General features: G+C 64.6%; 50 protein-coding genes, 2 tRNA genes and 1 riboswitch (2 of these 53 only partly in view). Of the genes, 9 read left to right on the top strand and 43 right to left on the bottom strand.

What is annotated here, in order from left to right; all coding sequences use genetic code 11:
• From nrdE to V9L18_RS16110, 6 genes are all read right to left on the bottom strand, one after another.
• Positions 1-1,728, bottom strand: partial view of a class 1b ribonucleoside-diphosphate reductase subunit alpha gene (nrdE, locus tag V9L18_RS16085; protein ID WP_337348224.1) — the 5' portion only. It extends 393 nt beyond the left edge of the window; only the first 1,728 of its 2,121 coding nucleotides appear in the window; it begins with the start codon at positions 1,726-1,728; the stop codon falls past the left edge of the window.
• Between the two features lie 62 nt (positions 1,729-1,790).
• Positions 1,791-2,195: a class Ib ribonucleoside-diphosphate reductase assembly flavoprotein NrdI gene (gene nrdI, locus V9L18_RS16090; protein ID WP_337348225.1), complete on the bottom strand. Its 405-nt coding sequence runs from the start codon at positions 2,193-2,195 to the stop codon at positions 1,791-1,793.
• Positions 2,196-2,393: 198 nt separating this feature from the next.
• Positions 2,394-2,639 carry a glutaredoxin-like protein NrdH gene (gene nrdH / locus V9L18_RS16095; protein WP_337348171.1) on the bottom strand — a complete coding sequence of 82 codons (246 nt, stop codon included), beginning with the start codon at positions 2,637-2,639 and terminating at the stop codon, positions 2,394-2,396.
• Positions 2,640-3,113: 474 nt separating this feature from the next.
• Positions 3,114-4,487: a class I SAM-dependent methyltransferase gene (locus tag V9L18_RS16100; protein ID WP_337348172.1), complete on the bottom strand. Its 1,374-nt coding sequence runs from the start codon at positions 4,485-4,487 to the stop codon at positions 3,114-3,116.
• Complete coding sequence (locus V9L18_RS16105) at positions 4,484-5,215, bottom strand: DUF1365 domain-containing protein (protein ID WP_337348173.1); 732 nt, start codon at positions 5,213-5,215, stop codon at positions 4,484-4,486. The genes V9L18_RS16100 and V9L18_RS16105 overlap by 4 nt, the downstream gene beginning before the upstream one ends.
• Positions 5,212-6,585 carry an NAD(P)/FAD-dependent oxidoreductase gene (locus V9L18_RS16110; RefSeq protein WP_337348174.1) on the bottom strand — a complete coding sequence of 458 codons (1,374 nt, stop codon included), beginning with the start codon at positions 6,583-6,585 and terminating at the stop codon, positions 5,212-5,214. Before V9L18_RS16110 ends, V9L18_RS16105 begins: the two co-directional genes overlap by 4 nt.
• Before the next feature lie 124 nt (positions 6,586-6,709).
• Between V9L18_RS16110 and V9L18_RS16115 the strand changes: the two genes are divergently transcribed.
• Positions 6,710-7,627 (top strand): LysR family transcriptional regulator, encoded by a 918-nt coding sequence (locus tag V9L18_RS16115; RefSeq protein WP_337348175.1) that lies wholly within the window; start codon positions 6,710-6,712, stop codon positions 7,625-7,627.
• Positions 7,628-7,671: 44 nt separating this feature from the next.
• Positions 7,672-8,178: a DUF2004 domain-containing protein gene (locus V9L18_RS16120; RefSeq protein WP_337348176.1), complete on the top strand. Its 507-nt coding sequence runs from the start codon at positions 7,672-7,674 to the stop codon at positions 8,176-8,178.
• Positions 8,179-8,265: 87 nt separating this feature from the next.
• Here the strand turns inward: V9L18_RS16120 and metE are convergent, their stop codons facing one another.
• The 8 genes from metE to V9L18_RS16160 all read right to left on the bottom strand — a co-directional run bounded on the left by metE (position 8,266) and on the right by V9L18_RS16160 (position 17,184).
• Positions 8,266-10,599, bottom strand: a complete 2,334-nt coding sequence (gene metE / locus V9L18_RS16125) for a 5-methyltetrahydropteroyltriglutamate--homocysteine S-methyltransferase (RefSeq protein ID WP_337348177.1) — start codon at positions 10,597-10,599, stop codon at positions 8,266-8,268.
• A gap of 56 nt (positions 10,600-10,655) precedes the next feature.
• The gene (locus V9L18_RS16130) at positions 10,656-11,621 is read right to left on the bottom strand and encodes a methylenetetrahydrofolate reductase (RefSeq protein WP_337348178.1); all 966 of its coding nucleotides are present in this window, start codon (positions 11,619-11,621) and stop codon (positions 10,656-10,658) included.
• A 332-nt stretch (positions 11,622-11,953) separates the two neighbouring features.
• On the bottom strand, positions 11,954-12,709 hold the full coding sequence (locus V9L18_RS16135; RefSeq protein WP_337348179.1) for a hypothetical protein: 756 nt from the start codon (positions 12,707-12,709) through the stop codon (positions 11,954-11,956).
• On the bottom strand, positions 12,706-13,821 hold the full coding sequence (locus V9L18_RS16140) for a VWA domain-containing protein (protein ID WP_337348180.1): 1,116 nt from the start codon (positions 13,819-13,821) through the stop codon (positions 12,706-12,708). Before V9L18_RS16140 ends, V9L18_RS16135 begins: the two co-directional genes overlap by 4 nt.
• Positions 13,818-14,837, bottom strand: a complete 1,020-nt coding sequence (locus V9L18_RS16145; protein WP_337348181.1) for a vWA domain-containing protein — start codon at positions 14,835-14,837, stop codon at positions 13,818-13,820. The genes V9L18_RS16140 and V9L18_RS16145 overlap by 4 nt, the downstream gene beginning before the upstream one ends.
• Positions 14,828-15,298 carry a hypothetical protein gene (locus V9L18_RS16150; protein WP_337348182.1) on the bottom strand — a complete coding sequence of 157 codons (471 nt, stop codon included), beginning with the start codon at positions 15,296-15,298 and terminating at the stop codon, positions 14,828-14,830. Before V9L18_RS16150 ends, V9L18_RS16145 begins: the two co-directional genes overlap by 10 nt.
• A complete protein-coding gene (locus V9L18_RS16155) occupies positions 15,288-16,169 on the bottom strand; it encodes a DUF58 domain-containing protein (RefSeq protein WP_337348183.1) in 882 nt (293 codons plus the stop codon). Before V9L18_RS16155 ends, V9L18_RS16150 begins: the two co-directional genes overlap by 11 nt.
• A gap of 7 nt (positions 16,170-16,176) precedes the next feature.
• Positions 16,177-17,184 (bottom strand): AAA family ATPase, encoded by a 1,008-nt coding sequence (locus tag V9L18_RS16160; RefSeq protein WP_337348184.1) that lies wholly within the window; start codon positions 17,182-17,184, stop codon positions 16,177-16,179.
• A gap of 140 nt (positions 17,185-17,324) precedes the next feature.
• Between V9L18_RS16160 and V9L18_RS16165 the strand changes: the two genes are divergently transcribed.
• The gene (locus V9L18_RS16165) at positions 17,325-17,528 is read left to right on the top strand and encodes a hypothetical protein (RefSeq protein ID WP_066294296.1); all 204 of its coding nucleotides are present in this window, start codon (positions 17,325-17,327) and stop codon (positions 17,526-17,528) included.
• Between the two features lie 191 nt (positions 17,529-17,719).
• Positions 17,720-19,702 (top strand): PKD domain-containing protein, encoded by a 1,983-nt coding sequence (locus V9L18_RS16170; protein ID WP_337348185.1) that lies wholly within the window; start codon positions 17,720-17,722, stop codon positions 19,700-19,702.
• 44 nt (positions 19,703-19,746) lie between these two features.
• On the opposite strand, the gene V9L18_RS16175 is transcribed toward V9L18_RS16170, so the two are convergent.
• From V9L18_RS16175 to V9L18_RS16205, 7 genes are all read right to left on the bottom strand, one after another.
• Positions 19,747-20,619, bottom strand: a complete 873-nt coding sequence (locus V9L18_RS16175; protein WP_337348186.1) for a carbohydrate ABC transporter permease — start codon at positions 20,617-20,619, stop codon at positions 19,747-19,749.
• Positions 20,616-21,491, bottom strand: a complete 876-nt coding sequence (locus V9L18_RS16180; protein ID WP_337348226.1) for a carbohydrate ABC transporter permease — start codon at positions 21,489-21,491, stop codon at positions 20,616-20,618. The genes V9L18_RS16175 and V9L18_RS16180 overlap by 4 nt, the downstream gene beginning before the upstream one ends.
• Positions 21,492-21,536: 45 nt before the next feature.
• Positions 21,537-22,889 (bottom strand): extracellular solute-binding protein, encoded by a 1,353-nt coding sequence (locus V9L18_RS16185; protein WP_337348187.1) that lies wholly within the window; start codon positions 22,887-22,889, stop codon positions 21,537-21,539.
• Between the two features lie 106 nt (positions 22,890-22,995).
• A complete protein-coding gene (locus V9L18_RS16190) occupies positions 22,996-24,198 on the bottom strand; it encodes an ROK family transcriptional regulator (RefSeq protein WP_337348227.1) in 1,203 nt (400 codons plus the stop codon).
• 99 nt (positions 24,199-24,297) lie between these two features.
• Positions 24,298-25,518, bottom strand: a complete 1,221-nt coding sequence (locus tag V9L18_RS16195; protein ID WP_337348188.1) for a class I SAM-dependent methyltransferase — start codon at positions 25,516-25,518, stop codon at positions 24,298-24,300.
• Entirely contained in the window at positions 25,499-26,644 is a 1,146-nt protein-coding gene (locus V9L18_RS16200; RefSeq protein WP_337348189.1) for an NAD(P)-binding domain-containing protein, read from the bottom strand. The genes V9L18_RS16195 and V9L18_RS16200 overlap by 20 nt, the downstream gene beginning before the upstream one ends.
• A 16-nt stretch (positions 26,645-26,660) precedes the next feature.
• Complete coding sequence (locus tag V9L18_RS16205) at positions 26,661-27,023, bottom strand: zinc ribbon domain-containing protein YjdM (protein ID WP_337348190.1); 363 nt, start codon at positions 27,021-27,023, stop codon at positions 26,661-26,663.
• 120 nt (positions 27,024-27,143) lie between these two features.
• On the opposite strand from V9L18_RS16205, the gene V9L18_RS16210 reads away from it, so the two are divergent.
• On the top strand, positions 27,144-28,478 hold the full coding sequence (locus tag V9L18_RS16210; protein WP_337348191.1) for a class I SAM-dependent methyltransferase: 1,335 nt from the start codon (positions 27,144-27,146) through the stop codon (positions 28,476-28,478).
• Between the two features lie 89 nt (positions 28,479-28,567).
• Here the strand turns inward: V9L18_RS16210 and V9L18_RS16215 are convergent.
• The 5 genes from V9L18_RS16215 to aztB all read right to left on the bottom strand — a co-directional run bounded on the left by V9L18_RS16215 (position 28,568) and on the right by aztB (position 33,262).
• Positions 28,568-28,643 (bottom strand) — tRNA-Ala (locus V9L18_RS16215).
• A gap of 305 nt (positions 28,644-28,948) precedes the next feature.
• Positions 28,949-30,157: a zinc metallochaperone AztD gene (gene aztD / locus V9L18_RS16220; protein WP_443197962.1), complete on the bottom strand. Its 1,209-nt coding sequence runs from the start codon at positions 30,155-30,157 to the stop codon at positions 28,949-28,951.
• Between the two features lie 65 nt (positions 30,158-30,222).
• Complete coding sequence (gene aztC / locus V9L18_RS16225) at positions 30,223-31,134, bottom strand: zinc ABC transporter substrate-binding protein AztC (RefSeq protein WP_337348193.1); 912 nt, start codon at positions 31,132-31,134, stop codon at positions 30,223-30,225.
• Positions 31,131-32,228, bottom strand: coding sequence for an ABC transporter (locus V9L18_RS16230; RefSeq protein ID WP_337348194.1), 1,098 nt, complete (start codon positions 32,226-32,228; stop codon positions 31,131-31,133). The genes aztC and V9L18_RS16230 overlap by 4 nt, the downstream gene beginning before the upstream one ends.
• 149 nt (positions 32,229-32,377) lie before the next feature.
• On the bottom strand, positions 32,378-33,262 hold the full coding sequence (gene aztB / locus V9L18_RS16235; protein WP_337348195.1) for a zinc ABC transporter permease AztB: 885 nt from the start codon (positions 33,260-33,262) through the stop codon (positions 32,378-32,380).
• Positions 33,263-33,383: 121 nt separating this feature from the next.
• On the opposite strand from aztB, the gene V9L18_RS16240 reads away from it, so the two are divergent.
• A complete protein-coding gene (locus V9L18_RS16240) occupies positions 33,384-33,959 on the top strand; it encodes an ATP-binding cassette domain-containing protein (RefSeq protein ID WP_337348196.1) in 576 nt (191 codons plus the stop codon).
• Between the two features lie 197 nt (positions 33,960-34,156).
• Here V9L18_RS16240 and V9L18_RS16245 read toward each other — a convergent pair.
• The 12 genes from V9L18_RS16245 to V9L18_RS16300 form a co-directional block, all read right to left on the bottom strand.
• Positions 34,157-34,232 (bottom strand) — tRNA-Ala (locus V9L18_RS16245).
• Positions 34,233-34,357: 125 nt separating this feature from the next.
• The gene (rsfS, locus tag V9L18_RS16250) at positions 34,358-34,759 is read right to left on the bottom strand and encodes a ribosome silencing factor (protein ID WP_337348197.1); all 402 of its coding nucleotides are present in this window, start codon (positions 34,757-34,759) and stop codon (positions 34,358-34,360) included.
• 48 nt (positions 34,760-34,807) lie between these two features.
• Positions 34,808-35,998: a hypothetical protein gene (locus tag V9L18_RS16255; RefSeq protein ID WP_337348198.1), complete on the bottom strand. Its 1,191-nt coding sequence runs from the start codon at positions 35,996-35,998 to the stop codon at positions 34,808-34,810.
• A 7-nt stretch (positions 35,999-36,005) separates the two neighbouring features.
• Positions 36,006-36,632 carry a nicotinate-nucleotide adenylyltransferase gene (gene nadD / locus V9L18_RS16260; protein ID WP_337348228.1) on the bottom strand — a complete coding sequence of 209 codons (627 nt, stop codon included), beginning with the start codon at positions 36,630-36,632 and terminating at the stop codon, positions 36,006-36,008.
• Between the two features lie 40 nt (positions 36,633-36,672).
• A complete protein-coding gene (locus V9L18_RS16265) occupies positions 36,673-36,903 on the bottom strand; it encodes a hypothetical protein (protein WP_337348199.1) in 231 nt (76 codons plus the stop codon).
• Positions 36,904-36,978: 75 nt separating this feature from the next.
• Complete coding sequence (locus tag V9L18_RS16270; protein ID WP_337348200.1) at positions 36,979-38,352, bottom strand: glutamate-5-semialdehyde dehydrogenase; 1,374 nt, start codon at positions 38,350-38,352, stop codon at positions 36,979-36,981.
• A gap of 25 nt (positions 38,353-38,377) precedes the next feature.
• On the bottom strand, positions 38,378-39,529 hold the full coding sequence (proB, locus tag V9L18_RS16275; RefSeq protein ID WP_337348201.1) for a glutamate 5-kinase: 1,152 nt from the start codon (positions 39,527-39,529) through the stop codon (positions 38,378-38,380).
• Positions 39,519-41,108, bottom strand: a complete 1,590-nt coding sequence (gene obgE / locus V9L18_RS16280) for a GTPase ObgE (RefSeq protein WP_337348202.1) — start codon at positions 41,106-41,108, stop codon at positions 39,519-39,521. Before obgE ends, proB begins: the two co-directional genes overlap by 11 nt.
• A 116-nt stretch (positions 41,109-41,224) precedes the next feature.
• A complete protein-coding gene (gene rpmA, locus V9L18_RS16285; protein WP_009372867.1) occupies positions 41,225-41,488 on the bottom strand; it encodes a 50S ribosomal protein L27 in 264 nt (87 codons plus the stop codon).
• A 59-nt stretch (positions 41,489-41,547) separates the two neighbouring features.
• The gene (gene rplU / locus V9L18_RS16290; RefSeq protein ID WP_066291943.1) at positions 41,548-41,856 is read right to left on the bottom strand and encodes a 50S ribosomal protein L21; all 309 of its coding nucleotides are present in this window, start codon (positions 41,854-41,856) and stop codon (positions 41,548-41,550) included.
• 272 nt (positions 41,857-42,128) lie between these two features.
• Positions 42,129-43,703, bottom strand: a complete 1,575-nt coding sequence (locus tag V9L18_RS16295; protein ID WP_337348203.1) for a bifunctional hydroxymethylpyrimidine kinase/phosphomethylpyrimidine kinase — start codon at positions 43,701-43,703, stop codon at positions 42,129-42,131.
• Positions 43,686-43,782: riboswitch (TPP riboswitch) on the bottom strand. It overlaps the preceding gene by 18 nt.
• Before the next feature lie 132 nt (positions 43,783-43,914).
• Complete coding sequence (locus V9L18_RS16300; protein WP_337348204.1) at positions 43,915-47,268, bottom strand: Rne/Rng family ribonuclease; 3,354 nt, start codon at positions 47,266-47,268, stop codon at positions 43,915-43,917.
• A gap of 505 nt (positions 47,269-47,773) precedes the next feature.
• Between V9L18_RS16300 and V9L18_RS16305 the strand changes: the two genes are divergently transcribed.
• Positions 47,774-48,454 (top strand): vitamin K epoxide reductase family protein, encoded by a 681-nt coding sequence (locus V9L18_RS16305; protein ID WP_337348205.1) that lies wholly within the window; start codon positions 47,774-47,776, stop codon positions 48,452-48,454.
• Positions 48,455-48,552: 98 nt separating this feature from the next.
• Here the strand turns inward: V9L18_RS16305 and ndk are convergent, their stop codons facing one another.
• The 4 genes from ndk to ileS are packed head-to-tail and all read right to left on the bottom strand — an operon-like array spanning position 48,553 to position 54,136.
• Positions 48,553-48,972 carry a nucleoside-diphosphate kinase gene (gene ndk / locus V9L18_RS16310; RefSeq protein ID WP_267275371.1) on the bottom strand — a complete coding sequence of 140 codons (420 nt, stop codon included), beginning with the start codon at positions 48,970-48,972 and terminating at the stop codon, positions 48,553-48,555.
• A gap of 37 nt (positions 48,973-49,009) precedes the next feature.
• On the bottom strand, positions 49,010-49,447 hold the full coding sequence (locus V9L18_RS16315; RefSeq protein WP_337348206.1) for a DUF4233 domain-containing protein: 438 nt from the start codon (positions 49,445-49,447) through the stop codon (positions 49,010-49,012).
• Between the two features lie 3 nt (positions 49,448-49,450).
• Positions 49,451-50,809, bottom strand: coding sequence for a bifunctional folylpolyglutamate synthase/dihydrofolate synthase (locus V9L18_RS16320; RefSeq protein ID WP_337348207.1), 1,359 nt, complete (start codon positions 50,807-50,809; stop codon positions 49,451-49,453).
• A gap of 3 nt (positions 50,810-50,812) precedes the next feature.
• On the bottom strand, positions 50,813-54,136 hold the full coding sequence (gene ileS, locus V9L18_RS16325) for an isoleucine--tRNA ligase (protein WP_337348208.1): 3,324 nt from the start codon (positions 54,134-54,136) through the stop codon (positions 50,813-50,815).
• 357 nt (positions 54,137-54,493) lie between these two features.
• Between ileS and V9L18_RS16330 the strand changes: the two genes are divergently transcribed.
• Positions 54,494-55,570: an endonuclease/exonuclease/phosphatase family protein gene (locus V9L18_RS16330; RefSeq protein ID WP_337348209.1), complete on the top strand. Its 1,077-nt coding sequence runs from the start codon at positions 54,494-54,496 to the stop codon at positions 55,568-55,570.
• Here V9L18_RS16330 and V9L18_RS16335 read toward each other — a convergent pair whose 3' ends face one another.
• Positions 55,571-56,344 carry an SDR family oxidoreductase gene (locus V9L18_RS16335; RefSeq protein ID WP_337348210.1) on the bottom strand — a complete coding sequence of 258 codons (774 nt, stop codon included), beginning with the start codon at positions 56,342-56,344 and terminating at the stop codon, positions 55,571-55,573.
• Between the two features lie 82 nt (positions 56,345-56,426).
• On the opposite strand from V9L18_RS16335, the gene valS reads away from it, so the two are divergent.
• On the top strand, positions 56,427-57,671 hold the 5' portion of the coding sequence (gene valS, locus V9L18_RS16340) for a valine--tRNA ligase (RefSeq protein WP_337348211.1). 1,374 nt of this gene lie beyond the right edge of the window; 1,245 of the gene's 2,619 nt are visible here — the first part of the coding sequence; the start codon lies at positions 56,427-56,429; its stop codon lies off the right edge, out of view.

The following is a 57,671-nucleotide window of genomic DNA, read 5'->3' on the forward strand; positions in this document are numbered from 1 at the left end:
CTGCAGGTTCTGGTTGTAGATGCCGTGCTCCATAACCGAAGCCTTCAGCTCGCGCCAGTCATCCTGCGTGGGAATGTGGATGTTCTTGAACAGCTCCGCAACCTTCTCAGTCTGCGGCACCCATTCCTGCTCGGTGTACTTGTCGAAGAACTCCCCCGAGGCGTACTTGGACTTCTCGAAACCGCCGAAGGCCTGCCCGGTCTGGATGGCCAGCTTGTTCGAGGCGCGGACTGCGTGAAACACCACCGAGTAGAAGTAGATGTTGGTGAAGTCCAGGCCCTCTTCGGAACCGTAGTGGACCCGCTCGCGGGCCAGGTAGCCGTGCAGGTTCATCTGGCCGAGGCCAATGGCGTGGCTCTGGTCGTTGCCGCGGGCGATGGACGGCACCGAGGTGATGTTGGACATGTCGGACACTGCCGACAGCGAGCGGATGGCCGTCTCGATGGTCAGGCCGAAGTCCGGGCTGTCCATGGTCTTCGCAATGTTCAGCGAGCCCAGGTTGCAGGAGATGTCCTTGCCGGTCTGGTCGTAGGACAGGTCATCGTGGTACGTGGTGGGCTGGGAGACCTGGAGGATCTCGGAGCACAGGTTGGACATGATGATCTTGCCGTCGATCGGGTTGGCCCGGTTCACGGTGTCCTCGAACATGATGTACGGGTAGCCGGATTCGAACTGGATCTCGGCGAGGGTCTGGAAGAACTCGCGCGCCTTGATCTTGGTCTTCTTGATCCTGGAATCGTCCACCATCTCGTAGTACTTCTCGGTGACCGAGACGTCGGAGAACGGCATGCCGTAGACGCGTTCGACGTCGTACGGCGAGAACAGGTACATGTCCTCGTCCTTCTTGGCCAGCTCGAAGGTGATGTCCGGGATGACAACGCCCAGCGAGAGGGTCTTGATGCGGATTTTCTCGTCCGCGTTCTCGCGCTTGGTGTCCAGGAAGCGGTAGATGTCAGGGTGGTGCGCGTGCAGGTACACGGCGCCGGCACCCTGACGGGCACCGAGCTGGTTGGCGTAGGAGAAGCTGTCCTCGAGGAGCTTCATCACGGGGATGACACCGGAGGACTGGTTCTCGATCTGCTTGATCGGGGCGCCGACTTCGCGGATGTTGGTCAGCGCGAACGCCACTCCTCCGCCGCGCTTGGACAGCTGCAGCGCGGAATTGATGGACCGGCCGATCGACTCCATGTTGTCTTCGATGCGGAGCAGGAAGCAGGAGACCAGCTCGCCGCGCTGGCGCTTGCCGGCGTTCAGGAACGTGGGAGTGGCCGGCTGGAAGCGGCCTTCGATGATCTCGTCCACCATCTGCAGGGCCAACTGCTCGTCGCCCCGCGCCAGGTGCAGGGCCACCATGCAGACGCGGTCCTCGTAGCGCTCAAGGAAGCGCTTGCCGTCGAACGTCTTCAGCGTGTAGGACGTGTAGAACTTGAACGCGCCCAGGAAGGTCTCGAAGCGGAACTTCTTCTTGTACGCGCGGTTGAAGAGCTCGCGGATGAAGTTCATCGTGTACTGGTCGAGGGTTTCGCGCTCGTAGTACTGGTTCTTCACCAGGTAGTCGAGCTTCTCTTCCAGGTCGTGGAAGAACACGGTGTTGTTGTTCACGTGCTGCAGGAAGTACTGATGCGCGGCTTCGCGGTCGGCCTCGAACTGGATCTCTCCGTTGGGGCCGTACAGGTTCAGCATGGCGTTGAGCTCGTGATAGCCCAGACCCTTGTAGGCGGCCGGCATCTCGGGCTTTTCGACGGCGGCACTCCGCTTTTCAGCGGCGGTGCCCTGGCCTTCGGCCCTGGTTACTTCTGTATCTGCAACAGTCGTGTCCAAAACGTGTCCAATCCATTGTTGACGCGGGCAACGTCGTCTGGCGTGCCCATAAGTTCGAAGCGGTAAAGCGTGGGAACTTTGCATTTGGCGGCGATGATGTCCGCAGCCATGCAGTAGTTGTCCCCGAAGTTTGTGTTGCCTGCACCGATGACGCCGCGGATCAGTTTCCTGTTCTGCGGGTTGTTCAGAAAGCGGATGACCTGTTTGGGCACCGATCCTTCTCCCCCGGTGCCGCCATAGGTCGGCACCACCAAAACAAAAGGCCTGGTGGCGAGAAGGGGTGCGTCTTTCGGGTAAAGCGGGATCCTGCCCGATTCACGGCCAAGCTTCGCAACGAAGCGGCTGGTGTTCTCGGAGGTGGAGGAAAAATAGATGAGCTGGCTCTGCGTTGTGACAGGATCCGGCGAAAACGCCTGGTCCTTGCCGGCACCATCCCGTCCGGCGCGCTGAGCCGCGTCAACGGGATGGTCGGTTTCACCAGTTGCTGTGAAGGAAGCCCCGGCTGTTGCCAGTGCCACGGGAGTCACCTCAGCTGCATCGAAGGTTGCCTGACGGCAGGAAAAAGTAAGGCCCTAGGCCACGGAGGAAACGGCAGAGAGTGCCAGTTCCTCGATCTTGTCCGGGCGGAAGCCTGACCAGTGGTCCTGGTCCGTGACCACAACAGGAGCCTGCATGTAGCCCAGCGCCTTCAGGCGATCGAGCGCCTCGGCATCCTGGGAGATGTCCACGCTCTGGTAGGCGATGCCCTTCTTATCCAGTGCGCGGTACGTTGCGTTGCACTGAACACAAGCCGGCTTTGTGTAAACCGTAACGGTCATGGTCCCTGTCCCCTTTGTCGAAATATCGCTCTTCTTAGGCGGGCCGTTCCGAACTGGAATCCATGTCCGTTACTGCCGCCTGCATTGCCGCTTCCGCAGCCCGTCTACAGTTTGATGTCCTGCGCTGGTGTCCCGCTCAAGCTGTATGTAGATACTACATGTAGTGCAGACGGCTCTTCGGAACCCCAAGATGATGTATTACAAGTATGTCATTTAATGCACTTTTAATCCACAGGCAGGACCCCGCAAAATGTCCGGAAATCCGCTGATTTCAGGGACGAAATCCACACCCTGTGGAGTACTTAGCCACATTTAAGCCCCAGCGTGTCGTTCCGTGGACGGCGTGTCGCGCCTTGTGCCGGGGGCACGACATGTTGTGTTGGACACGCCAAAAGGGGCCCCGAAGCGACCTCCGGAACCCCTCAAGGTGATCAATCCCACGGACAAGCAAGGCCATCCGCGTGATCGTGGTAACTAGAGCTGCGCCTCCCGGCGGTCCAGCACAATCTGCTGGACGTCCAGGTAGCCAGACTGGAACCCCGCCCGCGAGTAGCAGAGGTAGAACAGCCACATCCGTTGGAAAACCGTGTCGAAGCCGAGCCCGGCCACTTCCTGCGAACGGGCCATGAAGCGTTCCTCCCACAGCCGCAGGGTGGCCGCGTAGTGGTCCCCCATGCCCATGCGCTCCCGGACCCGCAGGGTGGTGTGCTGCTGCGTCACGCCCTCGATGGCCCGCACCGAGGGAAGGAAGCCGCCGGGGAAGATGTACTTATGGACCCACGTGTAGGCGTTGCGGGTAGCCAGCATGCGCCCGTGCGGCATGGTGATGGCCTGGATGGCCACCTTGCCGCCGGGGGCCAGGACGCGGTCAATCGTCTGGAAGTAGATGGGCCAGTATTCGTACCCGACGGCTTCGATCATCTCAACCGATACGACGGCGTCGAACTCGCCTTCCACGGCCCGGTAGTCCTGCAGCCCCACTGTCACCCGGTCCTCGTAGCCGGCAGCGGCGATCCGCTCCTGGGCCAGGGCCTGCTGCTCACTGGAAAGGGTGACGCTGTACACGGTGGCGCCGCGCGCCGCTGCCCGCAGTGCCAGCTCGCCCCAGCCTGTGCCGATCTCCAGCACACGCGTCCCTTCCCGCACTCCCGCCTTGTCCAACAGCCTGTCGATCTTGGCCTGCTGTGCTTCGGCCAGCGAATCCCACGGCACGGACGTCAATGCTCCGGCATCCGCCGGGAACAGCGCCGACGAATAGCTCATGGTGGCGTCCAGGAATTTTGAGAACAGTTCGTTGGAGAGGTCGTAGTGCCGGGAGATGTTGCTACGGGTGTTCTGCTCGTCGTTGCGCTCCTGCCGCGGCGTCCGGGGCAGGTAGAGGGTGCGCAGCTTTTGCAGCGGAGTCGGGATCAGCGTGTCCACGGACGCCGCGAAGACTTCCAGCACGCCGGCGAGGTCCGACGCCTCCCAGTCCCCGGCCATAAACGACTCCCCCAGCCCGATCAGGCCGTTGTCCCCGATGCGGGCCTCAAACGCCTCCGGCCTGACCATCGTCATAACCGGCGCGGCGGGACCGCCGGTCCCAAGGACTGAACCGTCCGGATAGGCCACACGCAGGGGCAGGCGGCGGGCGGCACCCCTGAACAGCAGGCCCGCGGCCTTGCCCGCCACTAATGCTTTAGTGCCCGACGGCGCGTGGGCCACTCCGGGCCAGACGTCCGGATCGATAGTGGCCGGGGCTGCCGGTACCCGGGCAATGTTCCAATCAGTCACCCGGGAATGGGTTGCGGGCTTGGGGTTGGAAACCTTCGCGGCTGCAGCGGTTCCGTTCTCATCGGTCATTGTCATTGAACTGCCTCCTGTGAGGGGTGATGTGGTCTTTTGACGACGGGCAGGCGTTTTGCCCAGAGCTTCACGCCCTGGATCCTGATCAGGGCGGAGACCAGCAGCGGCGCCGCCGGAACCGCCAGTGCCGCTGCAAGGATGTTCCTCGTGGTGGCGGGGCGCCTTTCACCGTCCATGGTGGCGATGAACGGCCGGTGTCCTTCGCGCTCCAGCACGATCGCTACAGCCAGCCGCTCATCCGGTGCAGGCAGCTTCATCCGGTACTGCCCGTCAACGTCGTTGAACGGTGAAACATAGAAGGCCTTGGGCACGCTGGCCCGGCCGGAGGAGTCGGTCTCCAGGAGGTAGCAGTGCCGTTCGCCGTAAGTGTTGTGCACTTCTGCGATGACGCACTGCAGGTCCCCGGACTGCCGAAAGCACCAAAAGAGCGTGAGCGGATTGAAGACGTACCCCAAGACCCTGGCGCTGGTCAGCATCCGGATGTTCCCGCCGTCGGGCTCAATCCCCCGGGTCCGCAGGAACCGCTCAACATTGGCGCGGATGGTTGCCGACGGGTCGCCCAGGTGGTCGCCGGCCCGGAAGACGGCCAGCGGCTGCAGCAGCCGCGGCAGCCGAGGGATCCGATCGACGTCAACGAACCAGCTGTAGCTGCGGTACGTGAAGGCGTTCTTCAGCGGGGTTTGACGCACATGGGATATGGAGGTGCGGTAGATGGCTGCCGCTTGACTCATGCGCCCTCCAAAGCCAGCAGTCCTGGCTCCCCCGCCGTCCCGGGCGCAGTCCAGGTCCGGCCCAGCATGGCAGCGGCCCGGACGCCGGACAGGGCACCGTCCTCGTGGAAACCCCAGCCCAGGTAGGCTCCGGCAAAAGCGATGCGGTTGTTGCTGAGTGCCCTGATCCGCTGCTGGGCCTTCAGGGAGTCGGGCGTGTACTGCGGGTGTTCGTAGACCATCCGTTCGAGCACCTGGTCATCGGCAATGAGTTCGGACTCCCCCAGGCTGACCAGGTAGGGCCGGCCGTCCGCGGGCTCAAGCCGCTGCAGCCGGGTGAGGTCGTAGCTGACAAGGACCTTGTCGGGGCGGGCGTCGCAGCCGGGGAGCCGGTAGTTCCAGGACGCCTTGGCATTGTCGGCCCCGGGAAGGACCGCCGGGTCGCGGTGGAAGACAGTGTGGTTGACGGAATAGGGCATCCCGCCGAGGGCTTCCTTCTCCTCCGGAGTGGCGTCCGCGAGGAAGCCGAGTGCTTGGGACGGATGAGTGGCTATAACCACGGCGTCAAAGTTGTCCACGCCGTTCCCGGTGGTAACTTCCACGCCGTCGTTATGCCGGCGGACGGATGTTACCGCCGTTCCGAGCCGGATGTCCGGCAGTGTCGCGGCGAGCTTCTCCACGTACCTCGCTGAGCCGCCCGTCACGGTGCGCCACTGGGGCGAGCCCTTGACGCCCAGCATGCCGTGGTGCGCCAGGAAGGTAAACAGATACCGGGCCGGGTAGGACAGCGCTGTGGTGGGGTCGCAGGACCAGACGGCGCTGACCACAGGAGTCATGAAATGCGAGATGAAGTAGGGGCTGAAACGCTCCCGCTGCAAAAACTGGCCAAGAGTCAGCTCCGGCGTGGCGGCGTCGGGGAGAACGGGCGACTCCGGCTCTGCCTGGATGAGTGACCGGGCCCGGCGGTAGAAGCGCATGACCTCCACCAGCATCCGGAGGTAGCGTCCATGCAGCAGGCTGGACGGGCGGGCAATAATCCCCTTGGCTCCGTCGCGTGCCCCGGCGTACTCCAGGCCGCAACCGTCGCAGCGGATGGACATGCTCATTTCGGAATCCTGGGTTTCCACGCCCAGCTCGGCGAACAGCCTCAGCAGCGTAGGGTAGGTCCGCTCGTTATGGACGATGAAGCCGGTATCAATCCCCAGGGCTTGGCCATCCTGCTGAGGCACACTGTGCGTGTGGGCATGGCCACCCAACCGCGTGTCCGCTTCGAAGAGGGTCACGTTGTCGTGCCGGTTAAGGACGTAGGCCGCCGTCAGGCCGGCCACGCCGCTGCCGATGACCGCTATGCGTCTGCCCGCGCCGCCACTTCGGGTGGGGATCAGTGACAATTTTTGCTCCTCTGCTGAACATTGCCGTTGGGTAGTCAAGGGCAGTTCGGAACGGTGAGAGGGCCGGATGGGTAAAAATGCCGGCTTCTTTTTCGCGGGCAACCCGGCAGAGTAGTGTGGGCGGGTGGTTAATCCCGTACATCTGAAGACACTGCTCGAAGTGACGCGGCTCGGCTCATTTGCGGCAGCAGCAGCCCGGCTCGGGTACACGGCGTCGGCGGTTTCACAGCAGATGTCCGCCCTCGAACGGGACACGGGGGTAGTCCTCTTCCAGCGCTCGGCGCGCAGCGTGGTCCCCACGGAGGCAGCCGAGGTGATGACCCGGCACGCCGCCAAGGTCCTCACGGACATCGAGGCGCTGATGGCCGCCGCTTCAAGGACCCAGGACAGCGCCAGCCAGGAGCTCAGGCTGGGAATTTTTCCCAGCCTGGCTACCTACGTCCTCCCCCGGATCCTGCAGAATCCGGCCTGGAAGAACCTGGGGATCGACCTCAGGGTCTCAGTGGCGGAGCCGTCCCAGACCATCCAGGGACTGCGGACCGGCGGGGATCTTGATGTGGCGCTGGTCTTCCAGGTGGGCCAGTCCGGGCTCGCGTGGCCGCACACCATCAACAGGCAGTGGATCGGTGACGACAACTTCCGCGTGGTGCTGCCCGCCGGCTGGGGTTTCCGTTCCGATGCCAAGGTCGCCGCGGACCATCTGTCCGAGATGCCGTGGATCATGCACCACCCCGGCACTCCCGACGCGGTGGTGATCGAGCGGCTCTTCGCAAGCTGCAACCTGCATCCGCGGGTGGTGGCCCATAGCGACGACTTCCATGCCAGCCTGGAGATGGCGGCGGCGGGACTGGGCGCCGCCCTGGTGCCGGAACTGGCGCTGCGGCACCGGCCGGCCGGGGTGGTGGTGCTGGACGTTCCGGAGATCCGGCTGGCCCGCAACGTTTTCGCGCTCCTGATCAATGAGAAGAAAACCGCCCGCGTGCAGCTGTTCGTGGACCTGTTGGCCGAAACATTCGCAGGCCTGGGGACAACAGGCAATTAGGCCGAATGCTGGAACGGACCGCTTTTCGGGTCTATGTTGAAGATATGAACAGGGTAGCGAGCCAGCACTTTGGAGAAATCGAGCTCAACCACGGCGAGGATCACAACATTGCCGCTAAACATGAGCTCGGCGGAACCACACTGGAACTCGACCTGAACATCAACGCGCACGACCACTTTGACGAAGCAGCCATGCACAAGGTGGACTATCGGCTCCGCTACCTTCCCGAGCTCGTTGACGAGGTCCGCGACATGATCGCCGAAGAGCTGGAGCAGGAGGGCACCAGCCCCCAGGAGTACCTGCGCTTCCACTGCAACGCCCTTAAGGACGAGCACCTGAAGAAAGTCTTCGGCGTCGAAGACCGCAGCCAGCTCACCAACGCTGTGTTCCTCAAGGCCCTGAAGCTCGGCCATGTCGGCATCTATCCGGGGCAGCCGGAGCGCTATTTCGTCCTCGATTTCACGCTCGGCTCGCACTTCACCGACGAGGTCCTGGTGGTGTCAGCCGACGAGGACGGCGTGGTTGACGACGAAATCCTCTGGGAATCCTGAACAAAACCACTGCATAAAGCCCGACGGCGGCCGGTCACTTAGGTGACCGGCCGCCGCTTTTATATGGGTGCTTTAGTTACTTGGCTGCTACTGCTGTGCTGCCTGCAGCAGTTCGGCGCGGACCGTCTTGGTGGCCTTGACCAGGTTGCGCAGGGACTCTTCGGTCTCGGCGTAGCCGCGGGTCTTCAGGCCGCAGTCCGGGTTGACCCAGAGCTGGCGGGACGGGACGTGCTTGACGGCGGTGCTGAGCAGTTCGGTGACTTCCTCCTCGCCGGGAACGCGCGGCGAGTGGATGTCGTAGACGCCCGGGCCCACGCCGCGGCCGAAGCCGTGGGACTCGAGGTCGTGGACAACCTCCATGCGTGAACGGGCGGCCTCGATGGAGGTCACATCAGCGTCCAGTCCGTCGATGGCGTCGATGATGGCGCCGAATTCGGAGTAGCACAGGTGGGTGTGGATCTGGGTGGCGTCAGCAGCACCGGCGGTGGACAGGCGGAACGAGTTCACGGACCAGTCAAGGTATGCTGCGTGGTCTGCCTTGCGCAGCGGGAGGAGTTCGCGGAGGGCCGGCTCGTCCACCTGGATGACCTTGATGCCGGCCGCTTCAAGGTCAGCGATCTCGTCGCGAAGCGCCAGGCCAACCTGGTTGGCCGTCTCGCCGAGCGGCTGGTCGTCGCGAACGAAGGACCAGGCCAGGATGGTGACCGGACCGGTGAGCATGCCCTTCATCGGCTTGCTGGTCAGGGACTGTGCGTACTCGGCCCAGGCAACCGTGATGGGGGCGCTGCGGGTGACGTCGCCCCAGAGGATGGACGGACGGGTGCAGCGGGAGCCATAGGACTGGACCCAGCCGTGGACCGTGACGTCAAATCCTTCGAGGTTCTCGGCGAAGTACTGGACCATGTCGTTGCGCTCGGGCTCGCCGTGTACCAGGACGTCGTAGCCGAGCTCTTCCTGCAGCTCCACAACGCGCTTGATCTCGTCCTTCATGAGCTGCTCGTACTGCTCGTTGGTGAGGTCACCCTTGTTGTTGCGGGCGCGGGCCGAGCGGATTTCGGAGGTCTGCGGGAACGAGCCGATGGTGGTGGTGGGCAGCGGCGGAAGGTGCAGGGCCTCTTCCTGGGCGGCTTCGCGGACCGAGTACTCGGAGCGGTTGAAGTCTGCGGCAGTCAGCGCTTCGGTGCGGGCGCGGACGTCGTCGCGACGGACTCCTTCAGCGGTTGCACGGGAAGCGATCACGGCGGAAGCTTCGTCGATGGCGGCCTTGGCCGAAGCGGGCTCGGCGAGGTAGGCGGCGAGAGTCTTGACTTCCACGGCCTTCTGGTCGGAGAACGCAAGCCAGCTGCGCAGCTGCTCGGACAGCTGGGTTTCCTCAGCGACGTCGTGCGGGACGTGCTGGGTGGACGTGGAGGTGCTGACGGCAAGCTTGCCGGCTGCGACCTTCAGCTCGTCCAGCTTGGCAGCGGACGAGGCGAGGTCGTTGCGCCAGATGTTGTGGCCGTCAACCACACCGGCAACCAGGGTCTTGTCGCCGAGGCCGGCGAGGGCTGCTGCGGACGGAACTGCGCCCTTGAAGATGTCAATGTGCAGAGCATCAATGTTGGTCGCGGCAAGGGTGCCGAGCTGCCCATCAAGCGAGCCGTACGGCGTGGAGACGAGGATCTGCGGACGCTTGGCAGCCGCGGTGAGTACCTCGTAAGCCCGGGCGACGGCGGCCTGGATCTCCTCGGCAGAGGTGTCCTGGTCGACCACCAGTGCAGGCTCGTCGAGCTGGATCCAGCTGGCGCCCGCTTCGGCGAGCTTTTCGAGCAGCTGGACGTAGACGGGCAGGATGTCCTCGAGGCGGGACAGCGGCGCGAAACCGGCCGGTGCGTCGTCTGATGCCTTGGACAGCAGGAGGTACGTGACCGGGCCAACGATGTACGGGCGGGTCTCGATGCCGTTGGCAAGGGCGAAAGCGAACTCTTCAACCTTGGCGGTGGACGCGAGGGTGAACTCGGTCTCCGGGCCGATCTCCGGAACCAGGTAGTGGTAGTTGGTGTCGAACCACTTGGTCATTTCCAGCGGCTGCTGTTCCTTGTTGCCGCGGGCCAGGGTGAAGTAGCCGTCGATGTCCAGCTGTCCCTCAGCGTTGAGGAGCTTGCCGAAGCGGGCCGGGACCGCACCGAGGTGTGCCGTGGTGTCCAGGACCTGGTCGTAGAAGGAGAACGTGCCGGGCACGGCGGCAGCCTCGGTCAGGCCGAGTTCCTGCAGGCGCTTGGCGATGGTGAGCTGGATGTCCTTGGCGGCGGCGTCGAGGGCAGCGGCGTCGATTTTGCCGGCCCAGTACGCTTCGACAGCCTTCTTCAGTTCGCGGCGGCGGCCGATGCGCGGGTAGCCGAGGAGCGAGGCAGCGGGAAACGGAGTGTTAATTTCAGTCATGGAAGACTCCTTGGAGTGGTGAGACGGTTCGGAAGGTCTTGGCAGATATCTGGGGATCAGCTGGCCAGCTGGCGCCGGGCAACGGCGCTGCGGCGGCTGGCTGAGCGTGAGTGGCGCGGAAGAGCCAGTTTGTCCAGCACCTCAAGCGCGCTCTGGTGTTCGTTGAAGGTGTAGAGGTGGATGCCCGGTGCACCGGCCTGGAGGGCCGCATTGGCCAGGTCCACCGTCGCCCGGACGCCGATCCGGAGCCGTTCGGCGTCGGTGTCGGCTGCGGCGAGGCGTTCCATGAGCTCGGGGGACGGCTCAACGCCGGTCAGTTCACCAAGCCGTGTGACGCGGCGGAGGCTGGTGAGGGGCATAACGCCCGGAATGATCGGGATGGTGACGCCGGCCCGCCGGGCCCGGGTGACAAGTTCCGCGTACTGCCCCGCGTGGAAGAAGACCTGGGTGATGGCAAAGTCTGCCCCGGACCGCTGCTTGGCGAGCAGCACCTCAACGTCGTGTTCCTCGCTGGGCGACTCTGGATGCCGCGTGGGATAAGCGGCGACGCCGACAGCGATCTTGCCCGCGCACAGCAAGGCCGAACGCCGCTGCTCCACACGCCTGATCAGTTCAATCAGATCCTGCGCGTAGGTCAACGATCCCTCGGCGGGCTTCCCGCCGTCCTTGGGCATGTCGCCGCGGAGGGCGAGGATGCCGCGCACGCCGGTGTCCAGCAGTTCGCCGATGATCTCAGCCAGTTCCAGCGGCGTGTTGCCGACGCAGGTCAGGTGGGCCAGGGGCCGCAGCGTGGTTTCCTGGACCAGCCGGTGGATGAGTTCGAGGGCGGTGTCCCGGTTGGAGCCGCTGGCACCGTAGGTGACGGCGACGTAGTCCGGGTCGGTGGTCTCAAGCTCACGGATGGTGTTCCACAGCGATTCGGCGGCAGCCGGGGACCGGGGCGGGAAGAGCTCATAGGAAAGCGCCACCGGGGCGGTATCTGAGAGTTTGGGATGGGTGTCGATAAGGCTTGGTGGTGACATTTGCGTCCTTGGCTTTGGGCCATTGGCGGCAATATACGTCGACGTTGCGACTGTATTGCCGTCAATGAATTGAGTTTGGGGAACACGGAAGGAACTCCACTAGGACGCAGCCGCGACTGTTACGCCTGGAATGAAGTTGTCCGTGAGCAAATGTCAGGCCCACATGGGGGCACCCACACCCTCCGTAACGGAGGATCGCTGACACGTTACCTCGGTAACTTGTATAGAACTCTAGGAGTCCTTCCGGAAGCGTTCAAGTTGGCCGCCGAATTAAGACGCAGCTTTACGCCGTATTTCACGGTGCCACAGAATTTTGTTCGCCACTGTGGCGGCTACCAGGGCTTGTCCGGTCCTGCGCCGTAATCGCCGTCCCTGAGGTACTCGTCGCGCTCCTGGCCGTTGTTGCGTTCCAGCTGGGAGTTCCGGGCGCTGTCTTTAAGCTCCTCGAGCTGGGTTTGCTGCCCAGGATCGGGCTCTGCCGGAGCCTGCGGTTTTTCGCCTTCGGACTGCTCCCCCGCACCCTCCCCGGCCTTGGCGTCCTCGGATTTTTGCCGGAGCCGGGCTTCTGCCTGGTCCAGCTTCTCCCCCGCGGCCGGGGCGGCCGACTGGTCGGAGGCCGCCAGGCAGCCGTCAGGTGCGGCGTCCACGACGGCCAGCGCTTCGGCGAAAAGCTGCCCTGCCGCCGTCGGGTCCTTGGCAGCCAGCCGGGCATCACCAAGCTGTTCGATGCTGAGTACCAGGTTGACGCGGATGACGCAGTCATCATTTGGCCCGGTGAGCGCCAGGGCCTCCTCAAAACGCTTCCGTGCTGCCTCGAAGTCCCCGGCCAGGGCCCGGGCGTCCCCCTCGGCGAAAGGTGCCTTGTGCGGTTCGATGACATTGACGGTGCCCAACCCCGCCGCCGCGGAGCCCACCGCGTCGGCATCACGGTGTTCAAATCCCGTGGCCGCCTGGCCCGCGAGAACGCCGAGGCTAAGCAGCTTAACTGACAGGCAAAGGACCAGGAGCACGGGCAAACCGGACCAGAGAAGAAGGAGCCTCCGGCGCCTGAGCAAGGTGGCCGCCGTCGAAGAATGATCCGGGTTCACTTAGATGCCCCCTGCACAGGTTGGCGGTCACGGCTGGACGGCGAAGTTTGTGACGGCCCGGGCTGGCTTGGCGGCCCTGTGTGACCCAACTTCCTGTGCTGACTCAACGGCCGGAGTTCACGCAACTGCCGCAGCACCAGGACCGTTTCCCGGAGGGCCAGCAGGAACGCCCCGGCCGCCAGGATCCAATACAGTTCCATCCGCCCTTCAAGGCTGTTGTCCCCTTCCCCGCGTTGCAGGGCGCCGGGATTGGCGTCCTGCAGCATGGGCGCGGCAGCGTCACCTGCCGAACGGTGCACATAGGGAACCCCGAGGTCGGCTGCGATCTTCCGGAGCTGGCCCTCGTCCAGCATGGAGAGGGCGTCCCGGCCGGTCCTGCCGCTTCGGTCGCGGATGTAGCCCGCGTCGTCGGGGCCTGGCCCGGTGTTTTCCTTCATCCGTCCGCCCTCGGCTGTCCCGTAGCCCAGCACGGCTCCCCCGCTGACCAGCCCCGTGTCCACGCTCATCGGTGCTGGGGGTTTTCCGCTGGTCTGTTCCCCGTCACCGAGATAGAAAACAATTCGCGGCCGTTCGGGATGGCTGTCGCGGGCAGCCCGGAGCCGCTCGTCCAGCAGTTTCGCCGCCACGGTGACGCTGCTTCCTTTGGAATAGGCCGCGACCTGCGGTTCCAGCACGGTGACGAGGGTGTCCAGTGCGGACGTGTCAGTGGTCAGCGGCATCCGGACGGCAGCGTTGGTGTCAAAGGTGATCAGCGAAAAGCGCGCACCGGCCAGGCGTTCGGCAATGGCTCTGATGTCCGCACGGACTCCCTCCAGCCGTGGCAGGGAATCTCCGTAGTCCTCGGCGGCGATGCTGCTGGTGGTGTCGACAACAAAGAAGACGTTGATGTCCGCCGTCGCCGCCTCCGCGCTTCCGCCCGGGATGCCCGGCCGAAGCGCCGCCCCCACAACGAGCAGCACGAGTATCCCGCGGAGCACCCCGTCGCGGCCTGAGCCCGGCCCCCGGCGGGGGTTCCGCCGTCGGACACTGATGACCTGCCAACCCAGGAACAGCACGACGGCGGCGGTCAGTGGCAGCATCACCCATGCTGGCAGAACCGGAAGCAGCGTCATGGCCTGAGCCGCCAGGACGCGCCGGCCAGGACCAGGCCGGAGAGGAGTGCGAGCGCCAGGGGCAGGTCCGGACGGTCCGAGACCACGGCACGGGGCGCACCCTGGATGGCGGCTGCTTCTGTTGCCTGGACGTCCCGGACGATGCCTGCCACGGCCTCCGGGCTTTCCAGCGCGTAATAGGCTCCGCCGGTGGTTTCGGCCGTGGCCCTGAGCAAGGCACCCGGCTGTTTGGAGTCAGTACCGTAGTCGAAGTCGCCGGGGTTCAGGGCGTAGACGCGGATGTCCCGTTCCTTGGCGAGCGCACCCGCCTGTTCCAGCGTGAAGATCGGATCGCCGGAAAGAAAGTTGTCGGTCGCCAGCACCACTGACCGCGAGCGCGGAGGCGTCTTGGCTCCAGGCGTATTGCCCTGGGGCGTGGCGTCGGTAGCCGGGAAGCTCTCCACACAGCTGGCCAGTCCGTCGCCGATCAGGGACGAGCCGCGCCCATTCCAGGTGCCGTCCAGGAAGCCTGAGCTCCCGGCTTCACCGTTGAAGGCGTCCTTCGCCATTGTCAGTTGCTCCTGCACATAGCTGTAGTCATCGGTCAGGGGAAAGACCTGGACCGCGCTGCTGTCGAAGATCGTGAGCCCAATCCGTTCACCGTCGAAGTCGGCGGCGAGTTCGGTGAAGACCTCCACCACTTCGGCGTCGGCGCTGCTCATGGATCCGGACGCGTCCAGGCACAGGATGATGTCCCGGTTGTGTTGCTCGGGCCGGATGGTGGTCAAGTTTACGGGCCGGGCCGTGGCGATGGCAGCCGATACCACCAGGGTCAGGGCGGCGAGCGCCGCGACCGCAAGCCAGCGCCGGTACAGCCGGAGGGCGCGCTGGTACTCGGGCAGCGCGGTGAGGCGGTCCGCGTGGGCAACGGGCCGCCGTCGGGCGTTGTCCCGGGAGTCCTTGCGGAACACCAGCCAGGCGGCACCGGCTGACGCGGCCACTGCTATGGGAAGGAGCCACCAGAACATCAGTTCCATGAGCGCACCGCCTGGCGGGCCGTCTCGGCTGACCGGGCCAGCGGCGGCAGCGGTTCCGCGCCGAACTCGCCGGGGTAGAGCCGGCCAACGGCTGTGGCCGCTGCGGGCAGGGGATGGCTGTCCAGCTCCGCCAGGGTCATCCTGGGGGCATCAACGCCCGTGACGTCGCGGGTAAACTTCCGGACCAGGAGGCTGAGTTCCTGATGGGACGCCCGGGACGTCAGCCGTCCGGCTGCTGCCTCGGCTTCCACGGCATCGATCCTCTGCAGGTACGCTTCCTTGAGGCTGTGGATGTCCGACGGCGGCGTGAACCGCGGCGCTGCCGCCGGCACCGGGCGTTCACGGGTGCTCAGGTAGACAAAGAAGTACCAGCCCACGACGAGGACCAGCAACCCGATGCCCGCCCACAGCCAGAGCGGGCTGTACTGGAGCGGTGCGTAGAACCCGCCGTTATCCCGCACGCCGGTGCCGTTCCAGCAAGGCAAACAGTTCAGTCATGACTTCCTGGCTGTTGGCCACGTGGCCCTCAGAAATCCCGACGCTGCGCAGCATGGCATGCCGGCCGGCGTCCCGTCCCGCTGTGGCCGTTGCGTATGCGGCAGCTACGCCGGATGACTCGGCGATCCGGCTGGGCAGCGGCGAAGCGTCCGCGACACTGAACGCACCTTCCGCCGGCCCGGCGCCGGCAAGGTCGGCGTCGCGGATGGTGAGCCACAGGATCTCGTGCTGCGCCCGCAGCCGGCGGAGCACCTGCTCCAGGCCGGGGTCTGCGGCCAGCTCGTCTGCGACGACGAACAGCAGGTTCCGTCCCTTGACGGTGCGCGCCACATGGCGCAGTTGCTCTTCGAGCCGGCTGGGTCCGCTGTCCAGGCTGACCCGGGCGTGGACCTCCTGCAGCAGCCGTTCCAGGTGGGCTTCCCCAGCCTTGGCCGGAATGGTGCGGGAACCAAAGGCATCGCCACAGACCAGTCCCACCACGTCGCCGTGCCTGTGTGCCAGGTAAGCCATGACGCCAAGGGCCATCACGGCGATGTCCTTCTTGGGTTCGCCGTCGCGGGATCCGGCCGCCATGTTCCGGCCGGTATCGGCAATCAGCATAAGGGTCTGACGCCGTACGGCCACATAGCGCTTGATCAGCGGGGAGCCGTGGCGGGCGGAGGCCTTCCAGTCGATGTCCCGGACCTCATCCCCCGGAACATACGCCCGGAGGTCGTCGAAGTCCAGGCTGCGGCCCCGGAATACTGAACCGTACTCGCCGTCAAGGATGCCGCGGGCTTTCCGGTGGGCGAAGATGGACATCTTCGACTTCACGCGCGTAAGCAGGCTGGTCACCTGGGGCTCAGGGTATCTGGACGGATGCCACGATGGCATCGACTACGGTCTCGACCGGTACTTCCTCCGCCACTGCTTCGAAGCCCAGAATCAGGCGGTGCCGCAGCACCCGGTGCGCGAGGGATTTGACGTCCTCCGGGATGACGTGGTCGCGGCCGTTGATGAGGGCCACTGCCCGCGCCGCCTGGCTGAACGCGATGCTGGCGCGGGGGCTGGCGCCGAATTCGATGAAGCCTGCCAGCCGCCGGTCGATGTACTGCCCGGCATTACGCGTCACGAACACCAAGCCCACGATGTAGTTAATAATGGCCGGATCAATATAGATGCGCTTCACCAGTTCCTGGACCCCCACCACGGCAGCCAGGGACGCAGCCGCCGCCGGAATCTGCTCCGGCGTGTAGACCCCTGCGTCGATGCGCCGGATGATCTCTGCTTCCTCTGCCGGTGAGGGGTAGTCCAGCACGTCCTTGAGCATAAAGCGGTCCATCTGGGCTTCGGGCAGCTGATAGGTGCCCTCCTGCTCGATCGGATTTTGCGTCGCGAGCACCAGGAACGGCGACGGAAGCTTGTACTCCTGTCCCCCGATGGACGTCTGCCGCTCCTGCATGGCTTCCAGCATGGCGCTCTGTGTCTTGGCGCTGGAGCGGTTGATCTCATCGAGGAGGACGATGTTGGCGTGGACGGGCCCCAACTGGGTAATGAAGGTTCCCTTGGCGGCGTCGTAGATCTGAGTGCCGACGATGTCACTGGGCAACAGGTCCGGGGTGCATTGGATCCGGCGGAACTCGGCGCTCACGGACTCCGCTACCGTCTGCGCCGCCGTGGTCTTGGCCAGGCCCGGCACGCTCTCCAGCAGGATGTGCCCGCCGGTCATCAGGCCTATCAGGAGCGATTCACGCAGCCGGGACTGCCCTACGACCTTCGCGTCGAAGCTTCGGGAGATGTTCGCCACGACTTGCTGCGCGCGGGCCAGTTCCGCCGGTTCTATTCTCGCGGATGTACTGGTCTGAAGCACTGGATTCCCCCTGGTTGGCCGGGGCGGCAGGCCGTTGCCTGCCGACTGCACCCCGCCCGCCATACTATCCAAGCCACCAGTGGCAACCCGTGCAATGGGGACCCCTCCCCATCCGTGGCCCTCAGGTCTATTCTGTTGCAATGAGCGAGCTTCCAGCCAGTTACAAGCAGTTCCTCGCCGACAAGAGCGAGAGCTTCATCCTTGCCGTCAAGCCTGTCCTGCAGCAGTCCGCTGCCGACCAACTGCACGGGGTCCGGGTCACCTACAACGTGGGTCCCACCGGCCATCAGGCCCACCTCGACGACAGCATTCCTTTTGGAGTGGTGGTCGAGGATATCGACTGAGTGCCATGCACCGGAAGCCAGCGGCTTCCGGAGCCTATGCAGCGTTCCTGCCCGGCACTACTATTTGGCATATACGCCACGTGTGGTCTCACGCCCGTTGTCCGGTACCCGCGGACTGAAACGGGCGTCTCAGCCCAGCTCGGGCCTTGGCACCGGACTTGCGCCGGAACTCCGAGTAGTAGGAGTCCGCTATGGGCAATGGCAGATTTGCAGCCGTCGCAGTGGCCAGCGCCGCTTTGATCCTGGGATCGCTTCCGGGGCTGAGCGTGTGGCAGACAGCATCGCCTGAGCTGCAGGCGGCGCCCGTCGTCGTCGACGGAGAACCTTCGGCGCTGGCGGCAGTGATCCCGGCAGTTCCCGGACAGCTGCACGTGACCACGGCGGGTGACTATTCCTCGAGTGCGGCCGCTTCGGGTGTCCTGGCAAGGATCGGTGCCATCGCGCCCGACCTCCATTTTGCCCTCGGTGACCTGTCGTACGGGGCCACGGGCGCGGAACAGGCCTGGTGCGATCTTGTGACGTCGAATGCAGGTGCGGGGTTTCCGTTCGAACTGGTGTCAGGAAACCACGAAAGCAATGGCCAGAACGGAAACATCAACGACTTTGCCGCTTGCCTGCCAAATCAATTGCCGGGCGTGATCGGCACCTACGGCCGCCAGTACTACGTGGACGTCCCTCAGCAGGACCCCGTAGCCAGGTTCATCATGATATCCCCGGGTATTCCCTTCTCCGATGGAACCTGGAACTACTCGGCCGGCAGCACACGCTACAACTGGACGTCAGCAGCCATCGATGGCGCCAGGGCCGCCTCCATCCCCTGGGTCGTTGTCGGAATGCACACGCCGTGCCTGTCCGTGGGGATATACAGTTGCGTAGCCGGGGCCGACATCACCAACCTGATGGTGACTAAAAAGGTGGATCTGGTGATGAACGGCCACGAGCACCTGTATCAGCGCAGTAAGCAACTTGCCACCGGGACCGGCTGCACCGGGCTCGTCCCGGGTACCTATGACGCTGACTGTGTGCGGGACGCCGACAACGCACTTTCCAAAGGCACAGGAACCGTCTTCACGACGGTGGGCACCGGCGGAGTGGCGTTGAGGGATGTCAACGCCGCGGATCCTGAGGCTCCCTATTTCGCTGCCTATTCGGGGCTCAACGCCAGCCCAACCCACGGGTTGCTGGACCTGCAGTTCACTGAGGCCTCACTCACGGGACGTTTTGTAGCCACAGCAGGCAGCTTCCAGGATGATTTCAGCATCGTTCCCGGCACTGGAAACGCTTCACCCGTAGCTTCCTTCACCAGCAGCTGCACGGCGCTGCAGTGCAGTTTTGACGGCTCCGCATCCTCGGATCCGGATGGATCCATAACGTCGCATGCGTGGGACCTCGGTGATGGAACCACCGCCAGCTCTGCCACGGCTTCACGGACCTATGCCGCAGCCGGGACGTACACTGTCACGCTCACCGTGACTGACAACGCCGGTGCCACGGCCTCCACCGCCACGCAGGTGACCGTCGGGGCCACGCCCCTGTTGGCTTCGGACGCGTTCGGCAGGACAGTCACCAACGGGCTTGGTTCCGCAGACGTCGGCGGTCCATGGACGACGACAGGCAGTTCCTCTGCGTACTCCGTGTCCGGCGGAACGGGCAGGATTCGCATCTCTGCGCCCGCCGTGGGGAACAACGCGTACCTTGGCTCGGTCTCGTCAGCTGCCACGGACCTGTCCCTGTCCTTCGCAACGGACAAGCCCGCGACAGGCAACGGACTCTATGTCTCTGTTATTGGGCGGCGGGTTTCCGGCAGCGGCGAATATCGGGCGAAAGTGAGCCTTACGTCAACGGGCAGCGTCAACCTCACGCTAGTGCGTACTGCGGCCAACGGGGCCGAAACAACCATCGCCAGCGGCGCGGCAATCCCAGGACTGAACTACGCTGTTGGCGATCGGCTGGGAATCCGGCTGCAGGTCAGCGGCACAAACCCCACCACTGTCCGTGCACGCGTCTGGGAGCTCGGCACAGCAGAGCCGACCACGTGGCAGCGCAGTGTTACTGACTCGACGGCAGCTCTGCAGGTATCGGGCAGCCTCGGGATCATGACGTACCTCTCCGGCTCAGCGACGAACGCACCGGTAACGGTGCTGCTGGACGACGTCCGGGCAGCCGCGCCCTAGCCCCGGTTGGCATCGATGGCCCTTGTGCTGACGGCCTTGCTGGTTCACCCCTTCATGGCCCCAGTCAGTGCGAAGGAACTGCCGGCGCCGCGCGCCACGATGACATACAGGGCGAGGACCGGAACTGAATAGAGGATGGAGAACGCTGCCAGCTGGCCGTAGGCCACTGCGCCGTGCTGTCCGAAGAAGCTGAAGATGGAAACTGCGGCGGGCTGCCGAGCCTCGGACAGCAGCAGCACGAACGGGACGAAGAAGTTCCCCCACGCCTGGATGAAGACAAAGATGAACACCACGCCCAGGCCTTGGCGCATGAGCGGAAGGACGATAGTGCGCAGGGCGGTCAGCCCGGAGGCGCCGTCGACCCACGCGGCCTCCTCGAGTGAAACAGGCACTGCGTCCATAAAATTCTTGGTCATCCAAATGGCCATCGGGAGCGTGGTGGTGGCCATGAAGAAAATTGTGGCTGGCATGGAGTCCAACAGTTCGAGCTGGACGAACAGCCCGTAGACCGGCACCATGATGGCGGTGACGGGGAGGCACGTGCCAAACAGGACGGCGTACAGGAACGGCCTGTTGAACCTGGACTGGTAGCGGGAGAGCGGGTAGGCCGCCAGCACTGCGGCGGCGAGGTTGACAGCCGCCGTGCCGGCGGAGAGCACCATGCTGTTCCACAGGGGCTGGAACAGCAGGCCCGGCGTCATGACCGCGACAAAGTTCTCCAGCGACACTTCGCCCGGAACCCGCGTCTGGTGGCCGGCACCCGCGTCCAGGGACGCTAACACCAGCCACAGCAGCGGCAGCACAAAACATGCCCCGATCAGCAGCAGGGCTGCGTCCGCCGGAAGCCCGGCACGCCGGCGGCTGCGGGAGGGCCTGGCCTGCCGTGCGCGCCGGGAGGCCTGTGCCGCCGTCGTCATGGCTTGCCCTGACGGAGGAGGCGGACGTAGGCCGCGCCGAAGATGGCCCCGATCAGGATCAGCACGGACGCCACCGCCGTGCCATAACCGATGTCCCCGAATTTGAATGCCTCAACGTACGCCAGCACGGGCAGCGTTGTGCTGGAATTCGAGGGCCCGCCGGCTGTCATGACCCAGACGAGCGTGAAGACGGCCAGTGTCTGCAGCGTGATGAGCATCAGGTTGGTAGCTATACTGCTCCGGATCATGGGGAGTGTGATGAAGGCCAGGCGCTGCCAGCCGCCGGCACCGTCCATCAGCGCCGCCTCTGTCACGTCCGCAGGGATGTCGTCGAGCGCGGCGCGGTACACCAGCATGGAAAAAGCGGTCCCCCGCCAGACGTTGGCCAGCATGATCGCCACCATCGGGAACGAGTAGAGCCAATCCGGCTGGCCAAGGCCCAGCCATCCCAGCAGCTGGTTCAGCGTCCCGTCGCGGCTGAAATACGCGTACGCGGCAAACGCTGCCACAATCTCCGGAAGCACCCAGGCGGCCACCACCGCAGTTCCGACGACGGCGGCAACGGGCTTCCGCGCCTGCTTCATCAGCACCGCAATAGTGAGTCCGAGCAGGTTCTGCCCCAGGATGGCCGACCCCCCGACGAAGAGAACCGTCAGGACAAGCGAGAGCGGCAGGACCGGGTCCGTCACCAGCCGCTGGTAGTTATCCAGGCCCACCCAGCCGGGACTGCGCGCGTTGCGTCCGGTCAGTGCGGCGTTGGTGAAGGATGCGTGGAACGCCCACAGCACAGGACCGGCCAGGAATACCAGCAGGAGCAGGATGGCAGGAAGCACCGGCAGCAGGCGTGCCTTGCGCCGCAGCCGGGCGGGCATCCGCGGTGTGGACCGCGGACGCTGGAGGGGAAGAACCGGCACAGGCTACTTCCGGACGGTCTTGTCGCCGCCCACGATGCCTTCCACTGCGGCGTCATAGTCCGCAGAGGCCTGTTCCGGGGTCTTCGAGCCGGTGATCACCGCTTCGGTGGCTTCCTGCACAGCGGCGGAGATCCGCGGGTAGTCGGCCGTTGCCGGACGGTAATGCGTGACGGACACAAGCTCGGAGACGTCTTTCACGAACGGATTTGCCGACTGGTAGCCGGCGTCGGACGCGACGTCCTCGCGGACCGCGATCTGGGAGCTGGCGACGTTGAATGCCAGCGAGTTCTTCTGGTTCAGCGCGGTGGCCAGGAAGTCAAAGGCAAGGTCCGGGTCCTTGGTGCCTGCTCCGACGGCCAGCGTCCAGCCCCCGGACATGCTGACTCCGCCGGGTGCCTGTCCATCCTTGGTGGGGAACGCCGCTACGCCCATGTCCGTGCCGTACTCCGGCCATTCGTAGCTGCCGCCTTCCTGCCAGAACGACGGAGCGTAGGACCCTTCCACGGTGGCCCCCATCTTCCCTTGCGGGAGCCATTCCCCGAACACCTTCTTCCACACATTCGCGTCGAGTGCTTCGGCCGGGGAAACGGCCAGTTGTTCGTCGTAGAGGGTCTTGAGGAACGCCAGAGAATCCGTAAAGCCGTCCGAGCCCACTACCCATTTTTTGGCGTCTGCGTCATACAGTTCGTCGCCGGTGCCGTACAGCAACTCATAGAAGCTCTGCATCACGGTACCTTCCGCGGTGCCCTTGCCCGCATACATGTTGAAGGGCACTACCGTGGGGTCGCTGGCTTTGATTTTCCGCGCGGTCTCAAGGATGTCCTGCCAGGTCCGAGGCTCCCACGGGAGGCTGACGCCGGCAGCGGCGAGGACTTTCTTGTTGTACCAGATGGCACGCGTATCGGTGCCGAGCGGCACCGCGTACGTGCCGCCGTCGTCACCCAGTCCCGCAGCCTTCGCGGCGTCGTCAAAGGTGTCCCAGTCCTTCCAATGCGCCAGGTGGTCGTCAAGCTTCAGCAGGAAGCCTGCATCCACGTCGGAGCGGACTTTGAAGGTGTCCTCGTAGAAGACATCCGGAGCGGTGGACGGCGACCGGAGGGCAAGGGCCAGCTTCGTGCCGTAGTCGTCATCGTTGGCCTGGATGGGCTGCAGTTCCACTGTGACGCCGTCGTTGGCGGCTTCGAACTCAGCCTTGGCTGACTGGAAGAGGTCGTCCAGTGCGACGAAGGAATCCGTCTTCTGGTAGACCACCTTCAGGGTCTTGGCCTGGTCAGCGGGGGCCGCCGGGGAACAGGCACACAGCGCCAAGGCTGCGGCAGCGATCAGGGAGGTTATGCTCAGGGCCCGGCGACGCATGGTGCTCCATTCAGTAAATGGCTGCAGTCCCCGTTGTCTGCGGGCCCCCAGCCGCGGCGATATCCAAATGCTAGATGTGCACCCTGCCGCGGGCAAGGCGCCCGGTTCAACTCTCCAAAAGGAGGCGCTGTGCCCGGGGTGCCAGCGTATGCTCCAGGACGAGGCAAGCCGCACCGATGGCGCCCACGTCCTCTCCTACCCCGGTTCCTACTACCTCGATGGTATGGATGAGGCGGGCTGCGCTGTTGGCGTCCAGGAGGGCCGGGATTTTGTCCAGGTACCGCTCGGACAGCCGGCTCCAGTATGGCCCGCCGAAGACAACGCGCTCCACATCAAGGGTGTTGGTGACCACCGATACGGCGCGGGCCACGAGCACTGCCGATTTGTCGATGATGGCGAGGGCCTGCGTGTTTCCTTCATCAGCGAGGTCGCAGAGCCTCGAGAAGCTCTGCTGGACAACGGCACCGCTGTTGTCCGTGCGGGAACCGTCGAGAATGCCGGCGGCTTCTGCCTCAGCCACCAGCACCTGCGGGATCGCCGAGGACTTCACGCAGCCACGCAGGCCGCAGTCGCACACGGGGCCATCTGGATCCACCACGATATGCCCGATTTCGCCGGCATTGCCCGACGTTCCGCGGACCACTTCATCATTGAGCACAATGCCGCAGCCGATACCGGTACCCATGTACATAAAGATGAAGCTGCCCGCGCCGCTGGGGCCGCCCGCCCACGTTTCGGCGACGGCGGCGCTGGTAACGTCCTTATCCACCAGGACCGAGTAGCCGGTGGCCTCGGCCAGTGCATTGCGGAGTTCAACCCTGTCCCACCCGGGCAACAGTGGCGGATCCACGACCGTGCCGTTGTCGAGGTCGATGGGGCCGGGAGCGGCCAGGCCCAGGCCTGCGATCTTGGCAGTATCCACTCCGGATTCCGTGACAAGCTGCCCAATCTCCATGGCAATGGTTGAGATCACGGCTGCAGGATCGTTCCCGCCCGGCGTCTTGATCCGTGAGTGTTGCACTACGGCGCCTACGAGGTCAAGCACTACGAAGGTTGTTACGGCGGGGTCCAGGTGGACGCCGATCGCGTACATGCCCGAGGGGTTCAGGCGCAGTATGGTGCGCGGCTTGCCCGGGCCGCTGCCTTCCTTGCCGGCTTCCACAATCAGGTGCTGGTCCAGCAGCCGACGGGAGATGTTGGAAATTGTCTGCGGTGAGAGCCCCACAATCTGTGCGAGCTCCACCCGGCTGAGGCCACCGGAGGACCTGCGGATGGCGTCAAGAATGACCGTGAGGTTGAAGTCCCCCATCCGCGGCAGGTTGGTGCCGCGCCTAGGCGATGGCTGCCGGATCTCGGACACGGATTTCCCCTAAACGTCTTCGTCACTAAATGATGTCTGAATGGTACGTTACCCCTTGTCATCCGCCCACATGTGGAGGCGGGGTCGCGGCGCGGCCCCTTGCTGCCGGGATGACCGCCTCGTGCTGACTGCAACCGTGAACTTCGGGTTTTGGCCCTTGACTGCGGTGGGGCCCACCAGCCGTTCGAGTGCGGGCAGGTAGTTCAGGTGCCGGTTGAAGACGGTCCATAGTTGACCGCCCGGGGTGAGGACCCTGCCGGCAGCTTCAAACATCTTGATTCCGGCGCCCGCATGGACGGTGGCGCCAAGGTGGAAGGGCGGGTTCAGCAGGATGAGGTCCACGCTGGCGTCCGGGAGCGTGCTCATTGCATCGTCCTGGAGGACTTTCATGCGGTCCGAAAGGCCGTTGGCTGCAGCGGTGCCTGCGGCGGATGCGACGGCGACGGCCGACTGGTCGGTGGCGGTGACCACGGAACCCGGATTCTGCCTGGCGTACATGGCGGCCAGGATCCCCGTGCCACACCCCAGGTCCACTGCGTGCCCGGCAGCGGGCATCGCGGGCAGGAACGTCAGCAGGAACCTCGTGCCGATGTCCAGCCTGTGCCCTGCGAAGACGGCGCCGTGAGCGGCAACGTCCAGGTCGAGTTCGGCCAGGTGCTCCACCACGGGAACCGGCTCCGGCCCTGACGCTTCCCTTGCGTCCGCTGCGACGATGACTCGGGACTTCTGGCGGGCAAGCTGCGGCTGGACGGTCCCGAAATGCCGTTCCAATACTGCGTTCATGCCTAACGACATGTGCTTGACCCGGCCGCCGGCCAGGAGCACCGCCCCCTGTGCGGCGTATCGTGCCACTGCCCCGGCGATCTGGTCCAGTTCTGCCAGGGTCTTCGGCAGTTGCAGCAGGACGAGGTCTGCGCCGGTGAGCAGTTCCTTCCCCAGCGGCAGCTGCTCGAAACGCTTCCCCGTCCCCGGTTCCGGCGGCGTTGAGTCCAGGCCGAGGGCCGCGGCGTTGTTCCTGAGGGCCCGCTCGCCGGTGATGAGGTCCTGGTGGACGCGCACCGTGCGTATACCCAGCGTCGCCAGGGCGCCCAGAGTGAGGGCACCATAGCGGTCACCGATGACGGCCACGTTGCTGCCGGCACCTGCCCGGTCCGCCGCCGTCTCCAGCAGGAGCCTGTCCGTGGCATCCCAGGCCTGGAGATTCGGGGCCTCCACGTCCGGTCGCCGCCGGAGCGCCCCGAAGACATCCTCAAGAGTGTTTTGTACCACTAGCTGGTGCCGCCTTTTCACTGGATAGGGCCGTGGAGGTTTCGTAGTGAACTCCGGGCAACTTCAGGATGGCCGCCACAGCTGCCCGCCCTGCCCTGTTGGCGCCGATGGTGGACGACGACGGCCCATAGCCCACCAAGTGGACGCGGGGTTCCGCCGCCACTTGCGTGCCGTCCATGGCGATGCCGCCGCCGGGACCACGGAGATGCAGCGGAGCGAGGTGTTCAAGTTCGGCGCGGAACCCGGTAGCCCACAAGATCACGTCAGCGACGAGCAGTTCACCATTCGGCAACCGGACGCCGTCGGGTTCGATGGACGTGAACATCGGACGCCGGTTCAGCGCACCCCTCCTGGCCGCGGCGCGCAGGGCGGGCGTCCAGATCAGGCCGGTGACCGCCACCACGCTTTGCGGCGGCAGCCCCTGGCGCACCCGCTCCTCCACCAGCGCTACGGCGTTGTGGCCAGCCTGGGCGTCGAACTCGGCGTCCCTCCATTCGGGCTCCCTGCGGGTAAACCAGCTCGTGGTGGTCACTTGGGAGATTTCGTCCAGGAGGCCGACGGCGGAAATACCTCCGCCAACCACGATGACGTGCCGGCCGCGGAACTCCTCCGCTGCAACATAATCGGCCACGTGCAGTTGCCTGCCCCGGAAGGTGAACTGTCCCGGGTAGATGGGCCAGAACGGCCTGGTCCAGGTGCCCGTGGCGTTGATGACCGCTTTCGCGGACCAGTCGCCGTCGGACGTGGTGATGCCCAGCCGGCCGTGGGGGTCTGCGTCTTCCCGCGTGACGCCCGTGACTTTGACCGGCCGCCTGATGGCTAGTCCGAGGTCCTGCTCATAGCCGGCAAAGTAGCGTGCCAGGAACTCCGAGCTGGGTTCTGCTGGGTCCACCACTGGCTTGGCGATGCCCGGGAGGTCGCTGATGCCGTTGACCGTGGCCATCCGGAGGCTTTTCCAGCGGTGCCGCCAGGCACCTCCCGGGCCCTCCTCGGCGTCGAACACGGCATATGTCGCGGCGCCAAGGGCACCGGCAGGGCTGAATCCCCGGCGCTGCAGGTGATATGCCGCCGAGAGCCCGGCCTGCCCAGCACCGATCACCGCAACGTCCACCAACTGCTTCTCCATCGCTTCGGGCTCCCGGCTAGGCCTTTTTCACTACGGAGGATTTGAGCTGCATGGGACCGACGCCGTCCACTTTGCAGTCGATGTCGTGGTCGCCCACGCCATCCAGCAGCCGGATGCCGCGCACTTTCGTGCCTACCTTGATCACACTGGAACTGCCCTTGATCTTGAGGTCCTTGATGACGGTGACTGTATCGCCGTCGGCCAGGACGTTGCCTACCGCGTCCTTGATCACTCGCGCTTCCGTCGCTGCCCCGTCGTCGTCGTCGCCGCCGGCTTCCGGGGCCCACTCGTTGCCGCATTCCGGGCAGACCAGGAGTGCGCCCATCTCGTAGGCGAACGGGCTTGAGCAGGCAGGACAAGGAGGAAGCGTGTCAGTCACCTCCCAATGATAATCGGGCTTCATTACTTGCCAGCGCAGACAGAAAAGTGTCCCGCAATCGCTGACATGTGCCCACCGCCGCCGTACTGTAGGCCCATGGCGGAAGAGAGGTCACCCATCATGAAAAACACCACTGCTGCATCAAGGCTGGCCAGGGCGCTGGGCATTGTCCTGGGAACAAAGGAAATCCCGTTCCGGCTCAAGGCGTGGGACGGATCCGAGGCTGGCCCGTCTGCGGCCCCCGTGCTGGAGTTCCGTAACCGGCGCGCCCTTCGGCGGATCCTCTGGTCCCCGGGCCAGCTTGGGCTGAGCCGGGCATACGTTGCCGGCGACATCGATGCGCCAGGGGACATCTTCGCAGCCTTCACGGCCCTCAGCTCCATGGGAAAGTTCGCCGAGCCAGGACCGTTCAAGCCCCTCACGCCAGCTGAAGTCTGGACATTGCTGAAGACGGCTATCAGGCTAGGGGCCCTTGGACCCAATCCCACCCCTCCGCCGGAAGAGGCGCGTGTCCGGAAGGCAGGGCGCATGCACTCCAAGCGGCGGGACGCCGCCGCGATCTCGCATCATTACGACGTCGGCAACGACTTCTATGCACTGGTTCTGGGACCGTCCATGGTCTACTCCTGCGCAGTATGGGGCACCAGCTCAGGCTCGGATCCCTCAGGTGATGGTCCCGGGGATGGCTCCCCCGACAGCCTGGTGGCCGGGCTCGACGCCGCCCAGGAAGCCAAGATCGACCTCGTGTGCCGCAAGCTCGGCCTGCAACCAGGCATGAGGGTACTGGACGTCGGCTGCGGCTGGGGCAGTTTCGCCCTCCACGCCGCGGAACGTTATGGGGTCAGCGTGGTCGGGGTAACGCTCTCGAGCGAACAGGCAGTCATGGCGCGCAAAAGAGCAGCGGACGCCGGCCTGACGGAAAGAATCGATATCAGGGTCCAGGACTACCGCGACGTGGACGATGGCCCCTTCGACGCCATCAGCTCCATCGGCATGTCCGAACACGTGGGTCGCGAACAGACCCCCCGTTATGTTTCCCGGCTGTACAACCTGCTCCGGCCCGGCGGCCGGTTGCTGAACCATGCCATCTCGTGGAATGCCGGGCCTACCAGCCCGGACCCGGACTCATTCATTCCCCGCTACGTTTTCCCGGACGGCGAAATGATCAGCCTGGGCGAGATGGTCAGCGCCCTGGAGGCCGGCGGCCTGGAAATCCTCGACGTCGAGGCCCTGCGCAGGCATTACGCGCTGACGCTGCGTGCGTGGGTGCGCCGCCTAGAGGCCAACTGGGACGAGGCTGTGAGGCTGACGAGCCTGGGGCGGGCGAGGATCTGGCGGCTTTACATGGCGTCCAGCGCCCTCGGCTTCGAGGCCGGAATTACGGGCGTAAACCAGGTTCTCGTACAAAGGCCGGGTGGCGCCGAACCCCCGCTTCGCCGCTCCGACTGGACGTGATTCCGACTGGACGTGATGTGGACCGGCGGGAACCCAGCCAAGACCCCGGAAACACAAAAAAACCACCCGCCGGGTGGTTTTTTTGTTTTTGGTGGAGCTGAGGGGACTCGAACCCCTGACCCCCTGCATGCCATGCAGGTGCGCTACCAGCTGCGCCACAGCCCCAAACTTCTGTTTCCTGGGAACTCTCGTTCCCGGAAGCAACCTGATCAGCTTAATGCAGATTTGCCGTAGACGCCAATCGAATACGTTGCTTCCGGGTGCGGCGCGCCCGACGCAGTTTCGCATGCTGGACGGCGGGACACATTCCGTGGCCGGAAACAAAAACTGGAGTCCAGGCGTCATCGATAAGCTCCAACTCAAGCCCCGTGGAACCGCATGAACAGCCGCTCCCCCGCCGGCATCTAACTGAAAGCAGGTGCCGCGCCACGAGGGTGCGGCACCTGCTGTTTGACTCGACGCAGGAAGGGTCAGTGCGCTCCGAGGGTGATGGCGATTTCGTTGGGCACTACGTCCAACTTGGCCGACCCGGTCACCTTGCCGGTGGTCAGATCAACCGAATGTACGGTGCTTGCTGCCGGTTCGGTGACGTAGGCGGTGTTGCCTTTGACGACGATGGCGGGGTGGGCGTCCTGCCAATCGACAGGACCTTCCCAGGCCCCGATCACGGGGAATTCGTTGACGATCTTGCCGTCCTTGGGATCCAGAACATGGATCGATCCGTTCGTGGAAAGTATGTAAGCCAGATCCCCCGGTCCACGGGCAATATCCCGGAACGTGTACTTCACTGTCTCGGGAAGCTTGACGACGTTGAAGCTGTGCTTCTGGGTGTCGATGAGGGCTACTGAGTTCAGGAGGTAGCCTTCAGCGTCTGGATCGGTTTTGTAGTCCCCGACCACAATAGGGCTTGTTTCGGAGACGAACGCGTTGCCCATCCGGCCGTACTTATCCGGTGCTTGGAACTTTTCGAACTTGCCATCGTGGAACAGCAAGGCACCGTCCTCGCAGCCAAAGATCACAGCTTCGCCTGCTGCAGTACCTTCGCCATGGATGCCGGGGCATTCCTTGCTCTCAGCTAACTTGTCCCAGTGGCCATGGTGTGATTCGAGTGCAACCGCTCCGGTGCGGGAGGTCTTGTCACCGACGGTGGTAAGAAGTTTCCCGTCCTCCAACACGATTGATACTCCATGGTGCGGAGCGTCAGCTTTGTAAGTTTGCGTTTCGGGTAGGGCGCCGTCTGCTTTGGCTAGGTCTGCGGTTTTCAGGATGGTTGTGGTACCCGTGCCGTCGTCGAACAGGACGGTGTTGCCTGCATGCCGCACGACGTGGCCGGGAGCCGATGCGTCCACTACGAGATCCGTGAGTTTGGGTTCCACCGTGTCCAGTAGTTGGAAGCCGGCTTTCGTGGTGACGAAAACGTGCCGCCCGTCGCCAGCGGCGTTGAGCCTGGTGAATTCCTCCGAGTCGAACTTCTTGACGACGTTTAGAGTCTTCCCGTCGAGGATGCTGATGCCTCCCGGGTAGGAGATGGCGACACGTCCGAGCGCGTCAGCCGAAGCGGAGGCGGCAGGGGTTTGGGTATTACGGGCAGGCGTGCTGTTGGCGCAGGCGGACGCCAAGAGCGTCATCCCGGCAACAAGGGCGATGCCTCCCAGGCGCGTATTTCGTTTGCAGATCATATTTCGGTTCCTCATTCTATTTTTGTCAGGCAGGGTTCTGCCTGGGCGTGTGTTATTCGATGTGGTCAAGTCCTGAGTCCTTGGACAATCCGCTCCGTGTTGGCACGCATCATGTCCAGGTAGGTTGCTGCGCCTCCGTCGGGGCCGGTCAGCGATTCGGTGAACAGTTCAGCGACCCGCACATTGAGGCCAGCCTCGCTGGCGAGTACTTGCACCAGGCGGTCGGGCTGGGACGATTCGGCAAAGATAGTTGGGACACCGGCGTCACGGACGGCCTCGCTGAGCTTGCGCAGATCGGCAGCGCTTGGGGCTGCCAAGGTGGTCCCCCCAGGGATGACGGCGCCAACAACGCGGAAATCGAACCGTTCTGCGAGGTAGCCGAAAACATGGTGGTTCGTCACCAAGGCCCGGCGCTCCTTGGGAATGGCAGCAAAAGCATCTGTCATCTCGATGTCCAGCCGGGTGAGTTGATCCCGGTAGGCGTCTGCGCTGGCCGCCAGCCGCCCGGCGTCGATTCCTTCAATGTTCCGCGCGGCGGTTTCCATGGCGTTGACGACATCGAGCATGGCGGCAGGATCGGTCCAGAAATGGGGGTCAGGGGTGCCTTCAGCATCTCCGGAGCTGTAGGGCAGGACCTCGACCACGTCCCCCGCCACCAACATTGGCGCACCGGCCTTTGCAGCCCTGTCGAGGTGCTGTTGCAGCCCTCCCTCCAGACCGAGGCCGTTGGACACCACCAGGTCCGCACTGCCCATGAGGGACGCTTCCTGGGCCGATATTTCAAAGGAGTGCGGATCAGCATTTGGCTGCATGAGAGTAGTCACCTGGACCTGGTCTCCAAGGACCTGTCGCGTCACATCACCGAGAATGTTGGTGGTCACCACAACCTGGGGCTTCTCCGGCGTGTTCGGTTGTGAGCAACCGGAAAATATCAGCGCAGCCGCAGCGGCGAGGGCAATCAGCGGCGCGCGTTTCATCGACCGGTCTCCACGAGATGCACGGGCTTTGTGGGCAGCTTGAGGGTCCGGGCAATCCGTGCGTCATCGGCGTAGTCAATTTCATAGACAATGCCCTCCGCCGGTGCGCTGACGTAGGCGCGCTGACCATCGAGGGTGAGCTGCACTTTTCCAGCCAAGGCTGAATCCGCGAGGGTTGCCGCCAACAGCGGTTCGGTGACCGCGATGCGCTCTTTTGTCGATGCGTCATATACCTGGACCGTGCCGTCAGCGCCAACGACAACGACATGGTGGTCAGTGTCGTCAACTGTTGCCGCGGCGAGTACCGGGGTTGAGGTCGGCAGCCACTCCCAAGCCCGCTGGCGGGTGTTCAGCAGCCAGACTCCGGCATCAGTACTGAGCCCGGCGACCGTGGGCCTGCCCTTACGTCCATCGAATTCCGTTGCCGGGGCCGCCCCGGCCGGGTAGGGAACCCGTTCGAAGACCGGTGTCACCCCCTCCGTTGTGGCGATCACTGCGCCATCCGCGCAACCGATGACCAGACCCAGCCGGGTGGTGATGGTTCCTGCTGCCGCCGGGCATTCGGTGGTGGCCAACTCCTTGCCGGAAGCGTCGACGGCACGCAACCGCGCGGCCTTCCCCGTGTTGTCGGGCTCGGAGACTACGGCACCCTCACCCAGAGGGGCGATGATGCCGGCGTGCGGTTCGGTCTTGAGGCGAAGGGTTTCTGAGATAGTCCCATTGGAGAGCGCCGAGTTATCCAGCAGGATAGCCTCCCCGGAAGAAGGGAAGAACAGCCCCGTTGTACCGGCCGTCGAAAGCATGCCTGTGGCGATAGTGGCTGCGCCCTCGCCTGCAACCCTTCCCAGAGTCTTGGGTTCTGTCCGGTAATAGTGGAAGTGGTCCACGTGATCCCAGGTCCATACGCCGCTATCCACAATGTCCACGCCGGAGCTGGTGGCTGCAAAGACGTAGCGGCCATCAGTACTGACATGGGCCGGCGGACCTACGTGCCCCAACCGGGACTCTGTTCCGGTGAGGAGGTCCAGCATCGAGGCTTCGCCTTCGGCGTCGATCGCCACAAGATGAAGCTGCGGTTCAGCGACCTCGGCCACTCCCGCAATCGCTCCATGCCCATCACTAGCGGACGCCGATTTGCTCGTGTCAGGTTGCGGTTCGTGCTGGGTTGGCGCACTGCCACACCCCGCGACAAAAAGAAGTGCCAGGGCGGCCAGGACTGTTTGCGCTGTTCGGAGATTCATTATTACTTTCCAGTGAGGGATAGAGAAGCGGGGGCCGGCGTGGCCTGGTGAGTCCTGGTTGCCTGCCTGCTTCGCCAGCCGTGCAGGCGCGCGCCGGCAGTGGAAAAGACAGCGAGTGTGATCGCGGCTGCGGAGATGGAAGCGCCTGCCGCAGTGCCGGCGTACCAGGAGCACAGCAGTCCGAGACCCACCGCCAATGCGCCAAAAGAGGATGCGCCCACCATGCGGGCCGGAATGCTGCGCGTCCAGGGGCTGGCAGCTACTGCCGGGGCGAGCAACAGCCCCACCACAAGCAAAGATCCGACGGCCTGATATGAAGAAACAACAGCAAGGGTCACGAGTCCCACCAGTGCCAGTTGGGCGAAATGGGGACGAAGGCCCAACGTCACGGCAATCCGGGTATCAAAGGCAGCAGCGACGAAGCTGCGATGGAGGACGACAGCGATAGTGACTGTGATAGTCGCAGCGGCGAGAAGTCCAAGCAAGTCCCCGTCGTCCAAAGCGAGAATGTCGCCAAAGAGCATGGCTGTCGCATCGGTAGCGAAAGAGCGTGAGTGGGACACGATGATGACGCCGAGGGAGAGCATCGCCACGAACAGCAGACCGATGCTCGTGTCGTACGAAAGGCGACCCCGCCGCTGCAGCGCGCTGATCATCGCGCTCATGATGACGGCGCTCACCGCCCCACCAACGATGGCAGGGGCACCGGCAACTGTTGCCAGAGCCACGCCGGGCAGCATGCCGTGACCTATCGCTTCTCCAAGGAAGGCCATGCCGCGGATTACCACCCAGGTGCCTACGACACCGCAGATGAGGGCGACGAGGACGCCGCCAAGGAGAGCCCGCAGAAAGAAGTCTGCGGTAAAAGGTTCGGTCAGCCATTGCACCTGACCACCATAGCCACTATTGATAATGATTATCAATTTCAGTTAGGATCGAAGAGTGATCCCTTCCGACTATGCTCTTCGCGCTCGACACCTTTATTTCACTTTCGGAGAATCTCCCGCCTTGGCGGACGTTGACATCGATCTGCGATGGGGAACGGTAACGGCGATCGCCGGGCCTAATGGTGCCGGCAAATCCACGCTTATCGAGATCCTTGCAGGCGTCCGCAAGCCTCTCCGGGGCACTCTTCATCGCGCCGACGAGGTGGCGCTGATGGTCCAGCGGGTCACAACTCCTGATGCACTCCCGCTCAAGGTTCGTGACGTGGTGATCATGGGTACGTGGGGTGCATCACCAAGCCGTGCCTCCAGAATCACAAAAGAGGAACGGAAAATACGAGTTGCCGACGCCCTGGAACGGGTCCAGCTCACAAACCTCGCATCTTCGCCATTCAACGCCCTTTCCGGCGGCCAGCGCCAACGCGCGTTGCTGGCCCAGGGAATCGCCCGTCAGGCGCGCATCTTCCTGCTCGATGAGCCTGCCGCCGGACTCGACCTCGAGAGCTGCGAGCGGACACGGTCCATACTTGCAGGAGAGGCCAATCGCGGAGCGGCTGTGGCCTGCGTCAGCCACGATGAAGAGTCAATCGCTGCGGCCGACTGCGTTGTCAGCCTGGAAGGTGGACGCAGAGTCATCTGAGAAGTCGGGTCAGACCCTTGCCGGAACGAACCGCTGAAGCCCCACTCCCGATTCCGTGCATGGCCCACTGCACCGATGATCCGCAGATAACCAAAAACCAAAAAAGGAGAGCTACCAAATTTGGTAACTCTCCTTTAGGTTTTGCTACTGGCCCATTCCGCAGCAAGTGTTTGCCGATGTTTCGAACAAGACCAAAATGGTGGAGCTGAGGGGACTCGAACCCCTGACCCCCTGCATGCCATGCAGGTGCGCTACCAGCTGCGCCACAGCCCCAGATTTCTTCATTGCTCCAGCGTTTCCCCCGAAGCAACTCAAATATCTTAGAACAGCATTTCCGAAAATTCCAAATCGGGCATATTCGGCCTGCCAGTGCTGCTCCCGGCGTTTTCGCGAAGCGCCTACTCCGCCTCGGAAGCAGCGGCAGCCTTGGCGGAGGTGTCATCGCCCAACTGGAGGTCCACCACCGGGCAGTCCTTCCACAGCCGCTCCAGGGCGTAGAAAACACGGTCTTCCTCGTGCTGGACGTGGATGACGATGTCGGAGTAGTCCAACAGCACCCACCGGCCGCCGGAACGTCCTTCACGACGGACGGGGCGGAGGTCCTGCTTGGACAGTTCCTCTTCAATACCGTCAACGATGGCGTTGACCTGGCGTTCACTCGGTGCGGAAGCAATGAGGAACACGTCGGCCAATGCCAGGCGCTCACTGACATCCAAGGCCACGATGTCCTGGGCTATCTTGTCCGCGGCCGCTTTGGCTGCGTGGCGGGCTGTGGCGATGGATGAATTTGATGCAGTCACGGGACTCCTTGTAGTTTTCAAAAACGATGATTGGTGGCCGCAGCCAGGTCAGCGCGTGATGCCGCTGATAATAAGCATGATCCCGGAGACCAGGGCGAGGATTCCGAAGGCCAGGACGCAATACTGAATGACACGCATCCTCTTGGCACGGGCGAGCCCTGCTGTTGCCGCGTCCAGCGGCTCCAGTCCGTACGCCGAACTTGCCGGTATCCGTGGCAGGTCATCAAAAAGATCTTCCGACTGCCCGGCCGCTTCAGCCGGGCTGAAGATCACCGGCCTTGGCCGGGTGGAAGCCTTGGCTGCGGCCTCTGCGCGTGCGATCACTCGTGAGCGGCCACTTGCACCAGGGGCGTCGGCGTCGTCGGCTGTCCGCGGGGCATCAGCCGGACGGCGGCCCTTGCCGGCTGATGGCTGGAGTGTGGGTCCCGGATTGGTGACGACTGGGACATAGGACGTCGCCGGCGGCTTCATAACGGGACGGTCAATGCCCGGTACCTTGACGAACTCCAGCGGCGTGACCATGGCGAGGTTGCTTGCCGCGGAAGGGGCGGGGCGGGGCGGGGCGTCCTGAGCCGGCGGGGCTGCCTGTTCTGCCAGTTTCTGCTTGGCCATGGCGCGGCGGTTCAGTACAGCCGCACGCTCGGCCAAAGCAATCTGCTCAGCAAGGATTTCCGGGTCCACAGCCTCCGGGTCCAGGGAGGCGATGTGTTCCATTTTGGCCAACTGGTTCTTGGCCTGTTCGGCGATCAGGGACCTGGCCGCCAACGCCTGTTCAACGCTCATGCCATCCGGGATACGTGGGGTGTCAGGCGAAGCAGGGGACTTCCGGGACGCGGCAGCTTGTGGTGCTGCCGGAACCGGTGTGGCCTCAGGTTGAGGTGTTTGCGAGGCAGCGCTTTGGCCGGACTCGGGAAGCGCAGGGGCAACAACAGGGTTGGCAGAGGTAACGGCCTGTTCCTTGAGCTGCTGGAGCCGCAGCTGCCGGCGGGTGGGCGGTCCGCCGGCCGCGAGCTGTCCCTCTTTCTCTTCGAGTTCCTTGATGGTGCGCAGGGCCGCCCTGTCCCGTGCCCTGATCTGAGAGGAGCGCTGTGCCTGTGCATGGTCAGCTGCGGGGCTTGCCGGAGGTTGTTTAGAGGCAGGCGAAACCTGGCCCGGACCGGTGGATCCGTTAGCCTGCTTCTCATCTCTGGCCCGCCGAAGTTCACGGCGGCTGCGGACGGGGGGCTGTTCCTGACTCATTGAGAACTCATTCAGTACTGGCTGGTTCGTCTGTTTTGGTAGTTGGTTCACCATTGGCGGCGCCCTCGGCATACAGTCCATATTTGGCGATGTACTGAACCACTCCGTCCGGCACGAGGTACCAGACAGGGTTGTGCTGGGCTACCCTGGCGCGGCAGTCCGTGGAGGAGATGGCCATGGCCGGGACCTCCAGGAGACTGACGTCCTTCCGTCCCATGCCGTCCAGCACGTGCCCGGGCCTGGTTACCCCAACAAAATGTGCCAGCGACCAGAGCTCGTCGATGTCTTTCCACGACAGGATCTGCGCCAAGGCGTCGGCGCCGGTGATGAAGAAAAGGTCGGCGTCCGGACGCTGGGTCCGAAGGTCACGCAAGGTATCAATGGTATACGTTGGACCGGGCCGGTCCACATCCACCCGGCTCACGGTGAAACGCGGGTTGGATGCCGTAGCGATCACCGTCATCAGGTAGCGGTGCTCCGGCAGGCTGACCTGCTTGTGCGTTTTCTGCCATGGCTGGCCGGTGGGGACGAACACCACCTCGTCCAGGCCGAATTTGGCGGCTACTTCGCTGGCCGCGACCAAGTGGCCGTGATGGATCGGATCGAAGGTCCCACCCATCACGCCCAGCCGCAGCCGCCCTTCGGCACCTTGATGGCGCAGAATGCGGGAAATGTTAGTGGCCCTGGCCGTGATCGTGCTTGTTAGGGTGCTGGCGGTGCGGATCAGCGTGCTCTTCCGTGGCGGTGTGGCGGTTCCCGAGGTTGGAGTAGGACAGCGTGACGAACATCAACACCAGCAGGATGGCGAAAATGGCCACACCGAAGACCCACGGTTCAGCCCACAGCGGGGCGAGTTCGTGTTCTTCGCCTTCGGCGATGGTCGTGGCGATCTGCTGGAGCAGCATGTTCTCCCCTAGGGTTCAAAGGATGTGGCAGCGGATATCCCGCCGTTCCGGACTTCTGTCTATGTTACCGCGTTGCTACCCGCGGACTTGGCCCTCGCCCTGCACGATCCACTTGGTGGTGGTGAGCTCGGTCAACCCCATAGGCCCGCGGGCGTGCAGCTTTTGGGTGGAGATTCCCACTTCGGCGCCAAGGCCCAGTTCGCCGCCATCAGTAAAGCGGGTGGATGCGTTGACGATGACTGCCGCGGAGTCCACCTCCGCGATGAACCGCTCGGCGTTGGCGAGATCGTTGGTGAGGATGGCTTCGGTGTGGCCCGTGGACCAGGTGCGGATGTGCTTGACGGCCTCGTCCAGGCTGTCCACCATGGCTACTGCCAGGTCCAGGTCCATGTACTCCGTGCCCCAGTCCTCGTCCGTGGCCGGCTCGGACACAATCGATGCAGGCAGTGCCGCCCGGATGCGCTCGTCCGTGTGCAGCGTAACGCCGGCCTCACGCAGGGCCGCGGCGACCGCGGGGAGCACGGTGGATCCCGAGTGAACCAAAAGCGTCTCCACGGTGTTGCACACGCTGGGACGCTGGGTCTTGGCGTTCAGCAGGATTTCCACGGCCATGGTTTCACTGGCCGATTCGTCGATGAAGATGTGGACGTTGCCTTCGCCGGTCTCGATGACGGGCACCGCGGAGTTGGTGACGACGGTCTGGATGAGTTCCCGGCCGCCGCGGGGAATCAGGACGTCGACCTTTCCGCGGGCGCGCATCAGCGCATTGGCGCCTTCGCGGCCGTACTGGTCGACGGTTTGCACGGCGTCGGACGGAAGTCCGACGGAGTCCAGGGCTTCGCGCAGGACCTGGACGAGGGCCTCGTTGGTGGCTGCAGCGGCAGTTCCGCCGCGCAGGATCACGGCATTGCCACTTTTGAGGGCGAGGCCGGCGATGTCCACAGTGACGTTGGGGCGAGCCTCATAAATGGCTGCCACTACTCCCATGGGAACGTTGATCTGGCGCAGGCGCAGGCCATTGGGAAGGGTCTGCCCGCGGACGACGTTTCCCACGGGATCGGGCAGGCTGGCGAGTTTTTCCAGTGCGGCCACGAGTCCATCGATCCGGGCGTCCGTGAGGGTGAGCCGGTCCAGCAGGGCAGCGGAGGTACCGTTGGCTTTCCCAGCGGCAATGTCCTTGGAGTTAGCGGCAAGGATCACATTCCTGCGCTCCAGCAGGGCGGCACCGATAGCCCGCAGGCCACGATCCTTCCACGCACGGTTTGCCCGCGCCATCCTCCGGGCAGCCTGGCGTGAACGGTCTGCGATGGCATGGACCGCGGCTTCGACGTCCTCCACGGACAACGGCACGGCAGCGGCGTGCGGCAGGTTGCCGGGCTCAGGAGCAGCGGGGGCAGCAGAGATGTCCCCGGACGTCGCAGCGGTGTTGTGGATCAGTGCCTCAGTCATGTTCCAAGTTTAGGCGAGGTCAGGCTCAGACAAGCACCAGGTCATCAACATGAACAACTTCACGGTCATAACCACGGCCCAGGGCCCTGCCCAGTTCCTTGGTGGAACGGCCAAGCATCTGCGGTAATTCGGCAGCTGAGTAATTGACCAGTCCGCGTGCAATCACGGTGCCGTCCGCGCTGACCATCTCGACGGCGTCGCCTGCTTCAAAATCGCCGTCGACGCCGGAGATGCCGGCCGGGAGCAGGGATGTGCGGCGGTGCCGGACCGCCTTGACGGCGCCGTCGTCCAGGATCAGCCGGCCATGGACCGATGCAAGGTGTGCCAGCCACAGGAGGCGGACGGGCTTGCGGGCGCCGTTCACCGTGAACCAGGTGCCTACGTCTTCCCCGGCCAGAGCGGCGGCGGCGTTGGCCGTGGAGGTGACCAGCGCGTGGATGCCGGATCCGGCGGCGATGGTGGCTGCTTCGACTTTCGTGGTCATGCCGCCGGTGCCAACGCCGGCTTTGCCTGCCTTGCCGATGGTCACGCCGTCGAGGTCGTGCGGGCCCTCCACCAGGGGAATCCGTTTCGCCCCGTGCGACGGCGGTCCGTCGTAGAGGGAATCGACGTCAGAGAGCAGGACAAGGGCATCGGCCCGGACCAGGTGCGCGACGAGGGCGGCGAGGCGGTCGTTGTCGCCGAAGCGGATTTCATGCGTGGCAACGGTGTCGTTTTCGTTGACCACCGGGACCACACCGAGGTTGAGGAGCCTGTCCAGCGCACGGAAGGCGTTGGTGTGCTGGCTGCGGCGCATCAGGTCATCAGCGGTGAGGAGCACCTGGCTGACCGTGACCCCGTGCGCTCCGAACGCCTGCGTGTATCGGGCCATGAGCAGGCCTTGGCCGACACTCGCCGCAGCTTGCTGCGTGGCGAGGTCACGCGGCCGCTTGGCCAGCCCCAGCGGGGCCAGACCGGCAGCAATGGCACCAGAGGATACGAGGATGATCTCGGTGCCGGAGTTCCGCTTGGCTGCCAGCGCGTCGGCGAGTCCGGTCAGCGACTCCTCGGAGATGCCTCCCTTAATACTGGTCAGCGACGACGAACCGACTTTGACAACGATCCGGCGCGCCCCCGAGAGCACGCTCCTGTCCGCGATGCCCCGGGCGGGCACAGTGGTGGCGGCGCTACTGGTCATCTTCTGCGCCCAGTCCACTCTCCTTGAGCGGCTTCGCAACGCGGCGGCTACTGACGGATTCGGTCCAGATCCCGGCCTTGCGCTCGGCTTCGAGTTCGGCGCGGGCGGCCGCCTTGGCGTCCTTGCGTTCCTGCTGCTCGTCTCGCTTCTGGCCGCGCGTGGGGCGGTCGCCGATGTCGGCGAAGCGGACGTCCGTGCCACGGGGCGAAGCCAGAAGCTCCGCGCCGGCCATCATGGTGGGCTCCCAGTCGAAGACGACGCCGTCGTCCTCGCCGATCACCACGGTGTCGCCGGGCTTGGCGCCCTGCTTGAACAGTTCGTTTTCGACACCGAGCTTGGCAAGGCGGTCCGCAAGGTAGCCGATGGCTTCCTCGTTGGTAAAGTCGGTCTGCTTGACCCAGCGCACCGGCTTTTCGCCCAGGACGCGGAACAGCGGCTCGAGGTTCTTCTCTTCACGGCGGATCTTAAAGCCGGACTCGTTGACGGCCCGGGGCTTGAGCACAACCGGCTGGACCTTCGGCGGCGCGGCAGCAAGGGAGTCGCGGGCGGCCTTAACGATTTCAGCCATGGCGAAGCCGAGTTGGCGCAGGCCTTCGTGGCTGGTGGCGGAAATTTCGAAGACGCGGTAGCCGCGGGATTCAAGTTCAGGCCGGACAAATTCCGCCATGTCCTTGCCGTCAGGGAGGTCCACCTTGTTTAGGGCAACCAGGCGGGGGCGGTGGTTCAGCGGGACCACTTCACCGTCCTGCCCGGCGTAGCTCATGTCGACGGCGTACTTCTCCAGTTCCGCCTCGATGACGGCGAGGTCGGACAGGGGATCACGGTCCGATTCGAGGGTTCCGCAGTCCAGGACGTGCACCAGCGCGGCGCAGCGTTCCACGTGCCGCAGGAAGTGGTGGCCCAGGCCCTTGCCCTCGGACGCCCCTTCAATCAGGCCGGGGACGTCGGCAATGGTGAAGCGGACATCGCCGGCCTGGACAACGCCGAGGTTGGGGATCAGGGTGGTGAAAGGGTAGTCGGCGATCTTGGGCCGCGCCGCGGACATGGCGGCGATCAGGCTCGACTTGCCGGCGGACGGGAAGCCAACCAGGGCGATGTCCGCAATGGACTTCAGCTCCAGCACGACGTCGCTGGACTCACCTTCGATGCCCAGCAGCGCGAAGCCGGGCGCACGGCGCTTCTGGGAGGAGAGCGCGGCGTTGCCGAGGCCGCCCTGGCCGCCGGCCGCCGCGACGTATTCCGTTCCTTCGCCGACGAGGTCCGCCAAAACGGTGCCGTCCTTGGACTTGACCACGGTGCCGTCCGGGACGGGGAGGATGAGGGTTTCACCGTTTTTGCCGCCGCGCCAGTCCCCCATGCCGGGTCCGCCGTTGGTGGCGTGCCGGTGCGGGGCGTGGTGATAGTCCAGCAGGGTGGTTGTCTGGTGGTCCACGCGGAGGATGACGTCGCCGCCGTCGCCGCCGTTGCCGCCGTCGGGCCCGCCCAGGGGCTTGAACTTCTCGCGGTGGACGGAGACACAGCCGTGGCCGCCGGTACCGCCGGATACGTGCAGTACTACCCGGTCTACAAAGCTCGCCACGTGGATCTCCTCAGTGCTGTTTCCTGGACGCTGCAAAGCGCCAAGACGATTGTAATGCGGTTAAAAGAACAGTGGAGCGGACCAAATGGCCCGCTCCACCGCTTCAGAACTATGAGTTACTCTGCAGCTGCAGCAGCAACGATGTTGACAACGCGGCGACCGCGGCGGGTGCCGAATTCAACGGCGCCCGGGGTCAGTGCGAACAGGGTGTCGTCGCCGCCACGGCCTACGCCGGCGCCCGGGTGGAAGTGGGTGCCACGCTGGCGGACGATGATTTCGCCTGCGGAAACTACCTGGCCGCCGAAGCGCTTGACGCCGAGGTACTGGGCGTTGGAGTCACGACCGTTGCGAGTGGAGCTCGCGCCTTTTTTATGTGCCATTTGAAATGCCTGCCTCTAAATTCTGGGGAATCTGCTGAAAACCTGAACAGTAACGAAGGTTACTTGATACCAGTGATCTTGACCTTGGTCAGTTCCTGACGGTGACCCTGGCGCTTCTTGTAACCGGTCTTGTTCTTGAACTTCTGGATGACGATCTTCGGACCACGGAGGTCATTGAGGATCTCAGCCGTAACAGTTACCTTGGCCAGGTCCGCAGCGGCGGAGGTGACCTTGTCACCGTCTACCAGGAGCAGTGCGGGCAGCTGAATGGTGCTGCCGGCTCCACCGGGGACGCGGTTCAGGGTAACGAAGTCTCCAACGGAAACCTTCTCTTGGCGGCCGCCTGCGCGGACAATCGCGTACACCACTTGGGAACTCACTTCTCTCGACGTTTATTACTAGATTTGCGTGCGGAACCTGGGCCTATATTTGGCTGGGCTCTCGCTGTGCCTCAACGCCGTGGGGTCGTAACCCAAGTGTTGGCGTAAGCACCGAAGATCTAGAATACGCTAATTTTGCCTTCGGCCGCAAATGAGGCTGGTTCCGGCGGGCTGTCCGTGATAAGCGCCACAAGCGTGCGCAACACTGACAATCCGGAACCGTGCCCGACTATCGTACCGGCTGGATGGGCCGGGGAGCGTCAGGCGTGCAGCCGCGGCGCGTCGAAGAAATCAACTTCGAAACGGCACGACTGGTTGAAAGCGACGACCATGGCAGCACGCTCGTCCTCCGAGCCCCGGCGTCCGGCTTCGTCTGCCAGGGCAATAGCTGTACGGGTGGCCTGCGCGAAGTCCTCGTCGGCGTACGTCCGCAGCCACTCGGCGTACGGGTGGTCCGCCGGGGCGCCCGCGGCAAGGAATTGCGCGTGGAGGGTCTGTCCGACTTCGGCGTAGAGCCAGAAGCAGGGCAGGACCGCTGCCACCAGCACCGCGTAACTGCCCGATGCGGAGGCGGCCAGCAGGTGGTCCACATACGACTTTGTGACAGGACCGAGGACGGGCTCCACGGTTCGCGTACTGAGCCAGGTCCGATGCAGCTCCGATTCAACCTCCAGGCATTGCTGGGCTGATCGGGCCCAAAACAGCTGTGCGGCTTCGGTGGGGGCCAAGGCGCTGGCCCGTGCCAGCACCCGTGAGTACCCATTGAGGTAGATGGCATCCTGGGCCAGGTAGTAGGCGAACTGCTTTTCGGGCAGGCTTCCTGCCACGAGGTTCCGGATGAACTCGAGCTCATAGATGGCGGCGAGGTCTGCGGTGGCCTCCGCACGGAGGAGCTCGGCGAAGCCGCCCTCGCCGAGCTGGGCCGGTTCCAGGACAGGCCCTCTTGCCGCCTGCAGGTGGTGGAAGTGGTGGACGGGACCGTTTCCCGCACCGACGTCCAGGCCGTCCGAGGACACCAGGGCACCTGCCAGCCAGGGCTTGACGTGCCGCAGTGAGGCCTCCCAGTCCCCCAGACGGGCCTGTGCCGTTGCCATGGCCGACGAGAGCGAGCAGCCCGTCCCGTGGCTGTTGCGGGTGGGGATCCTGTCCCCCGGAACCTCCACAATTTCCTGGGCAAGCAGTCCGCCAGTATTGACGAGGGCATCCGGGCAGGCGGCGCCGTCGAGATGTCCCCCCTTCACCAGGATGGTGGAGCCGGTGTCCGCCGCCAACCGCCGGCCCTGTTCCAGCGCTTCTGCCCAGGAGCCGGCCTGGGCCTCTCCGAGCAGCATGGCCAGTTCAGCGAGATTGGGCGTGATCAGGTCCGCCAGCGGGAGCAGTCCGCGGAGGGCAGCCTCGGCAGACGCCTGCAGGAGCCTGTCGCCGCTGGTAGCCACCATGACGGGGTCAAGGACTACGACGCCGGGACGCACCTTTTCGAGCCAGCTGCGGACCGCTGCCACCACCTCGGCATCGCCCAGCATGCCGATTTTGACGGCATCAATGGTGATGTCATCGCTCACGGCTTCCAACTGCTGGACCAGGAAGGCGGCCGGCGGCACGTGCACCGCGCGGACGCCCTGAGTGTTCTGCGCTGTCAGCGCGGTGATCGCGGCCATCCCGTAGCCGCCGTGGGCTGCGATGCTTTTCAGGTCGGCCTGGATGCCGGCGCCGCCGGACGGGTCGGACCCTGCGATGGACAGCACCCGCGGAACGTCCCGGAGGACCGGGGCCGGCGCTGCCGGGCTGAGTACAGGTGCCGGGGGCAGGACAGTAGTTGAAGACAAGGAAGACATCCCTTCGCCGGTGCTAGCCGGACAGGTTCAACGGGTGTGGATCTCAGCCGGCCCTTGCGCGGCACCCCGTGTCGGTAACCAAGCCTAGCGTTTCAGTGCCCGGCCCGGCGTCAAATGGCCTGGTCACATGAAGCCGTTAACGCGCGATGCCCGGACGCGCCCCTGCGAAGGGTCGTGTCCGGGCATCCTGGCTGATGTCCTTTGCGGAGGATCAGAGCTCGGAAGCAGGTACTCCTACCCCGAGGATGATTGGCGCCTCTGCCTGTTTCTTGTCGCCTGCGGCGGTTGTGGCCGGCTCAGGCGCCTTGGCCGCGTGGGAGTGGCCGCCGGCTGCTGCGTGCGTTGCCTCGTGGTGTTCTACCGAGGTTGCGTTTGCCGCGCCCTGGGCCCGGCTGGCGCTGCGGTTGCGGCGGGGCCTGCGGGTACGGGACTGCTCAGCGGTGTGGTCTGAGTAATCCTTCTCCTCTACCGCAGCATGCGGCACATCGGTGCTTGGCTGCGGGGCAGCCTGCGCAGGCTCCGGAGCGGCAACGGCGGGCTCGCCGAGGTGCGCGAAGGCTTCAGCGAGCCTGTCGAGCGTCAGGGCCGGCTGCTGCGGCTGGTCTGCCGCGTGCTCCACGAACGGCAGCACCACCTGTTCCCCGCCGAAAGTGAGCACGGCAGCAGGACGTCCGGACGCGTCGGCGTCATGCTGGCGGGCTGTTGCCGGTGCCTGGCCTGTTGTTGCCGGGGCGGCGTGGGCCTGCTCCGCCGTCGGCCGTGCTGCCGCTGCAGCAGGGCTTCCGGCCGCCGCAGCTCCAGCAGCGTGGGCTACCTCGTCGTCGTGCAGGTGCGCTGCGTGCGCCGCCGCGGCGATGTTGGCCAGGGCCAGCCTGGTGGCCTCAGCCTTGGCGTGCCGCTCGGCGTCGCTGGGATCCGGGTGGACCGTGTGGACCTGGACCGGTGCGGACGGTGCCGCCTCCAAGGGAACGCCTCCGCGTCCACGGCGCCGCTTGCGGTCGCCACGTGCGCCGGGCTGGCTGTCAGCCCGCTGGCTTTCCGGGCGCTGGTCGGGCCGCGGGGTGTCCGTGCGGTGAGTGTCCGTACGCTGCACGTGGTGCTCGGCAGCCACCGTGTTGGCGCGACGGTGCTCCACGGGATCGTCGTGGGTGACCACGCCGCGGCCGGCACAGGTTTCGCACTGCTCGCCGAAGACTTCCAGCAGCCCGGTGCCCATGCGCTTGCGCGTCATCTGAACGAGCCCCAGGGACGTTACTTCTGCCACCTGGTGCTTGGTGCGGTCGCGGCCCAGGCATTCCACCATGCGGCGCAGGACGAGGTCGCGGTTGGATTCCAGGACCATATCGATGAAGTCGATGACGATAATGCCGCCGATGTCGCGGAGCCGCAACTGGCGTACAACTTCTTCGGCAGCTTCGAGGTTGTTCTTGGTGACCGTTTCCTCGAGGTTGCCGCCGCTGCCGGTGAACTTGCCGGTGTTGACGTCCACCACGGTCATGGCTTCGGTTCGGTCGATGACCAGCGAACCGCCAGAGGGCAGGAAGACCTTGCGTTCGAGTGCCTTATGGATCTGCTCGTCGATCCGCCAGGCCGCGAAGATGTCCTGGTCCTTGGTCCACTTTTCCAGGCGGCCCACCAGATCGGGGGCCACGTACGTGACGTAGGCCTCGATGGTGTCCCATGCCTCCCCACCGGAAACGATCAGCTTGGAGAAGTCCTCGTTGAAGACGTCCCGAACCACCTTGATGGTGAGGTCCGGTTCGCCGTAGAGAAGTTCCGGGGCAAGGATCTTCGTGGACGTGGACTGGCTTTCAATGCCCTCCCACTGGGCGCGCAGACGGTTGATGTCGTGCGTAAGCTCCTCTTCCGAGGCGCCTTCTGCGGCCGTGCGGACGATGACGCCGGCATGCTCCGGCAGGCGGTCCTTGAGGATGCGCTTGAGCCGGTTGCGTTCGACGTCGGGCAGCTTACGTGAAATTCCCGTCATGGAGCCGCCGGGTACGTAGACCAGGTAGCGGCCGGGGAGGGAGATCTGGCTGGTCAGGCGCGCGCCCTTGTGACCCACGGGGTCCTTGGTGACCTGGACCAGGACGGTGTCGCCGGACTTCAGGGCGTTCTCGATCCGGCGCTGCTTGCCTTCGAGGTTGACGGCTTCCCAGTTCACCTCACCGGCGTACAGGACGGCGTTCCGGCCGCGGCCGATATCAACGAACGCCGCTTCCATTGATGGCAGGACGTTCTGCACCTTGCCGAGGTAGACGTTCCCGATCAGGGAGTCCTGCTGCGTCTTGGAGACAAAGTGCTCGGCCAGGACGCCGTCTTCCAGGACTGCGATCTGGATTCTGTCGTCGCGTTGCCGGACGATCATCTGGCGGTCCACGGATTCGCGGCGGGCCAGGAACTCTGCTTCGGTGATGACGGTGCGGCGGCGGCCAGTATCGCGGGATTCACGGCGGCGCTGCTTCTTGGCTTCCAGCCTGGTGGAGCCCTTGACGGACGTCACGCGGTTGTTGACGGGCGCTTCGGTCACGGCGCGGGGAGCGCGGACGCGGGTCACTGTGTTGGGCGGATCGTCATCCCCGCCACCGGTCAGTTCCAGGTCCTGGTCACCGCGGCGGCGCCGACGACGACGGCGGGAGGTTACGCCCTCGTCTGGCTGGCCCGCTGATTCCTCGTCAGCTTCCTCTGTTTCATTGTCGCTGCCCTCGCTGTCGCCCTCGAGGTCGCGGTCGCCTGCGCGGCTGCGCCCGCGGCGACCACGGCTGCGCCGCCTGCGACGGCCGTTGGCGTCGTCATCTTCGGTGAGTTCGGCGTCGTCCTCTTCCGCTTCCTCCGCCGCCGCGGTGGGTGCCGGGGCGGGACGGACCACGGTGCTCAGGTCCGGTGCCTGGAACAGGACGGAGGTTGCCGACCCTGGCTCCAGGAAAAGGGAGCCGAACGGGCTGGCCGGTGCTGGCTGTGCGGGTACTGCGGCTTCAGCGTCAGGCGCGGTGGTTTCGGAAACTGCGGGTGCCGGCGTTTCCACCGTTGCCGATTCCGGCACCTGGGTTTCCTCCACTGCGGCCTCGGGCTCGAGAGCCTTCGACGCCGGGGTTTCCTCTACGGGAGTTTCAACTGATGCTGCAGCAGCCGCAGGCTCCGCCTCTGTCCCGGGGACGGCTGCGACGTCAGGAGCCGACGTCTTGCGGGTTGCGACGCGGCGGCGACGGACCGGCTTTGCCTCCGGCTCTGCTTCGGGGGTGGCAACGGCGGACGCGGCTTCGTCGGCGTGGCCGGAGCCTGCCTCAGCGACCGTTTCCGGGGCCGCTGCCTCGGCTGCGAACGCAGGCAGTGGCTCGGTGGCGTCTACCTTTTTTCGCGCACGGGTGCGGCGGACCGGCGGAGCCGCCTCAAGCGCAGGTTCTTCAGCGCCGGGCGTCGCAGAGGCATCCGCTGCGGTCGCTTCCGGGGTGGCTTCCGGCTTTGGCGCGGCCTTCCGCCGGGTCCTGGTGGCCTTCTTCGGCGCGTCCGGAGCCTCGGCTACCGCTTCATCGTTGTTAACGGCAAATACTTGTTCATTTTCCATATGTGGCAACACTCCTGCCCCTGACGTACCGCCACATCCGGCACCCATTGGGGCACATATTTGTCAAAACCCGCAGGCATTGACAGAAGTCAAGTGGATACTCCCAGGTTCGCACCGGCAGTGGGGTGCGGCAGCCCGTGGGAGCCGGCAGCAGCATTCTGAAACCCGTTGTTCTACATGCCACAACCAGGTGCCGACCAATGGAATGGCGGGAAGACGGATCAGAGAATCCGAAGCCTGCCAGCTCATCATTGGCGGTCTTGGGAACAAAGCCACCGGACCGGAGTCCGAATGTGGGTCGGCCTCCAGCCAAGTTCATTCTCTCACACGCCGACTAAAAGACGGGGGAAGCAAGATCGGCCGATCATTTCGAGCCTGCCTGCCTGCTGGGCGGACAGCCCGGTGCCGAGGGCGCTGACGGGCAGAAAGCTAAGCTGGGCGCCGGATTCAGGCTCCGGCGTTACAATCGGGGCAAAGAGCACCCGATGAAAAGGACGCCTGAACCATGCCAAGCATTTCGCCCGTCAGCGGCGCCGAAACCGGCAGCCCGGCCTCCGCGCGCCCGGCGACGGCCCCGGAGACTCAGGGGACAGTTCCTCCGATGACGCGCAACCGGCCACTTGGCTGGCTGATGGTGGCCACCGGAATCATCGGCTGGCTCGCCTCGGGAACGCTCGTCCTGGAGAAGCTCGAAGTACTCAAGGACCCGAACCACACCACCGTCTGCGACGTTAACCCATGGATTTCCTGCGGGCAGGTGATGCAGACCTGGCAGAGTTCCGTCTTCGGATTCCCTAATATGTTCATCGGCATTGTGGCGTTCGCGGTGATCATCACCACCGGCATGGCGCTGCTGTCCGGCGCTACGTTTGCCCGGTGGTACTGGGCAGGCCTTCAGGCCGGAGTGACCCTGGGCTTCGCTTTCGTAGTGTGGCTCTGGTCCCAGGCCCTGTACGAGATCCACATCCTGTGCCCCTTCTGCATGATTGTCTGGGCCGCCATGATCCCGCTGTTCGTCTGGGTGACAGTCAGGAACATCACCCACGGAGTCCTCCCCCTTCCCTCAGGGGTGGCGCGGGTGCTGGGCGACTCGGGCTGGATCATCACGGCGCTGCTCTACGTAGCTGTTATCGCAACCATCTTCTTCGCCTTCATCCAGGTGTTCGCGGGCACGTCAGGCTTCTGACGCCTGCCGCAGACCCATCGAAGTGACACTTAAGGCCAATGTCCGCCCCGGACATTGGCCTTAAGTGTCACTTCGATGAGGCGGGTGGGTACAGGATGTTAGTCCTGGAACCAGATCTTGATTTCGCGCTCAGCTGAGTCCACGGAATCCGAGCCGTGCACCAGGTTCTGCTGGACCTTCAGGCCCCAGTCCCGGCCGAAATCGCCGCGGATGGTGCCCGGGGCGGCCGTGGTGGGGTCCGTGGTGCCGGCCAGGGACCGGAAGCCTTCGATGACGCGGTGACCTTCGAAGATCGCTGCCACAACCGGGCCGCTAAGCATGAATTCCACGAGGGGTTCGTAGAAGGGCTTGCCGACGTGCTCTTCGTAGTGCTGTTCCAGGAGTTCCCTGCTGGCATCAACCTTCTTCAGCTCGGCAAGGGTGTAACCCTTGGCCTCGATGCGGCTCAGGATGGCGCCGCTGAGGTTGCGTGCCACGCCATCGGGCTTGATCAAAACGAGGGTGCGCTCAATGCTCACGGTTGCTCCAATGCGTTGGTGGGGTTTCGGGTCAATTCTACGAGGCTTCCGGGTGCGCGGCGTTCCACTCTGCCTGCTCGCGTTCGCGCTGGGCGGCCTCGGAGTCGATCCGGATGCCGGTCCTGATCCCGTACCACCAGGCAAGGCCGAACAGCCCGCCCACCAGGAACATCAGGGGCTCCACGAGGCCGGTCAGGATGAGTACGATTTGCAGGATCCAGCCGAGCGCCACGCCCCAAGGTTTGGACAGCACAGCGCAGGCAAGGATCATGATGACGCTCAGGCCAATGCCGACTCCGAGGATCAGCGCCGGGGGCAGTTCCCCGCGCTTGAGGCCGAAGACCGCGAGCGTGGCAAAGAACGCCACAAAGGCCTCCAGCAGCAGAACAGTGGAGGCGAACATCACCTTGGTGGAACGGCGCTTCTTGGGCATCCCCGGGCGCCATTCCCGCTGGGCCCTGGTCAGTTTGGCCACGAGCTACACCTCCGTCTTTCCCAGGAGGATCCGGGCTTCGGCCACCAGTGTGATGGAACCGGTTACGAGAACTCCGCCAGCGAGGTCATCGTTGGACTCCGCGCGTTCAACTGCCCATTCCAGGGCGTTATCCAGTTTCTCCTCGATGTGGATGTTGTCCTCCCCGAAGCCCAGCTCCACAGCCAGTTCGGCGAGTTCGGCAGCTGGTACTGCACGGGGCGAGTTGGACTGCGTGAAGCAGTATTCCTCAGCGAGGCCTGCCAGGGAGTCCTTGAGCTGGCGCAGGATTTCTTCCGCGTCCTTTTCCTTCAGCACCCCGACCACCGGAACGAGCTTGCTGAAGCTGAAGGCCTCCTGGATGGCTTCGGAGGAGACTCGGATGCCGTCGGGGTTGTGCGCTGCGTCAACGATGATGGTGGGTGCGGTCCGGACAACCTCCAGCCGTCCCGGCGAGGTGACGGATGCGAAGGCTTCCTGGAGCACGTCGGCGTCGAGTTCCTTTTCGCCGCCGAAGAATGCCTCCAGCGCGGCCACCGCAACGGCAGCGTTCTGGGCCTGGTGGGCCCCGTGCAAGGGGACCATCAGTTCCGGATAACGTCCGGCGATCCCCTGGATGCTGACGATTTGGCCGCCGACGGCCACGGTCCGGGATTCGACCCCGAATTCCACGCCTTCAAAGCGGAACGGCACGGACACTTCCCGGGCCTTTTCCAGCAGCACCTGGGCGGCGTCAACCGGCTGCGCCGCGCTGACCAGGTACCCGCCCGGTTTGATGATGCCGGCTTTCTCGTAGGCGATGTCCTCCGTCGTGTCGCCCAGCAGGTCCGTGTGGTCCAGGGAGATGGGTGTGACCACGGAGACCTGTCCGTCGCCTACGTTGGTGGCGTCCGTGACGCCGCCGAGGCCTACTTCAATGACGGCAACGTTCACCGGTTGGTCGGCGAAGACCGCGAAGCCGAGGATGGTGAGGCACTCGAAGTAGGTGAGCCGGGGCTCCCCCGCAGCGGTGAGTTCGTCGTCGACGATCTGCAGGTAGGGGCGGATCTCGTCCCAGATGCGGACAAACGTCTCATCCGACACCGGGGCGCCATCGATACTGATCCGCTCAGTGACCTTGGATAAGTGCGGGCTTGTGTAGCGGCCCGTGCTCAGTCCATGGGCGCGCAGTCCGGCCTCGATCATCCGTGCCGTGGAGGTCTTGCCGTTGGTGCCGGTCACGTGGATGATCGGGTACGCCTTGTTGGGCTCCCCCAACACGTCCATGGCGCGGAACAACGGCGCCAGCCGTGGTTCCATCTTGTTTTCGGGGGCACGCCCCAGGAGCTCGGCGTAGACGCTTTCCACGGAAAATTCGTCGGTCATGTCCTAGGCCTCGATCTTTTCGACGGTGATCTGCAGCTCGGTGCCGTCTCCGTTGGAGAACAAGCCAAGCTCCAGGGTCAGGGTTTCGGTGACTACAAGGTTTTCGTGGGCTTTCACCGCGTCCACAACATCCATCGTGGCGGTGACGTTTGTCCGGATGCGGTCACTGACGTTCAGCCCGGCATCCTTGCGCGCCTGCTGGATGGCACGGACCATGTCGCGGGCCGTGCCCTCGGCCTCGAGCTCGGGGGTAACCTCGGTGTTGAGCACCACAAATCCGCCACCTGGCAGAACGGCCGCCGCGCGCGAGCCGGCGCCCGCCGCCGCTTCTGCCACCACGGTTTCCAGGGCGTATTCCTGCGGTTCCAGTTCCAGGCCGCCGGCAGTAACCACGCCGGCGTCGGAAACGGACCAGTCGCCGGACTTCGAGCCCTTGATGGCCTGCTGGACGTTTTTGCCCAGGCGCGGGCCCGCGGCCCGGGCGTTGACGACGAGCTTCTGCTCGATCCCGAACTCCTCCGGGGAGGCGCTATCGGCGTCGAGCAGGCGGACCGAGCGGATGTTCAGTTCGTCCGCGACGACGGCGGCGAAGCCTTCCAGCGCATCCGCGCCGGGTGCCACCACGGTCAGTTCCTGCAGTGGCAGCCGGACGCGAAGGTTTGCGGCCTTGCGCAGCGAGGAGCCGGTGGAGCAAATCTGCTGGACACGGTCCATCGCTTCGACCAGCGTTGCGTTGGATGGGAACAGGTCAGCATCCGGCCAGTCGGCCAGGTGTACGGAACGGCCGCCCGTCAGGCCGCGCCAGATCTCCTCGGAGACCAACGGCAGCAGCGACGCCGCCACCCGGGAGACGGTTTCCAGCGCGGTGTACAGCGCATCGAAGGCGTCAACGCTCTCGTCGAAGAAGCGCTGGCGGCTTCGGCGGACGTACCAGTTGGTGAGCATGTCAAGGTAGCTACGGAGTTCGTCGCAGGCTCCGGAGATGTCGTAGCTGTCCAGCTGGGTGGTCATGTTGCGGACCAGGTCGCCGGTGTTGGCCAGCAGGTATTGGTCCAGGGTGTCCGCGTAGCCGTCGTACCGCAGCTTCGCTTCGTAGCCCTTGCCTCCTGCAGCGGCGTTTGTGTACAGCGTGAAGAAGCTGTACACATTCCACAGCGGCAGGATGACCTGGCGGACGCCGTCGCGGATGCCCTGCTCGGTGACCACCAGGTTGCCGCCGCGAAGGATGGGGCTGGACATCAGGAACCAGCGCATGGCGTCGGAGCCGTCGCGGTCCAGGACCTCTGAGACGTCCGGGTAGTTGCGCAGGCTCTTGGACATCTTCTGACCGTCCGAGCCCAGCACGATGCCGTGGCTGATGACGTTCCGGAAGGCCGGACGGTCAAACAAGGCCGTTGAGAGGATGTGCAGCATGTAGAACCAGCCGCGCGTCTGGCCGATGTACTCCACGATGAAATCTGCGGGGTTGTGGGTGTCGAACCAGGCTTCGTTCTGGAAGGGGTAGTGCACCTGGCCGTACGGCATGGAGCCGGAGTCGAACCAGACGTCCAGGACGTCTTCGACGCGGCGCATCACGGACTGTCCCTCTTCGGGGGTCCGGGGGTCGTCGGGGTTCGGGCGGGTGAGTTCGTCGATGAATGGGCGGTGCAGGTCAACCTGGCCATCCGCATTCAGCGGCAGGCGGCCAAAGTCGGCTTCGATCTCGGCCAGGGAGCCGTAAACGTCCGTCCGCGGGAATTCGGGGTCGCTGGACTGCCACACGGGGATGGGGCTGCCCCAGTACCGGTTGCGGCTGATGGACCAGTCGCGGGCGTTTTCCAGCCATTTGCCGAACTGGCCGTCCTTGACGTTGCCGGGGATCCAGTTGATCTCCTGGTTCAGTTCGGACATCCGGTCCTTGAATTTGGTGACCTCGACGTACCAGGACGACACTGCGCGGTAGATCAGAGGGTTCCGGCAGCGCCAGCAGTGAGGGTAGCTGTGTTCATAGCTGGCCTGCCGGACCAGGCGGCCCTGGGCGCGGAGCACCTGCGTGATGGGCTTGTTTGCCTCGAAGACCTGGAGGCCCGCGATGTCATGCAGGTCGCCGTGCTTGAACAGTGGCAGGAATTTGGCGCCCTCGTCCACGGACAGCACCACGGGGATGCCGGCCTCTTCACAGACCTTCTGGTCATCCTCGCCATAGGCCGGTGCCTGGTGGACGATGCCCGTGCCGTCGGTGGTGGTGACATAGTCGGCCACCAGGATGCGCCAGGCGTTCTGGGTGCCGAATTTTTCGGTGTCGCTGAAGTCGTTCCACAGCGGCTGGTACTGCAGGCCCTCCAGCTCTGCCCCGGTGTGGGTGGACGTGACCGCGGCCTCGGCGGCCTCAACATCCTCGTAGCCAAGGTCCTTGGCGTAGGTGGCCAGCAGGTCCGCGGCCAGGAGGAAGCTTCCCGTGACGGGCGCCTCCGGCGAGGCGGCCTTGATGCCGTTGGGTCCGGCGGGCAGTACGGCGTAGGTGATGGAAGGCCCGACGGCGAGCGCCAGGTTGGTGGGCAGAGTCCACGGGGTGGTGGTCCAGGCAAGCGCCTGCACGCCGGCCAGCTGCCGGGAAAGAGCGGACTCCCCTGCCGTGATGGGGAACGTCACGGTGACAGTCTGGTCCTGGCGGTTCTTGTAGACGTCGTCGTCCATGCGCAGTTCATGGTTGGACAGCGGGGTTTCGTCTTTCCAGCAGTACGGCAGCACACGGTACCCGTTATACGTCAGGCCCTTTTCGTGCAGTTGCTTGAAGGCCCACAGGACCGACTCCATGTACTCGACGTTGAGGGTCTTGTAGTCGTTGTCAAAGTCCACCCAGCGGGCCTGCCGCGTGACGTAGCTCTGCCATTCATCGGCGTACTTCATGACCGACGCCCGGCAGGCGTCGTTGAACTTGTCGATGCCCATGGCCTCGATCTGGGTCTTGTCAGTCATGCCGAGCTGCTTCATCGCTTCCAGCTCAGCAGGCAAACCATGGGTGTCCCAGCCGAAGCGGCGTTCCACGCGGCGGCCGCGCTGGGTTTGATAGCGCCCCACCAGGTCCTTCGCGTAGCCGGTCAGGAGGTGTCCGTAGTGCGGCAGGCCGTTGGCGAACGGCGGGCCATCATAGAAGACGAACTCGTTGCTGCCGGGTTCGCCGCCGGGGGCGTCAGCGCTTCGCTGGTCGATGCTTGCCTGGAACGTGCCGTCCTCGTCCCAGTACTTCAGGATGCGTTCTTCGATTTCCGGAAACTTCACGGAAGCGGAAACACCTGCGCCCGGTGCGGCCGAAGGGGAGGCTGAGGCTTTGGGGTAATACGTCATTCTCGACATCCTGGGTTGAGCTGGTGAACCGTCCAGCCGTTGCTGTCGGGCTCCGTTCAGGATGCGAGGACGGCTCCTGCGCAGTCCGGGGACTGCACGCTTACCGCGGTACCACCTCACTTACCGGCACTCCGTCACGCTCCTTGGAACGTGCTGTTGCGCCGGCCGCTCATTACTGCTGTGACGGGCTTACCCGTCCGGTTCTACTGACACTGGCCGCCAGGTGCCTGGCGATATGTGCGTTCTTCCGGAAGCTCACCGGTGATAGCCGGGTCATAACCGTCTTCAAGTCTACTATCGCCCGGCGGCCCACCGCCATTCCCGGTGCGGGGAGTGTTATTGCCTAGACTCAGGACCATGACTGCTTCCGCCCGCGGCTCCACCGCTGCACCTGGACAACAACCGAAGGCAACTGCAGTTCCTGCCCAAACTATGCCGCCTGCGCCCGTTCCGGCCAGGAAAATCCTTGCCCCGGCCTGCCGCTGGCTGTCGCTCCTGGCCTCCCTGCCAGTGATGGCTATGTCGGTGGTCCGGGCGGTTCCAGGGGAATGGCCGGTCCTGGCAGTCCAGCTGGTTTCCTTTACACCGTGGCTGGCCCTGCCAGCCACGGTGGCACTGGTCCTGGCGCTGCTCGGCCGGAGCAGGTGGCTGCAGGTGGGCACTGCGGCGTTGCTGCTGTGCCAGGTGTTCTGGCTCTTTCCGTTTGATGCGGCCCGGCCGTCCGCAGCACCCGGCGCCGCAGCCACGGTGGAGCTGAAGGCCATGACCATCAATGCGGAGTATGGCCAGGCGGACGCCACCCGGATCGTGGAGCTGGTAAGGGATAACGGGATAGGGCTCCTGACCGTCCAGGAGCATTCGCAGGCCCTGCAGGACCGGCTGGCGGCCGCAGGCCTGGACACCCTCCTGCCGCACCGGATCAGCGACCCCACCGATGACGCCGCGGGTGGTGCCGTCTATTCCAGCCATCCCCTCGAACAGGTGGGCCTCATCCCGGACACGCCGTTCCGGATGCCGACGGTCCGGCTCACAGCGGAGGCACGAGGATCAGTCGCGGTTCTGGAGGTAACGAATGTCCACGCGCTGCCGCCCGTGGATGTCCGGGTGGACCAGTGGCGCAGCGACCTCGCGTCCGTGGGCAGGCTGACCGGGCGTCCTGGCAACAGGCTGCTGGTCGGTGACTTCAATGCCACATATGACCATTCCGAGTTCCGGCAGCTTCTGGGTGCAGGCCCAGGACTTGTCGATGTGGGGACAGCCTCGGGTTCCCGCCTGGTACCCACGTGGCCTATGGAAGGGGTCTGGCTGCCCGGGATCACCCTCGACCATCTGGTGACCAGCCGGCAGGTGGGCACTTCGGGCTACCAGGTCCACAAGGTGCCGGGTACGGACCACGCGGCCGTCCTGGCCACGCTCGCCGTACCGGCCACCTGATCAGCCTTCGCGGATGAGCTTGTAATTGGCGGCCTGCGCCACAGGGCGGATGACAATCTGGTCCAGGTTGACGTGGTGCGGCGCGCTGACGGCATACCGCACTACGTCAGCCACATCAGCCGCGGTCAGCGGCTTCTCCACGCCCTCGTATACCTTCTTGGCCGCTTCCGGATCGCCGAGCCGGTTCAGCGCGAACTCCTCCGTATAGACCAGTCCGGGGGCCACTTCGATAACGCGGACATTGTGCTCGGCCTCTTCCAGCCGGAGCGCGCCGGTCATGGCGTGTTGGGCGAACTTGGCCGCGTTGTAGCCTGCGCCGCCTTCGTAGGCCGCCAGCCCGGCCGTGGACGTGAGGTTCAGGACGGTGCCTTCACCATTGGCGCGGAGCATGGGCAGGAAGGCTCGGGTGACCTTCATGGTGCCGAGCACGTTGACCCGGTACATCCAGTCCCAGTCCTCGGTGTTGGCAGCGCCCACGAAGTCGGCTCCGCGTGCTCCGCCTGCGATGTTGATGAGCGTTCCCGCGCCCCCTGCTTCGGTGACGTGGGCAAGGAGCCGGGCGACGTCGTCGTCCTCGGTGATGTCGGCGGGAACCCCGACGGCGCCCGTCTCGGCTTCGAGCGCGGCCAGCCGTTCGGCGCGACGGGCTACAGCGAAAACCGTCCACCCCTCAGCGCGCAGCGCGCGGACGGTGGCCTCGCCGATACCGGTACTCGCCCCCGTAACTACTGCTGCACTACTCTGCCTTGCCGTGGTGCGTGAATCCTCAGTCATGGCACCACCCTAACGGCCCCGGCAGGGACCATGCCCCAACCGATGTCGCATGATGAAGTCCGGGCCATGAAACAATTGGCAGATGGCTGAAGCACATCAGGGTACAGACACGCCCTCCACCGCCCCTATCAACGTTCCGGACAAGCCCGCCCTTGAGGGGCTTGAAGCCGCCCTCACGCAGCGCTGGCTTGCCGAAGGGACCTACAAGTTCAACCCGGACACCACCCGGGAGCAGGTCTACTCGATCGACACTCCCCCGCCCACCGCGTCAGGTTCGCTGCACGTGGGGCACATGTTCTCCTTCACGCAGACCGACGTCCTGGCCCGTTACCAGCGCATGATCGGCAAGAACGTCTTCTACCCGATGGGCTGGGATGACAACGGCCTGCCCACCGAGCGCCGCGTGCAGAACTACTACGGCGTGCGCTGCGACCCGGCTATCCCCTACGACGCCGCGTACCGGCCGCCGGCCCAGCCGGCCAAGAACCAGCGCGATTTCGACGTCGTCTCGCGCCGGAACTTCATCGAGCTCTGTGAAGAGCTTGCCGTTGAGGACGAGAAGGTTTTCGAGAGCCTGTTCCAGCAGCTCGGACTGTCCGTCGACTGGAAGCTGACGTATCGGACCATCGACGACGCCTCGCGCGAAGTCTCCCAGCGTGCCTTCCTCGCCAACCTCGCAGCCGGCGACGCCTACATGGCAGAGGCCCCCACGCTGTGGGACGTGACGTTCCGCACGGCCGTTGCGCAGGCCGAACTGGAAGACCGCGAAGTGGCCGGGCACTACTACCGGTACCCGTTCTTCACGGAGGACGGCGAGAAGATCTACATCGAGACCACCCGTCCCGAACTGTTGGCGGCCTGTGCGGCCCTGGTGGCAAACCCCGACGACGAACGGTACCAGCCGCTGTTCGGCAAGAAGGTCACGTCCCCGGTCTTCGGCGTTGAGGTTGAAGTCAAGGCCCACCCGCTGGCCAAAGCGGACAAGGGGTCCGGCATTGCCATGGTCTGCACCTTCGGTGACCTCACCGACGTCACCTGGTGGCGCGAGCTCCAGCTGCCCACTCGGGCCATCGTGGGCCGTGACGGACGCATCATCGGCGACACCCCGGACTGGATCAGCACCGACGCCGGCCGTACGGCGTTTGAAGCCATCGCGGGCAAGACTGTCTTCAGTGCCAAGGAAACTGTGGTGGAACTCCTGGCCGCCGAGGACCTGATCGACGGTGAGCCGAAGAAGATCATGCACCCCGTGAACTTCTACGAAAAGGGCGACAAGCCGCTCGAAGTGGTCACGTCCCGCCAGTGGTACTACCGCAACGGGGGCCGC

The organism is Pseudarthrobacter sp. CCNWLW217 (genome assembly GCF_037203985.1).
In the GTDB taxonomy this organism is placed as follows: domain Bacteria; phylum Actinomycetota; class Actinomycetes; order Actinomycetales; family Micrococcaceae; genus Arthrobacter.

Bases quoted from the DNA above. Each gene is read 5' to 3' on its own strand.
- V9L18_RS16175 (WP_337348186.1), bottom strand. From the start codon at position 20,619: ATGACGACGGCGGCACAGGCCTCCCGGCGCGCACGGCAGGCCAGGCCC.
- metE (WP_337348177.1), bottom strand. From the start codon at position 10,599: ATGACTGAAATTAACACTCCGTTTCCCGCTGCCTCGCTCCTCGGCTAC.
- V9L18_RS16305 (WP_337348205.1), top strand. From the start codon at position 47,774: ATGCCAAGCATTTCGCCCGTCAGCGGCGCCGAAACCGGCAGCCCGGCC.
- V9L18_RS16130 (WP_337348178.1), bottom strand. From the start codon at position 11,621: ATGTCACCACCAAGCCTTATCGACACCCATCCCAAACTCTCAGATACC.
- rpmA (WP_009372867.1), bottom strand. From the start codon at position 41,488: ATGGCACATAAAAAAGGCGCGAGCTCCACTCGCAACGGTCGTGACTCC.
- V9L18_RS16330 (WP_337348209.1), top strand. From the start codon at position 54,494: ATGACTGCTTCCGCCCGCGGCTCCACCGCTGCACCTGGACAACAACCG.
- aztC (WP_337348193.1), bottom strand. From the start codon at position 31,134: ATGAAACGCGCGCCGCTGATTGCCCTCGCCGCTGCGGCTGCGCTGATA.
- V9L18_RS16190 (WP_337348227.1), bottom strand. From the start codon at position 24,198: ATGGGGGACTTCAACCTCACGGTCATTCTTGACGCCATCCGCAGGTCC.
- V9L18_RS16295 (WP_337348203.1), bottom strand. From the start codon at position 43,703: ATGTCTTCCTTGTCTTCAACTACTGTCCTGCCCCCGGCACCTGTACTC.
- proB (WP_337348201.1), bottom strand. From the start codon at position 39,529: ATGACCAGTAGCGCCGCCACCACTGTGCCCGCCCGGGGCATCGCGGAC.
- V9L18_RS16170 (WP_337348185.1), top strand. From the start codon at position 17,720: ATGGGCAATGGCAGATTTGCAGCCGTCGCAGTGGCCAGCGCCGCTTTG.
- nrdH (WP_337348171.1), bottom strand. From the start codon at position 2,639: ATGACCGTTACGGTTTACACAAAGCCGGCTTGTGTTCAGTGCAACGCA.
- V9L18_RS16180 (WP_337348226.1), bottom strand. From the start codon at position 21,491: ATGCCCGCCCGGCTGCGGCGCAAGGCACGCCTGCTGCCGGTGCTTCCT.
- V9L18_RS16145 (WP_337348181.1), bottom strand. From the start codon at position 14,837: ATGGAACTGATGTTCTGGTGGCTCCTTCCCATAGCAGTGGCCGCGTCA.
- V9L18_RS16335 (WP_337348210.1), bottom strand. From the start codon at position 56,344: ATGACTGAGGATTCACGCACCACGGCAAGGCAGAGTAGTGCAGCAGTA.
- V9L18_RS16300 (WP_337348204.1), bottom strand. From the start codon at position 47,268: ATGGAAAATGAACAAGTATTTGCCGTTAACAACGATGAAGCGGTAGCC.
- V9L18_RS16320 (WP_337348207.1), bottom strand. From the start codon at position 50,809: ATGACCGACGAATTTTCCGTGGAAAGCGTCTACGCCGAGCTCCTGGGG.
- V9L18_RS16255 (WP_337348198.1), bottom strand. From the start codon at position 35,998: ATGAGTCAGGAACAGCCCCCCGTCCGCAGCCGCCGTGAACTTCGGCGG.
- V9L18_RS16185 (WP_337348187.1), bottom strand. From the start codon at position 22,889: ATGCGTCGCCGGGCCCTGAGCATAACCTCCCTGATCGCTGCCGCAGCC.
- V9L18_RS16265 (WP_337348199.1), bottom strand. From the start codon at position 36,903: ATGCTGCTCCAGCAGATCGCCACGACCATCGCCGAAGGCGAAGAACAC.
- V9L18_RS16200 (WP_337348189.1), bottom strand. From the start codon at position 26,644: ATGGAGAAGCAGTTGGTGGACGTTGCGGTGATCGGTGCTGGGCAGGCC.
- V9L18_RS16210 (WP_337348191.1), top strand. From the start codon at position 27,144: ATGAAAAACACCACTGCTGCATCAAGGCTGGCCAGGGCGCTGGGCATT.
- V9L18_RS16105 (WP_337348173.1), bottom strand. From the start codon at position 5,215: ATGAGTCAAGCGGCAGCCATCTACCGCACCTCCATATCCCATGTGCGT.
- V9L18_RS16140 (WP_337348180.1), bottom strand. From the start codon at position 13,821: ATGACGCTGCTTCCGGTTCTGCCAGCATGGGTGATGCTGCCACTGACC.
- ileS (WP_337348208.1), bottom strand. From the start codon at position 54,136: ATGACGTATTACCCCAAAGCCTCAGCCTCCCCTTCGGCCGCACCGGGC.
- V9L18_RS16165 (WP_066294296.1), top strand. From the start codon at position 17,325: ATGAGCGAGCTTCCAGCCAGTTACAAGCAGTTCCTCGCCGACAAGAGC.
- V9L18_RS16120 (WP_337348176.1), top strand. From the start codon at position 7,672: ATGAACAGGGTAGCGAGCCAGCACTTTGGAGAAATCGAGCTCAACCAC.
- V9L18_RS16270 (WP_337348200.1), bottom strand. From the start codon at position 38,352: ATGACTGAGGCACTGATCCACAACACCGCTGCGACGTCCGGGGACATC.
- aztD (WP_443197962.1), bottom strand. From the start codon at position 30,157: ATGATCTGCAAACGAAATACGCGCCTGGGAGGCATCGCCCTTGTTGCC.
- V9L18_RS16100 (WP_337348172.1), bottom strand. From the start codon at position 4,487: ATGACAATGACCGATGAGAACGGAACCGCTGCAGCCGCGAAGGTTTCC.